Here is a 57,671-nt window from a genome sequence, read left to right as displayed (position 1 = left end):
ATCGATAGCAACATGACCGGTACATAACGCTCTTTTTCAAGACCGAATGCTTCCGCGATTTGATCTTTCTCGTAACCACCAATTGGGTTTGTATCATATCCGTGTGCACGAGCGACGAGCATCAATTGCATCGAGACGAGACCCGAGTCGATCAAGATGCTGTCTTTCAAATCGTTCGCCGATACACTGCTGTACATACCTTGAATCGCTGGTACTTGGCGATCGCGTACTTCTTGTGGCATAAGCCCTTTTGCGACAGCTGTATCGTAGATGTTCTCGAGTTGATCAACAGCGTTCATGTCACCGAAGACCGCGATGACAGCAGAAGATGTCTCGACTTGGACTTGGTTGAATTTCGCGAGTGGTGCGAGTGTCGCTTTGCCTTCTTCGCTATCGATGACGAGGAAACGCCATGGTTGCATGTTGACAGAAGAAGGTGCGAGTGTTGCCTCTTCAAGAATTTGTGTCATTTCTTCTTTTGAGATCTTCACGTCTGTATCGTAGTTACGGATCGAGCGACGTCCTTTGACGATTTCCATGAAGTCTGTTGTTGTTTGCGTTGCCATATTAAATCGACTCCTCTTTTAATTTAGGTAATGTGTCGGCGTTCGCTTCGATGCGTTGAATCATCTCAGCTAGCGTCCGTTGTTCTTCAGCGGAGAATCCTTCGAGTAAGTTCTCGAGGAACTCATCTTTTTGTTCGCGTAATCGTGCAATGCGCGTCGCCCCTTGTTCCGTTAAGGAAACAAGAATCACCCGATTGTCAGCGGCTGACCGCTCGCGAGCAATCATCCCGGTCGATTCCAGATGTTTGAGATGACGGGTCACTGCTGCATGATCGACATTGACGCGTTTTTGCAATTCTTTTTGACTGATCGTTTGATCGACTTGTAGTTGAGCAAGTAGGTCCATTCGAGTCTGACTGAAACCATCCGTACAGAGATCGAATTTTTGAGCAATCGTCTTATTGACGGAGACGAGTGCATAGATCAAACGTCCTTTTTCGGTGCAGGAAATACTCAATCCATCACATCCTTCCCTTCGTTCGAAGAAACCTTTGACGTATCAAAGATTGATATGTAAACGAATATAACGTGTTTATTTTGATGGCGCAACTTATCTGCTTCTGACATAAAAAAAGATATCATTCACGCAGAATGATATCGAGTCAGGCGACTTAGCTAATTTGGCGTTCAGACGCTGGAATTCCTTTTGCATCAATCGCTGCAATGATCCGGCGGAAATAAAACAACCAAAATTGCAGAAACGGTCCAATCAGGAAAATCGAGAGGATCGTACCGAAGAAAACAGGTCCCCCAAGCAACCAACCGATGCCGCATGCCGTGACTTCCATGATCGTCCGCATCAGACGAATCGACGTTCCGAAGCGCTCTGCAAGTGTCAGCGTTAACCCATCACGTGGACCAGCCCCGTATCCGACAGCGACATACAGACCAGCGCCCATCCCAATGATGAAGATACCGAAAATCAGCCAGAGCGTATTCAACCAGATCGATTCAAAAGAGGGTAAGAGATGAGAACCAAGCACAAGATTCATGAAGACACCGACGAAAATCGCGTTGACGAGCGTTCCGATTTGCGGTGTGACGCGGTCTAATGCGTACTTAACGAAAACGAGTAATAGACCAACAAGTAAGATGATCGTTCCGACGGATAGTGGCGTCTTCTTTTGGAGACCAAGATGCAATACATCCCACGTCGAGACACCGAGTTCAGCCGTGATCATCATCGATGAGCCAAGAGCGAGTAAAAATAAACCAAGCAGGAAGAGTCCCCACTTTAACGTAGCGCGTAACAACCAGGAAGCGCGATGACGCGTCATGTCTGGCACCTCATTTCTTAAAATAATTGATTCGTTAACTGTATCATGAGGAAAGTGGAAGAAGAAAGACGAAATTTTCCGTTTTTTCCATCTTAAGAAGGAGGGGAAGGAGGATTGAGACCCGTATACTGAAGAAAAAAGGAGATGACCGAATGAAAGCGATCCGGCACCTGATTCGTTTTACATATATAGAAGCCATCTGTTGCGTCTTTCCCGTGATGATTTTCGCAGCACTTGCTCTTTCACGTTATCTTCCTACTGAAACGGTTGCTCGATATGATCTCCTGTTGCTATGGTGTATTCTCGTCCAAATCGTCTTACTCGTCACACGTTATGAAACGATGGAGGAATTCAAACTGATCTTATTGTTTCACGTCATCGGTCTAGCACTTGAACTGTTCAAAGTGAACGTCGGGTCTTGGAGTTATCCGGAAGAAGCTTTGACGAAAGTGGCTGGTGTTCCATTGTATGCAGGATTCATGTACGCAAGCGTCGCGAGTTATGTCTGCCAGGCTTTTCGGCGATTTCATTTGCGATTCATAGCATTTCCTCCCCCGTGGCTTGCGATCAGCGTCGGCAGTCTCGTCTATCTCAACTTCTTCACCCACCACTGGATCTTCGATGCACGCTGGCTATTGATGGTTCTCGTCGTCCTCGTTTTCTATAAGTCATGGGTTTATTTTACGATCGAGCAGACGATTTACCGGATGCCGCTCGTCCTGTCCTTTTTACTGATCGCCTTTTTCATTTGGATCGCAGAGAATATCGTGACGTTCTTTAAAGGCTGGGTCTATCCGCATCAAGAAGGAGGCTGGGCAGTCGTTGATCTTGGAAAATTATCTTCTTGGTTCCTACTTGTGATCATCACGGTTTTGATCGTCATCGTCGCGAAATATAAGCGTCAGGATCCGGCTGTGGAAATTCAGCAACGCACCTAAATAAAAAAATAACCCGGTTATTTTTTTGAACTACTTCCGCGTTTTTTCGTTGCTATAGTGAAAAAAACGCAAAGGAAGTGGTTACGGATGATGCAACAGGTGTTGGAACGAGCAACTGAATTGGTACAGATGAAATTAGCGGTCGTGGAGCGGTATGAAGATTGGCAACTCTGGCTCGACGAAGTGAACGGAATCGATGAATGGGTCAAGATGTCAGCGTATTATGCACCGCGCGACGTTCAAGAAACACCGGTCATTGACGAAGTAGTGGAGCTAGAGAAGCAGACCATCGTAATACCATCGCAAGTACCTGTCGAGCCAGTACGCAAGCAACGTTATGCCTATACGTTTCAGCGGGGGTTAAAAGGCGGTACTTTACTAGAATGGTCCGGCAGTCATATTTCAGAACGAGACGTCCGCGATTGGAATCTCGAGCACGGCATGGAAGTCCGGGTCCGTATCGATCGTCAGGATGATCAAAAAACGATGTGCCGTGTTGAAGCCGTCGTCTCGACGGAGCGAATGAGAGAGAATCCGGAACGTGTCGTGTTTGAACAAGCAATCGTCAAGGCACATGGAATCATTGAGGAAACGGTGAATGGTCCACTGCAAGATGAGTCGGGCAGATCGTTCTATTATGTCGTACCGGTAGAAGACATGCGCTATTTCCGACTAGAAGCAGGGCAACTCGTCGATCTCGTCATGTGGCGGGGGCGGAAGGATACACTGACGATTGCTTGGAAGCATCCTTTCATGTATGAGGAGCCGATCATCAATACATCATCTAACCGCCCAGCAGCGATAGAACAACCGGTAGTGAAGGCACCTGTGACAATGAAAAAATCGGACCGGTATGCACGAAAAATGAAACGACAACCGGTGCCGAAAGCTAAAAAAGCGCAGCGTCGCGTCCGTATGCCAAAAGAGCGAACGATTGAACCAATCGTGACGACAGCCGTACCTGGGCAATTGATGGACTTCATCGATAAGACACCGCTTGATTTCACGCGCTTCACAGGAATGCGTCTCGTCATCGTCGGAAACGAACAACAGACCGCTGTCTATCGAGAGTTCTTTGCGCCGACGGGGATTGAATTAATTCATCTAGCAGGGGACGCGCAGTCCGCGAAAAAGATTGCCTGTCTCGCCAAAAAGACGGATGCGATCGTCGTCGTAACGAGTCGTGTCTCCCACGCAGCGAGTGCGCATGTCATCGCGCAGGCGAAGAAGCATGGTATTCCATTCGCGATGGAACGCCTCGATGGTCGACGATCGCTATATACAGCTTGTGAACGACAACTGGAGCGTGCTTGGCTCAACCAGCAACGAGACGGGAAATTATTGAAAAAAGAGTGAAACATTAGAAGAATTCGACCGTAAAGTAAGGTGAGAACTTATTTTTCAAGGAGGACCTTACTCATGTCATCTCAATTAAAAAAAGCAGCGAAGGAGTCGCTCAGCGGTCGTTGGGGATTTGCCATCCTCATGTTCGTACTGTTTTCTATCATCCAGAGCGTTCCGACGTTCATCGGACCAGATCCTAACGAAGATCTAAATGCGATGAGTGCGGTCAGTATCATTCTTTCGATTTTATTGATCCCAATTGCAGCGGGTTGGACGTGGGTCGCGATGTCGTTCGCACGCAATGAAGAAGTCAAAGTAGCTGATTTGTTCGAACCGTATAAAATCTTCGGTAAAGTCATCGGCGTCTCGATTGTGCAAGCGGTCTTCTTATTCCTATGGACCTTACTCTTGATCATTCCAGGGATCATCAAGTCGTTCTCTTACTTGTTGACGTTCTACATCCTTCGAGATGAACCATCAGTCGGTATTCTCGAGGCGATCACGCGTTCACGTCAACTCATGGATGGTCATAAAATGGAAGCATTCTTACTCTTCCTATCATTCATTGGTTGGGCATTACTTGTGATTGTTACACTTGGTCTTGCTGTCTTATGGGTCGGACCATACTTCAGCGTCACGATGGCAAAATTCTATGATCGTGTTCGTGGTGAACAAGCACCAGAGCCAACATCAGATTTCGTCGCACCATATTAATACCGGATCCCGACACGACGTCGGGATTTTTTTATGCGTGAAATAATTCCGATTGGAAAAGACGGTTTAATGGTTGCTTTAGTTCAGTGAATTTTGTACGATGAATGCAACACATCTTATCTAGAGAAGTCGAGGGACTGGCCCGAAGACACTTCAGCAACCCCGCCGTGGCGGAAGGTGCTACTTCCAGGAAGGGATACCTTCCGAAGATAAGAGCGGACAGGACAAGATACCGTCGCTCTTTTCGAACTTCGAAAAGAGCGTTTTTTTATGATAAGGGGGACGATGGAGTGGAGTATGGTTTTTGGTTACCGATTTTTGGGGGATGGTTACGTAACGTCGAGGATGAACAGATGCCACCGACCTTCGATTATGCGAAACAAGTCGCACAAACAGCAGAACGAATCGGCTTCTCGACGACGTTGATTGCGGAATTGAACTTGAATGATATCAAAGGCATCAAGGAACCGAGTCTTGAGGCATGGACGACGGCAGCAGCGATTGCTGCAACGACAGAACGCCTTGAGATCATGACAGCGGTTCGTCCCGGGTTCCATAATCCAGCGACGACGGCGAAGATGGCGGCAAACATCGATCAGTTGAGTGGTGGACGCTTTACGCTCAACGTCGTCTCAGCGTGGTGGGCAGAGGAAGCGAAACAATACAACGGTATCTTCACAGCGCACGATGAACGCTATGCTCGGACGGAAGAGTTCGTCACGGTCATGAAGGGACTATGGGCAGATGCGTCACCGTATAGCTTCTCCGGTCATCACTACACGATCGAGCAAGCAGAACTCCATCCGAAGCCAGTCCAGCGTCCGGGGATCAAGCTCTACGCTGGTGGAGAGAGTGAAGCTGGAAAGCGAACGATCGTCGAACACTGTGACGCTTATGTCATGCACGGGGGCACTGTTGAAGAAGTAGCCCATAAAATCGACGACATGAAAGTACGCCGGGAAGCGACGGGACAAACGCCGCTCGAAAGCTTCGGTCTTGCTGCCTACATCATTTGTCGGGATACGGAAGAAGAAGCGCTTCTTGAATGGCAACGGATCACGGACGTCAAGGAAGACAGCGCCGGTTATGCCGGTTATCAGGATTTCATTAGTAAATCGCAACTGGAGCAACAGGTTGAGCGGAACGATTATTCTGTCTCGAACCGTGGTCTACGTCCGAATTTAATCGGGACACCAGAACAAATCGCTGAACGGATTCTAGCGTTCGAAGCCGTCGGTGTCACGTTACTTTTGTTACAATTCTCACCACAACTTGAAGAAATGGAACGCTTTGCTCGTGACGTAATGCCACTGGTCGAAGCGAAACGAAAGGTAGGTCAACAATCATGACAAAAATTCATATTCTCCACGAAAACCAAGAATGGACGGACCATCTCATCAAACGTCTCGAAGAACTCGAATTACCGTATGAACAGTGGCACTTGAATGAAGGAATCGTTCCGCTGGATGAACTGCCGCCAGAAGGCGTCTTTTACAGCCGAATGAGTGCCTCTTCGCATACGCGGGGACATCGTTACGCGCCGGAGTTGACGGAAGGGGTCCTCGCTTGGTTAGAAGAGCATGACCGGACCGTCTTTAACGGAACGCGTGCGCTCCGTCTTGAAGTCAGCAAAGTCAATCAATATACGGCGTTGCGTAAGGCTGGGATTCGTGTACCGAAGACGACGGCTGCCGTCGGACGTGATCAAATCGTACAAGCAGCAAAAGAAATCGGTGTTTCGTCATTCATCACGAAACACAACCGTGCCGGGAAAGGTCTCGGCGTCCAGTTATTCCATTCGATTGAAGCACTTGAAGCTTATCTCGATGGTCCGACATTCGACGAACCAGTCGATGGCATCACATTGATTCAAGAGTATATTCAAGCACCAGAACCGTACATCACGCGTTGTGAGTTCGTGGGTGGAAAGTTTGTCTACGCGGTTCGAGTCGATACGTCAGAAGGTTTTGAGCTTTGCCCAGCGGATGCATGTGTGATCGACGACTTGTTCTGCCCAGTTGGTGAAGAAGCGCCGCAAACGCCGATGAAGTTCCAAATCGTTGAAGGCTTCGATGACCCGATCATCCAAAAGTACGAAGCGTTCCTCCAAGCGAACCAGATCGCGGTCGCAGGCATCGAGTTCATCAAGGATGCGTCAGGTACGATCTATACGTATGACGTCAATACGAATACGAATTACAATTCAGATGCTGAGGCAGCTGCAGGACGCTACGGCATGCTCGAACTGGCGAAGTTCCTCGGTGCAGCGCTTGAAACAAGCACGGTAAAATAAGAATCGGCTCCCGCCCTGTCACCAGACGTTATAAGACCGGATGACAGGGTATTTGTATAGAAAAAGGGGGCATATGTATGGTTACGTGGAGAGAAGAACGACAGCTCGACATCCCGATCGAAGAAGCATGGCACTTGTTTGATCACACGCGACTGCAGCGTTTGATTCCAAATGTCGTCCAGCACGAGGTGATTGAACGAAAACCGGGTATCGTCGGTTCGACGTATCGCCAAACGTACATGCAGGGCAATCGACTTGAAACCTATATTGTGACCGATTTAGCCTATACGAATGAACCTGACTTCAAACAAAATACGATTGGATTTACGTTAGCACGGATCTTCAAGATTGAGATGACCTTTACACTCAAACCGCTCGGACCTGATCGCTGTCTATTGATCTATACGGGAAAAAACGAGGGAGCAAACTTTGTTGGAAAGAGTTTGTTGTCGCTTGGAGGAGAACGGGAGAACGAAAAAATTGTTCACGGGCTGCTGCAGCGTGTCGAAGAAGAAGCAGCAAAACAAAAGAAGAACAATGCATAAAAACACGGATTCCCGCACTTGGGAATCCGTGTTTTCGTATCTTATCGATTCGTATACGATTTGTGACTGCTCGGCAACCCAGAGAGGTAGCCGACACCACCCGTTTTTTGAATACCGATGCCGTCTTTCATCGCTTTTTCAAGCGCCTTTGGATCGACGGCGGTGATTTGTTTGTCAGTCAATGACTCACCCGGATGTTGATAGTTACTTAGGAGGTAGCTATACTTCCCAACATGATCGAGTGAACGAAGGCCAGTTGCTTCCGCTCCGACTGGAACCGAAAGGATACGTGATAACTTTTTCGTCTTCAGGTTATAAGCCCAAACGAAATTGTTCGTGTGCAAGGAGCTGTCTTCACCGATGAAGAGCGTATCAGATGTCGCGGAGTAGGCGAGATTATCTGGATTCGCGACAAGATTAGGATTCGCTGTGTTGCCGTAAGCATCCGGCTTCTTCAGATCTTCACCAATGACAAGTGCTTGCATATTCGTTGGTACGTAAAGGCTGTCGATGCCTTTTGCACGACCAAGATCGATTTCGAATGTCGCACCCGATTCACGTTTTTCAAGCTGGATGTCGTCTTGGACAGCACCTTCTTGTTTTTCGGTACTACCTGACACATAAGACAAGGCGATGTAGGCTTTTTTGTCTTGCTCGTTGACCGTGATGCCTTCCATCTTGTTGAACTCTGATGTTGCACCAAGCAAAGCACCATAACGACGTGATTCAAGGAAGGCTGCCTCTTTTTCTTTTCCAGGCTTGAGCTTCAAGTATTCGACTTGTTTGCTGGCAGCTGTTTTGACCGCTTTAAAGCCAGGTGTCGGCGCATCTGCTGTCTCGAAGATGTCGCTGAACTTCGTCCCTTTATCAATCAAGCGTTTGACTTCTTTATCGGAAGCATGACCAAGCTTGATCCACTCAAGGTCACCGGCTCCACCTTCTGTCGCGCGAGTTTGATTGAACTTCGCAGCGTAAAGTGTTCCTTTTGAGAAATCACGCTTTTTATCTGCGACATACATGAACATCATCGTGTTATTGCCGTCGTCACCAAAGATCGCGGTCTTTTGATCCGGTAGAATCTGCATCATCTCGTGCGAGAAACGACCTGTGCTGTAGTGTTTAACTGCTGTCGCTTTCCCTTTCCGGTCGACCGAGATTTCAGGCGTATACCCGTAGAAGTACGGATTGGCTTTTTTAGTCGTTCCGAAATAACGCTCAGCGAAGGCATTTACTTCTTTATAGGCAGACGAATTCTTATCTGATTCGAATGCACGGGCATCTGGTTCATATTCTTCTGACCCAAGGTGCGTTCCCCAAGGTGTCGTTGAACCGTTACATGATGTCCAGAGTCCGTTGACGTTTTCAAAATCAATCTTGCTGGCTTTTTTAACGGCAAGTTTTCCTGTCTTTTTATCTTGTACGACTTCCGTTAATGTCATCGATGCTGGAAGTCCCTTGACTTCGTTACCAGCGTTATCAATCGAGTCATATTCGAAGTGAGACACCATGTATTTTTTCCCGTGCACTTCAAGCAAGCTGTTCGAGTCTGGTGCATCTGAGACGAAAGCTTCCGGTTTGTCCGGTACACTGCGGTCGATGATCGGATTTCCTTTAGCATCGATCGGTGTCCCTGCTGCAATCATCTCGCCTTTGTTTTCGACGATTTTATCTTGCGACAGGAACAGTTGATTATAGTTCAACGGCTTCACTTCTGTTTTGCCGTTCGTATAGGTGACTTTGACTTTTGCTTCTGTATAAGTTTTTACCATCTGGTCGATTTTCGTCGGTGCATCCATCGACAAGAATTCGACCTTCTTGATATTACGTGTTGTATGAGAAGAGCTATGGGCATCCGCGAACATCGGGACCATACTTGATGACAAGACCGCTGCTGATAGACCAACCATGAGTGTTCGTTTCATTTTCGTTTCCCCCAAATGAGTTTGTGTTGTTGCTACATTTCCATTTAATCAGTCGATTATGTAGGGGGTGTAAAGAAACTTGGTCAGTTTTATCTCACTTAGTTAATGTTTCCTTTACAGTAAGGTAAACAAACGAGCAATCTGTGGATCATCTTGAAGATCTTTCAATGGTCGAAAACGGACGGCTCGTAATTCCTGTTGATCAAATGGGAGTTCGGGGTCGATCCCGAGTCGAGGTGCGGCACTATTCGCGACACGTTGGACAAGAAAACACGTCTCCGTCCCTTTATTGATTGAAATCTCGTAGAGTTGTCGTTCAATCGTGACGTGAAGTTGCGTCTCTTCTAACACTTCGCGCACGACGGCTTGTTCTTTTGTTTCGCCGTTCTCGACACCACCACCGGGTAACGTCCAGAATGTCCGGGAAGGGGTGTGTAACTCGACCATCAATATCTGTTCCTCTTCGATCAACGCAGCGCATACGCGATGTCGCATATCGCATTCCTCCTTTAATGTGTTCAAAAAAGAGACCGAAACGACAGTTCCGGTCTCCTCAAAATCATTGCGCGTATAACGCTGTTAATTGCTGTTGGATCGTATCATTGTTCAAGTACTCATCGTATGTCGTTTCTTTATCGACGATACCGTTTGGCGTTAACTCGATAATACGGTTCGCGATCGTTTCGACGAACTGATGGTCATGCGAGCTGAAGAGCATCGCACCTTTATAAGCAATCAAGCCATCGTTGAGTGCTGTGATCGATTCGAGATCCAAGTGGTTCGTTGGATCGTCGAGCACGAGGACGTTGGCGCCGCTGAGCATTGCTTTTGAAAGCATACAACGGACTTTCTCGCCCCCAGATAAGATAGATGCTTTTTTCATGACTTCTTCACCTGAGAAGAGCATCCGACCGAGGAATCCACGGAGGAACGTATCGCTCTCATCTGCCGGTGAATACTGACGGAGCCAATCGAGGATCGTCTTATCCGAGCCTTCGAAGAATTCCGAGTTATCTTTTGGCAAGTACGACTGTGAAGTCGTGACGCCCCATTTGAACGTACCGCTATCCGGTTCCATCTCACCCATAAGGATTTTGAATAATGTCGTGATTGCGATATCGCTTTGGCTGATGAACGCGACCTTATCTGTCTTGTTCAATGAGAAGCGAACGTTATCAAGGACTTTGACGCCATCGATCGTCTTCGAGATACCGTCGACCATCAAGAGATCATTTCCGATTTCACGTTCCGGTGTGAAACCGACGAACGGATAACGGCGTGATGATGGACGAATGTCGTCGAGTGTGATTTTATCAAGTAACTTCTTCCGTGACGTCGCTTGTTTCGCTTTCGAAGCGTTCGAGCTGAAACGTGCGATGAAGGCTTGAAGTTCTTTGATTTTCTCTTCTTTTTTCTTGTTTTGGTCATTTGCCATACGTGAAGCAAGCTGACTTGATTCATACCAGAAATCGTAGTTTCCAATATACAGTTGAATCTTACCGTAATCGAGATCCGCCATGTGCGTACAGACGTTGTTCAAGAAGTGACGGTCGTGGGAAATGACGATGACCGTGTTTTCGAATCCGATCAAGAATTCCTCGAGCCATTTGACGGCTTTCAAATCAAGTCCGTTCGTCGGCTCATCGAGTAAGAGAATGTCTGGTTTACCGAACAACGCTTGCGCAAGCAAAACTTTGACCTTTTCAGATCCTGTCAGCTCAGCCATCGTCTTCGAATGAAGGTTTTCTTTAATGCCGAGTCCTTGAAGAAGCATCGCTGCTTCCGACTCTGCTTCCCAACCGTTCATCTCAGCGAATTCACCTTCGAGTTCAGCGGCACGCATGCCGTCCTCGTCTGAGAAGTCTTCTTTCATATAGATCGCATCTTTTTCTTTCATGACTTCATAGAGACGTTTGTGTCCCATCATGACAGCTTCGATGACTTGGAATTCTTCGTATTCGTAATGGTTCTGACGGAGAACTCCTAAGCGTTCGCCTGGTGTGATGATGACATCGCCTTGTTGTGCTTCGATGTCACCTGCGAGAATTTTCAGGAATGTCGACTTACCGGCGCCATTCGCACCGATTAGACCATAACAGTTACCTGGTGTGAACTTGATGTTGACGTCTTCGAATAATTTTCGGTCTGCAAAGCGAAGACCGACGTTTTGTACTGTAATCATATAGAGATGAACCCTCGTTTCTAGTAAGTGATGTGCTCATTCGAGTGTACCACAAATCGTGATCTGTCGTAGAGCAGGCAAAGTTCCCTCCATATTAGGACAGAAATTAAAAATAAGCAACCAGACTTTTAAAAAAATGAAACATTTTCCAGATGAATGCGTAGAACAAGATAAGGAATTCGTTAGAGGAGGGGTTAGATGGCCATCTTTTTCACATTATTGTTTTTCGCCCTCATCGTTTTGCTTGGCATGGAACTCTACCGCTATATCCAAGAAAAGATCGATAAAGGAGATTCAGAATGAGAGAAATCAAACCGAAGAAAAAAATTCGTCCATCGATGATCATCGCTGGTGTGCTCGTACTAGCGTTGCTTGCAACAACGCCGTTCATCGTTGAACAAATCGAACCTGGACAAGTTGGTGTCGTCTATACACCGTCAAGCGGTGTCAAAGATGAGACGTTATCGCAAGGCTGGCATGTCGTTTCACCCATCACACGGGTGACGGAATATCCGATTCGGACACAGACAAAAGCACTTGAGAACATGACACTTGCGACAAAAGACGGGAAGAACATCGTCGTTGACTTTACATACAGCTTCTCCGTCTCACCGGATAAGGTGACGAAAGTCTTCAATAAGTTCGGACCGATCGAAATCGATGAGATCGCAAAAGGTTACCTGAAACAACGTCTCTATGATGCATCGCGTGAGCAAATCTCAAAAGTCACCGTCCTTGAACTGTTCGGTGAAAAATCAGGGAATGTCTCGACGAGCATTCAGACGCAGTTTGCGGAAGACGTCAAAGAGATTGGTTTCATCATTGAAGATGTCGCACTCGGTGCACCGAAACCAGATGAGAAGACACAGGAAGCAATCGATGCGCGTGTCAAAGCGTCGCAGGAACTCGACAAAAAGAAAACGGATCTTGAAATCGCTAAAGCAGAAGCAGAGCGTCTTCGCGTAGAAGCGAAAGGGGCAGCCGATGCTCGTTTGATCGAAGCGCAAGGTTTGGCAAAAGCTCAAAAAGAACTACAAAAGACGTTGACAGAAGAGATGATTCAATACGAAGCTGTCAAGAAGTGGGACGGGAAATCACCACTCGTCAGTGGATCAGGGAGTATGGTTCAATTACCGATTCCAGATGGTACAACAGAAGAAAAGAATTAAAACTCGATGTGCTTGGAGACAAGCACATTTTTTTATTTCATCATAATAAAATGACTGTACTAATGCTCTTATGGCATTAAATTTTAATATATCAATAAATAATGATATATTTTATATCTTTTAAATCCCAAATTAATGGTTTAATTACCTTATTTAGAAGGAAGAAGGTGTAAAGAAAAGTCATTTAGATCAACTAGGTCAATAAGTTGTTCCAATTGAAGGAGGAATTTTATTGTATCGAAATCGATCACCAAATCTTTTTATCATCTTAATGATCTTACTGGCAACAAGCTTTCCAATTCCGCACAGTCATGCGACGACTGAGGAATTCGAAATTCCAGACCCTTTGACGTCATCGTTTTGTGAAGAGACGTTGAATGATCCAAAGAAAAAGGACTTGTTGGAAAAAGAGGAAATTAAAAAATGCGAAGAACTTTTGGAAATAGAGAAGATACCTCCAACCGAGAGCGAAGACCCACCAACACCCGAGACATCCTCAACCGAGAGCGAAGACCCACCAACACCCGAGACATCCTCAACCGAGAGCGAAGACCCACCAACACCCGAGACATCCTCAACCGAGAGCGAAGACCCACCAACACCCGAGACATTCCCAACCGAGAGCGAAGACCCACCAACACCCGAGACATCCCCAACCGAGAGCGAAGATCTACCAACACCCGAGACATCCCCAACCGAGAGTGAAGACCCATCAACACCTGAGACACCCCCAACCGAGAATGAAGATCCACCAACACCCGAGACACCATCAACCGAGAATGAAGATCCATCAACATCTGAGATAGCTCCAGATGAAGAAGACAATGAAGTTCCCGTGCAACCTGATTCTGAAGAAGAATCATCGAGCGAAATTACAGCACCTGCCCCAAAGCCAATTAAACCAAGACAAGAGAAGCAACAAGCGGTTGCACCGACACTTGCCGGAGTAGCACTGCTCGGAACATCAAACTTAGATGCTTCCTATAATGGAACGACTCAAACGATTACATTAGGAAATACTGTTTCTGGATTGTTGAGCTTAAATTTATCAAGCGGATATATTATTTTTCGACTACCACCAGAAGTGATGCAAAGTATTGAAACGAGTTCCATCAAACTTCAATATCGCTATAATGGATTACTTGGAATTGGATCGCAAACGAGAGATGCGACAGCAATAATCGATCGAACGAATAACCAAATTTATGCTGATGTTAGCTCTTTATTAAAGCTATCTCTTCTAAGTAACGATCGATTCACCTTATCTTTCAAAGTCGGCAATCTACCAGTCGGAGTCGATAAAGTCTATACATTTCGGAGCGTTTTAGCAGATGGATTAGTTGATTTAAATGTTTTAAGTAGTGGTACGGCGACAGCAACACTTGGAATCGGACCAACATTTAACTTAATCGTACCAGATACGTTAGACTTCGGAAGTCATGAGTTGACCGGACGTGAGAAAATAATTCCTCGCTTGTTCCCAATGACGATTTCTATTTCGCACGAAAATGCAACAGGTTACAACTGGAAGCTACAAGCGAATCTCAGTCGTCCTTTGACGAGTAAAGAAAATCATGTGTTAAATGATGTTCTTTATTTTAAGACCACTTCTAAAACCCAATTGTTACAAGCGACTGCTATTGAAATCGCAACAGGGACGATGTCGGCTAGCTCGAATCAAACACCGTTAACCTACGCAGAAAACGAAGGGATTATTCTCGACTTAACTGGAAAATATCCAAAACCTTCATCGTATAGCGCAGATATTCAATGGAGTTTAATCAATGCACCATGAAAAGGAGAGAACAGAAATGAAGAAACGTTTCGCTGTTTCGACGGTATTGATGAGTACGGCTTTGGTTTTAGGAACAACTACTGGATGGGCAGCGACTTCTACTGGCGAGTCGACGGCAAAAATCACGTTCACGACGAATGAAGCACCGGTCATCGTGGATCCAGATGATCGGGACCCGAATAATCCATATGAACCAGACAAAAACGGCGGAAACACACCTACAGGAAATACAGGACCATTGACACTCGATTATGCGCCTAACTTTGATTTTGGATCAAACGAATTGCTTTCTAACAAAGCTGAGTTTAAGGCGACCGATCAAAAACCATTTCTCCAAGTAACGGATCGTCGGGTCAATCCGACAGAATGGGAAGTGACCGTGAAGTTGGGAGACTTTATAGATGAAGGTGGAGCCCCCTCGTTAGTTGGTTCAACGTTATCCATTGATGCTGGAACTGTTCAAACACTAGTGAATGTATCAGGATTCACGGCACCTACGACAGGAGACATAACATTGACACCAGGAAATGCAGGAGATGCGCAAACGATATTAACATCCCCAGAAGGAACGTTCTCAACTTGGCAAATTTACTGGAAGGGTAACGGAACCGATAACGATTACATCAAACTCAATGTACCAATCAATTCTCAAGTGAAAGGCACGCATACCGCAACACTCGACTGGACGCTTACGGATGTCGTGAATTGACTTGAAAGCAGGTGGAGAAAAAGATGAAACGATGGGGAATCAGTTGTCTTGCTATACTACTTTATGGATTGTTATTCTGTGTCATACCTTCGACTAGTTTTGCGGAAGATCGTGTCAATTTTTCGATTGAAGCCGTTCCAAATACCTATCAAGTCGATTCGGGTGTCTCGTACTTTGATTTACGTATGACAGCGAAACAAAAAACGAATATTCAAGTTCGAATTTTCAATCACGGACCGGAGGATCATACGTTTTTGACATCAATCCGGAATGCGACGACGAACGATAATGGTTTGATTGTTTACGATCAAAAGAAACCTGTCCCGTTAGCTCCGACTTCCTTGACGGATCTCATCCAACCGAATACAAAATCGACGTTCATCAAAGGAGGCGAATCGAAAGTCGTTTCTTTACCACTTGAGATTGTGAACGATTTAGACGGTACCTTGTTAGCTGGTGTTCGGGTAGAGAAGAAACCAGAAAAAGAAACAGCTGAAAAAAATACAATCGGTATTCAAAATCGTCACTCTTACATCATCGGTTTGAAAGTCCGCTCTTCGATTAAAGAATTGGCGCCCGAGATAACATACGAAGGGGTAGAGGCGAAATCGTCTTTTTCTAGACCGACCGTCTTCGTTAAGCTAGCCAATCAGGTACCGACGATCAGTCAGCCCATGAAGTTCGAAGCCGTCGTCACGCAAGGTAAAAAAGTTGTCGTTCGTAAAAAGATGGAAGTTCGATTTGCTCCGTCGATTTATATGAGAACACCGATTGAAACGACGGGAATCTTAGAACCAGGTATGTATCACATTAATATCCGTGTTGAAGGAGAAGAAAAAACGTGGAAGTGGAAAGATAGCTTTAAAATCACGAAGCGTCAAGCAGACCAGATGAAAGAACAGATGCCCGAGCGAGAGATCGAGGAAAATTCCAACTCCTTCGTCGGTGAATGGTCGAAGGAACTCATGATTGCCTCGACGTTGATTATCTTTTTATTGATTGGTTACATCTATCGTTTGAAAAAACAACAACGCCAGACATGAAAAAAAGCAGATTCTCAGCGCTGAGAATCTGCTTTTTGATTAGCGAGAAGCTTGTTCAAACCCTTGAGCGATTGCAATGATCACTTGTGTTGCTTTGACCATATTATCGACCGAAATGAATTCAAACTTGCCGTGGTAGTTCTCGCCACCGGTAAAGATGTTCGGTGTCGGAAGACCCATGTATGACAGTTGTGATCCATCCGTTCCACCACGGATCGGCTTAATGATCGGTGTGATGTCAAGCGACTCCATCGCTGCATGAGCAATATCAATGATGTGCATGTGGGGTTCGATTTTTTCGCGCATATTGTAGTACTGATCGTGTAAATCGATTTCCACACTACCTGCGCCATACTTTTTGTTCCACTCATCGACAAGGGCAGATAAGAAGTGTTTCCGTCCTTCGAATGCCTCACGATCAAAATCACGAATGATGTAGTCGAGTGTCGTTTTTTCGACAGAACCGTCAAACGAAATTAAGTGGAAGAATCCTTCGAAACCATCCGTGAATTCAGGAGACTCTTCTCCAGGAAGACGATCGTGGAATGCCATCGCATGTTTCTGCGAATTGACCATCTTATCTTTTGCTGTTCCTGGATGGACATTCGTTCCATGGAAGACGATTTTGGCCGCAGCCGCATTAAAACTTTCGTATTCGAGTTCACCAAGCGGACCGCCGTCGACCGTATAAGCATACGTGGCATCGAATGCTTCGACATTGAAGTGATGTGGTCCACGACCGATTTCTTCGTCTGGTGTGAAGGCAACACGAATGCGACCATGCTTGATTTCTGGATGTGAAATCAGATGATGCATTGCTGTCATGATTTCTGCGATTCCGGCTTTATTATCGGCACCGAGTAATGTCGTACCATCCGTTGTCATTAAGGTATGACCAACATAGTTGTGTAGTGCTGGAAAATCAGTTGGCGACAGGATGACGGACGGTACTTCACTTAACGTGATTGGATTTCCGTCATATGCTTCCACGAGTTGCGGACGGACATTCGTACCTGTAAAGTCCGTTGCCGTATCAAGGTGAGCAAGGAAACCAATTGTCGGAATGTCTGCATCTGTATTAGCGGGTAACGTCGCCATGACATAACCATTGTCATCGACCGTGATCTCTTCCATGCCAATTGTCTTTAATTCTTCTACGAGCAAACGAGCCAGTGTCCATTGCCCTTCAGTTGTTGGAACAGTTGTACTCTCATAGTTCGACTGTGTATCGACTTTCACGTATGTAGTTAGACGATCAATCAATTCTTGTTTCAAATCAAAAACGTCCCTTCTCGTCATAAGATACCTTCATCATAGCATGAACGACTAATGTGAGAGAATTCTGAATCATGATAGACTAATAATGAAAAAGGGGGAATTCTTCATGAGAGCATTCGTAGTCGATCAGTATGGAAAAGACGCATCACTTACAGAAAAAGACGTCACACCTGAAAAAGCGGGGAAACACGAATTACGGGTTCAAATCGAGGGGTCGAGCATCAATCCACTTGATACGAAGATGTTCTTCGGACATGTGGCGGCGGCTTCGACGACTGGAATTCTCCAGGGCGATGTAACGGGGAAAGTCATTGAGATCGGCGAGGGTGTGACGTCTTTTTCTATCGGCGATCGCATCGTCGCATTCGGTGGCGGACTTGGAACACGTGCCGGTGCGCTAGCGGAAGAAATGCTTGTACCTGAACAGATGGCAGTCTTACGACCGGAAGGGGTCTCGGCTGAGGTTGCTGGTTGTTTACCGGTGATTGGGTTGACGGCGATGGAAATTTTAAAAGAGCGAATCGCGATTACCCCAGGAATCCGTGTTTATGTAGCAGGTGGAACGGGTGGAGTAGGACATCTTACCGTGCAACTTGCTCATCATTATGGATGTGACGTCACAGCGAGCGCCTCTTCTGACGAGAAGGCAGCTTGGCTAGAAGCAAAAGGGATCCGCGTTCATCGGTACAAGGAAGAATCGGCTGAAGTGTTGCTAAACCGACTGGATCTGGACGGATTCGACGTCATTATTGATACAGTCGGCGGTGACCATTTACAAGAATCGTTCATACTCGCTAAAGAGCGGGGACGCATCATTTCGATCGCGACACGGACGACACAAGATTTAACGATGATGCATAGTAAAGCTTTGTCACTTGAAGCTGTGTTCGTCGCGCTTCCGTTACTGAAAGGAAAAGTAGATGAGATGAAACAACAGCAACGCCACTTATCAGAACTCATTCATTTAGTGGAAGAGGGAACGATTGAGATTCGAATTGAAGAGCAAATTCCCTATGAACGCGATGCACTAAACGATCTCTATCAACGATTTGATCAAACATCACACTTTGGTAAGGTGAGCGTATATCCAACCCCTAAAAAATGATTCTCCATTCATTTTACATTTCCTGTTAAAAATATAAAAAATCCGCTACTGAAAAATTCGGTAGCGGATTTTTTAGATAACACATCATTTACGACGAACGAGAATGCTTTTTGGAGCGAGTTGTGGCATGGAAGGAGGAGTCGGGAAATCTTTCTGCTCCGGTTGCTCCCATACGACTTCGAATTTTTGACGCAACTTGTTGAATGCCTGCTCGACAGCTTTTTTCAATTGTGAGGCATCAAGAGCAGGACTATCTGTCGTAATCGCAAGCAGTCCTCCACGATTCGTCAGATGAATGACTTTTTGGATCCAAAGGGCGAGATCCTGTTCCGTCCGAAACTGACGCGTCCGTGTATTAACTTGTACGGGCGGATGGAATAAGACGACGTCAAAACGAGTTTTCTTATCCGCTTGTTCGATGTAGTCGAACGCATCCTGAACTATAATCTTCTGTTTTTCGGGAGTAAAACTGTTCAACATCAGATTATCTTTTGTCTTATTTCGACTACGTGTCGAGAAATCAACGCTTGTCGTTCGGGCAGCTTCACCATAAAGGGCAGCTACCGTTAACGTTCCTGTATCGGAAAAGAGGTTAAGTACGGTCTTTCGTTCGACGGAATCGAGAAGGATTCGGCGTAGTTCACGTTGGGCAATGTCAAAACCAGTCCGCATGCCAGCATCCAAGTCATACTCATACAACACACCATATTCTTGTGCGACTTCAGGAAAATCGCCTCGTTCCCCCTTCAAAAAGTCGTCGCCTTTGACCGGTTGAAGATCGACGAGGAAATCTCGTTTTTCATAAATGCTTCTATAATTCAGTAGTGATTCAAGAGCCTCAAGAATCAGTGGGCGGAATGTATAGATGCCTTCATTTTCGAATGTAATGAGGTAATGATGATCATAACAGTCGATCGTCAAACCACCAATACCATCTCCAGCACCGTTAAAGATACGGAAGGCTTCTGAATACTCTTCAAAAAATTCATTTCGTTTGTCTAACGCTTTTTCAAAAAGTTGTTTGAAGAAGGCGACATCAATCGCTTCTTGCTCGTCCATTGAGAGAGTCCAACCGACACCTTTTTCCTGCTTGCCAAAATAACCGGTCGCGAGGTATTCTTTATGTTCTGTCATCAGATGAAGCAGTCCGCCTGCCTCTTTGACATGGTGCAAAGCTTCGAACATTTCCTTGCGTAACGCGGGATACCCGCTTTGAATCGATTCAATCCATTCTGGTTTGACGACAACTGGATAAAGTTCACGGGACATGTTAGTTTCCTCATTTCTACTTGTGGATAAGTGCCATAAGTATACCATAAATGGGGTTATCCACATGTGGATAACTGGATATAAATAAAACCGCTATTCTTTGCATAAGTCAAAGGAATAACGGTTTTTTGTTATGATAAGCAGAGAACTGAAAAATCTATAATGATTTGGAGTGAAACATAAAAAATGAAAAAACATGTTCAAGTCGTAGGGGCTGTCATTCGCAACGATCATAATGAAATATTGTGTGCACTTCGTAGTAGCCAAATGTCATTGCCCAACTTATGGGAGTTTCCTGGTGGAAAAATTGAGCTACATGAAACGCCTTCGCAGTCTTTAGTTCGCGAGATCAATGAAGAATTAAAATGTAACATTAAGGTCAAACAACCAATTGAAAAAACGACGTACGAGTACGATGCTATTATTGTTACACTGCATACGTTTGAAGCTGAAATCGTAACAGGAGAACCGATTGCCGTAGAACATGCAGAGCTTCGCTGGGTATCTGTTTCAGATCTTGATCAGCTTGAATGGGCTCCTGCCGATATTCCTGCAGTTGAGTACATTAAGAAAGAGTTTGCCACTCTTTAAACAGTTCAATTGATAGTGGAGAATGAAGTGACCAAGTCACACTAATCGGTTTAGAACCTGTACTTTGAAGATGCTTTAACTGGCCAAAGTATGTGAACGGTAGCGTTTTTCCTTGTTCTTTATCTGCTTTACGCATAAACAAATGAATACGAATTCCTTCGCTCTCATGGTTTTGATATAAAGTACCGGCTTTACCTGTAGCAGTTGCATTACTTTGAGACTGCCAGTGGAAACGATATTGATCTAAGAAATAATCGTTATATTTTAGTTGCTCATCAATGGCTTCATCTTTGTGTAAATTCACGAATAAAATGTAATCGTCACCAGCTTGAGCTACGCCTTCACGCCAAGAACCTTCCTGACTTGGTGAACAAAGAAGACGTTGGATAACAGAACGATTGTATGTTTGATGTAATAGAAACGCCTGGTCTTCGATCAACCAGTTAATTCGATCTGGTAGTTGATGAAATGCAAGTAGACCTGCTTGGATAAAATGCATCATATATGAACGTAATTCAGTTGATTGTTGAAGTGCTTGGACGACTGTATTTGAAAAGCGATAGCGCTCTTCTGATACAGCATCTAGCAATTGAATACGGTCATTTTTAAACGCAGTAGACCAGCGTTTAAAAAGATGATGAATAATAGGTCGCTTTGAAAAAGAGTGATTCGTCGATAAGGCGAATTCTTTGAAAACTTCTTGTTCAATATCTTGTACTGAAGCAGAAGGATGATGCAGTAAATGTTTTAAAATCAGTAAGCTGAAGGGCTCGCGAATTGGGAATAGCCCTTCGAGCTGTTCAACAATTTTGCGTGTTGTGTCATCGAGCAATAAACGTAGTTCTTCATCGGTAGCATGTTTTTCAAGTTGTTTAAGACGTAATGTACTTCTCCATTGCTGAACAATACTTTCAATAGCTGGTGCGTCTTTATGCGTAACTAAATCATTTAAACTCGGAGGATTTCCGATCATACGTGTCAGCCTTTGATAACTTTCACGGAGCTGTTTGCTAGCTGAAAACTCTATTTTTTTCATTTGTTCAATAATAAATCTTTCTGTAATTGAATCTAGAATGGCTAAAGATCCTTCCGGTAAAATCGGAAAATGCTGTTTTACAGCAGTAGCAATTTTATAACGATCAATAGAATGAAACGATTGTTGACCAGACAACACAAGCGGTGCAACAAAAGCCTTTTGACTATTTCCGATAAAATCTAAAATCGTAACAAATTCTTTTGAGCTATGTTTACGTAAGCCTCTCCCCAATTGTTGAATAAAAATAGTAGGAGACTCCGTAGGACGTAAAAATAGCATGAGATTGACTTTTGGAATATCGACTCCTTCGTTAAACAAGTCAACTGTAAAAATATATTGTAGTGGATCTTGATCGTCCTCTAGTCGGCGAATGGCTTCTTCGCGTTCTTCTTCAGACTGTTTACTTGTAACAGCCATTGCTTCAATTTGATGTCGTTTAAATTCTTGCTCCATAAACTCTGCATGATTGATATTGACGCAGAATCCTAATCCAACAGCCTGATTACCACTGAATCCAAATTTACGAATCATTTCAACAATATAATCTGTTCGTGTTGAGCGTTCGAGTGCAACAACAAGATCTTGTTCTACATAAAAGCCGTTTTGTTGAGGAATAAGAGAATAATCAATCGATTCATCATCTTGAATACCAAAATAATGGAATGGTGAAAGTAAATCTTGTGCTAAGGCATCATACAGACGAACTTCGTAAGCGACATTATAGTCAACAAGCTGGAAGATATTTTGACCATCCATTCGTTCTGGTGTTGCCGTTACGCCAAGAAAAAATTTCGGCGTAAAGTAGTTAAGAATGTTTTGGTAAGAAGCAGATGAAGCGTGATGGAATTCATCAATAATGATGTAGTCAAACGTATCCTGTAAAAATTGATTAAGATGAACCTCTTTTGAAAGTGTTTGAACGGTAGCGAAGGTAAATTGTGCATCTTGAATTTGTTGTGATCCTGAATATCTACCAAATGTATAACTTTCATTTGCAAAAACTTGCCTAAATGTATGCTCAGCTTGTGATAGTAGCTTTCCACGATGTGCAACAAATAATACTTTTTTAGCCTGAGCTTGACGGACATCAAATGCTGCTAAGTACGTTTTCCCCGTTCCTGTTGCCGCAATGACCATTGCTTTTTTTTCTTTTCGCTCGCGCAAACGATTCAGTTCTTCTAAAGCTGGAATCTGCATGAGGTTTGGTTCAATAACGGTGTAATCGACAGCGGGTTCGGCAACTGTATCGCGGATAGAAAATGATCTTATAGATGGTGTTTCTTGTTGGTACTGTTCGTATTGAACTAATAATTCTTCTGTACATATAGTCGCTTCGTGGCTGTTCCAAAGCTGTTCAAACAAGTTTTTTGCTTGAGTGACTAATGTTGTGACGGGTGTAGAAGGTATACGAATATTCCATTCCATGCCGTGCGTTAAAGCTGATTTTGATAAATTAGAAGATCCAACAATAGCACTATCCAACTGATCAGGACGTGAAAATAAATAGGCTTTCGGATGAAACGCATGATTTTTTTTAATCGGTTCATAAATTTTTACTTCGATATTGCTGAATTCCATCAAATGCCGGATAGCCTTCGCTTCTGTAATATTCATATAAAATGAAGTCAAAATGCGAATTGGTTTGTTTTGAGCTTCTGCTTCTTTTAAAGCTGGTACAAGCGTTTGGATTCCAGAATGTCGTGTAAAACTCACCATCCAATCAGCAGCAGATGCTGTCCATAATTCTTGATTGATATGATGCAATAACTGTTTTTGTTCGAGTTGGCCAGGAGCAATGAGTTCCCAAGCACGCAAAGAATTTTTATATTGTGTAGGTAAAGCATGAGTTGTGCTAGTAGTGAGTTCACGATGAAGCGGCGAGTCGATCGGAGGTTGATTTAAATGAAGGAGCCATTCATTGACCGTTTCAACCATTTGATCAGGTTTATCTTGTTTTTGTAAATGGTCTAAAGATTGATATAGTACTTGATTAAGGTGTGTAAGTAATTCTGTTGTGTAGTCATGTGCTGGTACAGAGACACTTGTTGTATCAGATTGTGAGTTAGTTTCAGTTGAAGAACGTAGTGTTTCATAATAAGACATGGTTATCCTCCGAATGATAGTAAATGGTATTTATAATGAGTAAATCATCAATAATATACCAATAAATAGATAAATAAAGTAAAAAAATCATCGTTTAACTAAAAAGTTAAACGATGATTTTTGTTTATTAATTTGAGATTCGCTCCACAACAGCCTCAAGCGATACTTTGACATTACCAGCCAATGCTCGCGTAATCATACACGAACCTTCCGCTTTTTCAGCAAGACGTTGCGCCTTCTCCAGATCACGATCCGACAGATCGGCTGGCAATAACAGTTTCGGACGATGAATGATCGCGTCGTATGTGAAGACACCGTTCGTGACATCGACGATGCCTTCAGATTCCATCGTTAACGAGACTTTTGGAATGTGACTACGCTCAAGCATCGCGGCAAGCGTGATGATATAGCACGTAGCAGCTGCCCCGAGTAACATCTCGTCTGGATTCGTACCAACCCCTGGACCATCCATGGCGTCCGGAATTGAGATTTTTGTTTTTAGTTCACCCGTCTCGATCTGACCAACATCATTGCGATTGCCCGGCCAGTCTGCGGTTAAATGAAAGTGGTGCTTCATGATCAATCGCCTCCATGCCTCCATCATACGAAGTTCAGCATGATTTTTCGCCTATTCTGCTCATGTTCAATTAGAAGAGAACGATCAGCTAAAAATTTGGTCGATTTTTTCGATATCCTCTTGTGACAACTGAACATCTAACGTACGCAACGTATCCGTCACCTGATCCGGTCGTTTCGCACCAGGGATGATGGCATCGATACCGTCCTGTGCCAAATACCACGCGAGTACAACGTGTGCGACTTCCGCATCATGTGCTTCTGCGATCGGACGCAGTTGATCGACTTTTGCGAGGTTTTCCTCGAAGACATCTTTTTGGAACAAAGGATCGTTTTTTCGTAAATCATCAAACGTCGTCTCTTTTGTATATTTCCCTGCCAATAATCCAGCAGCGAGTGGGAAGTACGGGACGAACGACATACCGTTCTCAACGATATACGGGAGTAACTCTTTTTCCGCATCCCGTTTGAATAGGTTGTATTCCCCTTGATAGACGTCGACATGTCCGTCTTTATTCGCTTCCTTCAGTTGTTCAAGCGAAAAGTTCGAGACACCGATTGCGCGAATCTTTCCTTCTTTCTTCAGTTCTGCGAGTGCTGCGACTGCTTCATCCTTTGGTGTCGATTCATCCGGAAAATGAATGTAATACAAATCGATATAGTCTGTCTGAAGGCGTTTTAAACTCTCTTCGACCGATTGACGGAGAAAGTCTGGTGAATTGTTCATGACGACGTTTCCGTCAACGAACTGATGCGCACCTTTCGTCGCGAGGACGACATCTTCTCGAGCGACTGTGTCTTTCCAGACCTCACCAACGAGTTCCTCCGAACGTTCTGGTCCGTAGATGAAAGCTGTGTCGAGGAAATTGATTCCTTGCTTCAAAGCGACACGAACGAGATCGCGTCCGGCTTGCTCATCGAGATTCGGATACAAGTTGTGTCCACCGACAGCATTCGTACCGAGACCGATGGGGTGAACGAATAAGTTAGATTGACCGAGTTGAACATGTTTTGTCATGAAAATGACCTCCTTAAACGATATCGAGTGGTTCTTTTTTCGTTGGTGCTGGGAACGCTTGATCAAGTGCAGCGAGCTCTTCCTCTGTTAAATTCAGGAGCGCGGCGTGACCATTGGCTTCGACATGATGTGCCTGACCAGCCTTAGGAATCGCGATGACGTCACCTTCACGAATCGCCCATGCGAGTAGAATCTGTGCCGGTTCAACGCCATGTGTCTCAGCGAGTTCCTCGACGGTCGGATGATTCAGAAGTTGATCACGTAATGAACCACCTTCTGCTAGTGGGCAATACGCCATCACTGGTATACCATGCTCACGTAGTAACGGTAATAGTTCATACTCGATTCCCCGTGATCCAAGGTGATAAAGTACCTGATTGACAGCGCATTGATCACCACCTGGCAGTGCCAACAGTTCCTTCATGTCTGATACGTCAAAGTTCGATACACCCCAACGGCGAATCTTGCCTTCTTGTTTTAAAGCTTCCAGCCCTTCGACGGTTTCTTTGAGTGGAATATCACCACGCCAGTGAAGGAGGTATAAATCGAGATAATCGGTACCAAGACGTTCAAGTGTGTTGGAACAAGCCTGCTTCAATGCCTCTCCGCCAGCATGATGCGGATACACTTTCGAGACGAGAAAGACTTCCTCTCGTCGATCTGCAATCGCGTCGCGAATCAATTCTTCAGAAGCACCTTCCCCGTACATCTCTGCCGTATCGATGAGTTCCATTCCACTATCGAGACCGACACGGAGTGCTTCGATTTCTGCTTCGTGCTTCTCCGACTCTTCTCCCATCCGCCATGTGCCTTGTCCGAGTGCCCGAACATGTGTCTGATCGGGAAACGCCACCGTTTTTTGCTTTAATGCAGCAAGTATCAACGTCTTTTCTGTTGCGTTCATCGTTCTTCCTCCTTTAGTAGAGAGACAATAGTAGGGTTTACCACGCGAACTCCGAACAAAAACGTCTTCTTCAATAGAAGGAGACGTCACCAATGCTCAAACAAGGGACCGTGATCACCGAATACAGGATCTTGAGTTGGACGCATCACCTGACGAATACGTTGAAGATTTTCCGGGCGTTCACTTGTTTGACCTGTCAGCGTGTCGTAATCTTGACCATCCGGATAGGCACCGATCACTCGAAAGTGTCGGCTTGTATCAAGTGCTTTATGTCCTGTACCGGCAGGAAGTAAGAGAATATCTCCACTCGTCAAAGTGAAGGTCTTACCGAGCGGACCACCCAGCTGAACGGTTGCATGCCCTTCAAGAATCCCGATCACTTCATGGGCAATACTATGATAATGATGAAAGTCAAAAATGCCATCCACCCAGCTGTTACGCCAGTCATGTGCATGGAAGGTCTGTTCGATGTGTGATGGCTCTGCAAATGCATGTCGATAAATCAACACGGGGAATGTCGGGTTGTTCGGAATGTGCCCGTCATCCTCAAAGTAAAATACCTCAACGCGCATCTTCGTTGCTCCTTTCTCTGATGTGGCACAAAGTAATAATTACATCTGTAATTACCCGTAATTAAATATCATCAATCGTCCGAGCATCTTTATGGCGTAACGAATTCGGAGGTGCTAAGATGCTTAAGTTAACGAAATTACAAAGGAGGCTTTCCGATGATCGCCATCGAAGCAAAATTAGAAGTACAACCAGCAAAACGAGAAGAGTTTTTAGCAGCAACAAAAACGTTAGTAGAAGCATCACGTGCTGAAGCTGGAAACATTGGCTACGACTTGTTCCAAAGCACAGAAGACGAAAATGTCTTCATGATGATTGAAAAATGGGAAGACCAAGCTGCAATCGAAGCACACAACACGAGTACTCATTTCGGACAGTTCGTTGCGTTTGCACAAACGGCTCTCGCTAAACCATTAGACGTTCAATCGTTCCAAGCATAATCATAAGCGATTGACGAGACACATAAGGAAGGTATTCTAGGTTCGTGACCTAGCATATCTTCCTTTTTTTGTTTCATGCGACATGATCGGTTAAAGCCTTTATTTAAGTTAGAAGTATTCCACTTTTCTTTTACAATCGTATGACATTTCACTGAAACTGTTAGTTTTTCCCTGATTAGGGCATTATTCTTATAAAGACACAAAAAGGAGGCTTTTATCATGAATGAACGAACGAATGCACCAGAGTCGAAGCGATCATTCTTCAAGATGCCTCATACATATGCCATCATCATGGCAATTCTCATCATCTCAGTCATCTTGACGTATACACTTCCAGCAGGACAATTCGATCGTGAAAAGCAAGACGGACAGACTGTCGTCATCGATGGTACATATCGCGCGGTAGAGTCTGCGCCTGTCAATCTCTTTGGTTTATTTGAAGCAATTCCGCAAGGCATGGAAGCGGGTGCTGCGATCATTTTTTACATTTTCTTAGTTGGTGGTGTCTTCGGTATCATTCGTCAAACCGGTGCTATTGAAGCGGGAATCAATCAATTAATCCGTCGATTTGGTCAAAAAGGGCACATCATGATTCCGATGACGATGTTCGTCTTTTCAATTGCCGGAGCAACGATTGGTATGGCAGAAGAAACAATCATCTTCGTGCCAATTGGGATCATGTTAGCACGTGCCCTTGGATATGATGCGATGACAGGAGCCGCGATTGTCAGTCTAGGGGCGGCGGTTGGTTTTGCCGGTGGGATGTTGAATCCGTTTACGGTAGGTGTCGCTCAATCAATTGCGGAAGTACCGCTCTTTAGTGGTCTCGGTTATCGAACGGCTGTTTATATCGTATTTTTAGCGGTGACGATTCTTTATGTCATGAACTACGCACGGAAAGTCAAACATGATCCGGCGCGCAGTCTTGTTTTTGATCTCGAACAACGTCGTTCGGAAGAAGCAGCGACGACGATTTCAAGCTTTTCGAAACGTCATGCTTTCGTCTTACTGGTTTTAATCGGAGGCATTACGCTCAATGTGATCGGAATCTTTGAGTGGGGCTGGTATTTGACAGAATTAACCGCATCCTTCTTGATCATCGGGATGATTGCGGGAATCGTTACGCTTGGTGTGAACGGTACGTTCGAGAGTTTGATTGACGGCGCAAAAGCCGTGACGTTCGGCGCCTTGATTGTTGGATTTGCTCGAGCAATCGTCGTTATTCTCGAAGAAGGACGTGTTATCGATACGGTCATTTACGGCTTATCGAATGCCGTAGGACATTTACCGACGTTCTTTGCCGTCATCGGGATGTACGCCGTGCAATTGATTACAAACTTCTTTATTCCATCGGGGAGTGGACAAGCGGCGACGACGATGCCCATCATGGCACCATTGTCGGATTTACTCGGGATCGAGCGTCAAGTGGCTGTCTTAGCATTCCAATATGGAGATGGACTGACGAACATGATTTTCCCGACGAGTGCGCATTTGATGGCATTTCTCGCAATCGCAGGCATTCCGTATGAGCAATGGTTACGCTTCGTCTGGAAACTCTTCGCGATTTGGATTGCCTTGGCATGTGCTGCCTTATTACTTGCCGTAACGCTTGGTATTCAATGAAGTCGACCTTTCGGACATCTGTCCGGAAGGTTTTTCAGTTGCAGGAATCGGGAAGCGTTATCACGAACGGAATAGGTAATGACTAAAGGGGGAACTGAAGTGACATATTCAATCGTTGGGTATTGTGAAAAAGAACAAGCGTGGGGTGTTGCCGTTCAGTCGAAGTTTTTAGCGGTCGGGAGTGCCGTACCATTTGCGAAGGCAGGAGTGGGTGCGGTAGCGACACAATCGTTTGCAAACACGACGTATGGTCCTGAAGGATTGCGGATGATCGAACAAGGCGCTTCAGCGGACGAGGTGCTACGTCGATTGACGGAAGCAGATGAAGGACGAGCGGATCGCCAGGTCGGGATCATCGATGCGAATGGCAAGAGTGCGACATTCACGGGTGAGGGATGTAACGACTGGGCAGGCGGTATTGCCGGGAAACACTTTGCAGCGCAAGGGAATATTCTTGTAGACGGTAATACGGTGAAAGAGATGGCACGTGTCTTTGAATCAACGCAAGGTCCGCTTGCAGAACGTTTATTGCGTGCGTTAGCAGCTGGTCAAGCAGCAGGCGGAGACTCACGCGGAATGCAGTCAGCGGCACTGCTCGTCGTCAAGGAGGGTGGCGGATACGGTGGATTCAACGACCGTTATATTGATTTACGCGTTGACGATCATCCGAGTCCGATTGAAGAGCTCGAACGCATCTATCAACTGCATACCCTTTATCTACAACCGAGTAAGCCGGAGGAAATCAAGCCGATCGATGATGTCTTAGAGTCAGAGTTGATGGATAAATTATTAGCGCTTGGCTATCGCGGTGATTTCGAAGACGCGTTCCGAACATATCTGCACACGGAAAACTTCGAGATGCGCGAACAAGCGGATCGTGCGATTGATACACGTGTTCTCGCGTATATTCGATCCCAATGAAAAAATGACAGGATGGACCTCGGTCCATCCTGTCATTTTTCATACTTGTGTCGACTGGGCGCGAATCGGTACTTTGAATCCGGTCGCGATGAATCGTTCCATTTCCGGTTCCGATTTAGCGTTCAAGCCAACTGTTCCGTCTCCTTTTAATGCCACGTTCGTCAACTTGATACGCGTGATGTCTGGACCGATCGTAATCCCGTGTTTGGCGGAATCCTCGATGCGGATATCACGAAGGCGTACATCCTCAGCTCCGTTTTCTCCCCCAAAGATTTGGATGTCCGTTTTCGCTTGACGGAATCCGCTCATCTTCAACTGACTGATCGTGACGTTCCGAGCCTTATATTGAATCCCGATCATCGGTTGTTCTTGATAGTCATAATACGGATCACCGAGCACCGTAAAATCATGTATGACGACATTACGATAAGCGGAAACGACGAGCGCACGCGGTTTTGAATTCGCATAGAGTTCTGTATATTTAGGAGTCTGAGCAATCAAACGCGTTGCGATGATATTATAAGCCGTCTGAGACGTCGGATCAGTCGCTTGATGGTGACCGATGTGTCGGAAGTTAAAGGCGCGATGATCATCAATCGATAGGTGTCCGACGATTTTGACGGTCGAGGCAGCAGAAGAGGTTGCATGTGCCTTAATCTCAAGTCCACCGAAACAACGACTTGTTGCGTTATTGAACAACCAGACGTCGCGTGATCCATCATCGACTTCGATTCCATTTGAATTGGAAAAGCCTTCTGCATGGGCACGTCCACTTGGATCATGCATGAAACAGTTCGAGATGAAGAGATGATCGCTATGATGCGTCGTAATCCCGTCATCGCCGAATCCATAACCGGTCAATCCATCGAACCAGATGAATGAACTACTTAAATTTGCTCGAGCTCCATCTCCGTTGTAATTGTAATATGGTGTCGAGATATCAAAACAGTGAAGTCCCGGGTTGACGGCCTCAACATCAAAGACCCAGCCATAGGTGACATGCGCATACGTAAGACAACTGGAGTGGTTGCCCCATGTGCTACTTTTTTTCGCGTCACCGATGCGTTTAATGTTCCAATCAAGCGTCATTTTTTCGACGAGTAGATGATGATTGCCGAGAAGATAATTTTGGTTCGTCACGAGACGTCGTCCTTTTGATGACTCATCGTGCATCTTTATAATCGTTTTCCCTTTACCGGCTCCCGTTAAAATCGTGTAACTAGGCAAACGAATCCCCCGAACGACGTACGTACCGGCTGGGACATGGACTTGTCGATGTCCATCACCGATTGCGTCGATGAACGCTTGTGTATCATCCGTCTGTCCATCACCGACTGCACCGTAGTTCGAGACATCGACGGTTTCGACATCGCTGATCAAACGTTCGAACTCATGATTGAGACGACCGAACCAACTCGGTCGAATCTCATCGCGTGGTGTCACGAAAGCGGGTGTCAGCGGTAGAATATGTTTATCACGGTTCGTCAAAAATAATGGCGAGATCATTGAACGAAGCGTTCGACTGAGGTTAGGATTGCGTCGTGGTGCGACGAATGGACTATCGTGTAGCAGTTGTTCCGCTTGTCGAACTGCTTGTTCGTTGGTTGACGTTTCAACGTATTCCTGAATCAACGCCGCATTTTGATACGGATCATGCGTGTGATCGAGTTTTAACATGAAATGGTTCCCCTCTCTGAATAGGTCTGTCTACCTTTTCCCCTCTCTTTACACAATCATTCCTTGTTTCAAGACATCCATAAAAATACACAAAAATTTTTAATATGGATTATAATGGTATTTAAAAGAGGGGGTCTTCTGATGTCACTTCGAAAACGACTCGTAATTGGTATCGGACTGATTTTGCTGCTATTAGGGATCGGTAAGCCACTGACAGAAGCGGCTGTTCAAGCAATGAAGCCAAAAGCGGTTCAGCCGTCTGGAATCGAAACAAATAGATCGTGTAAACCGAACTGCAAGAAAAAAGGCGAATTGTTAAACATTCGATTTCTTTCATGGTTACCTAAAAAGAAAATGAAGAATGATGAAGATTTACGTGCTTGGGATACCAAGAAAAAGCCGAAGAAGCAGAAAGACCTCAAACCGAAAAAGAAAAAGAATAAGATCTTCACTATAGGAGTTGAAAATGCTAAACGAGGTACGAATGAAAAAGGAGGATCGTCCTCATCGATGTTACTGATGAGTCTGCTTGTTCTCCCTCTAGTCATCATAAGCTATATCGTTTGGCGGAAACGTCGAAAGACCAAGAAACAAGATGAAGACTTGATAAGAACGGATATCCCGTTGCAGCCTATACATAACGATTATGTTTCGATCGAGAAACAAATTGATTTACCGGATGCCTGGATTCGCAAACAGCTCATCCAGTTCAATCAGATCCTACCGGTCCGTTTACAGCGGCATGATACAGAGACGTTTCAGGAATGGTTCCTGCGGATCGGATTTCAACCTTCCCATCTCTTAATAAAAACCTATCTCTTAGAACGGTACACAGAAAAAGCTACTACGTTATCGGAGAGGGATAAACAAACGATCCAGGGAGAATTCGGAGACTTCGTCCACCAGTTCAATTGAAACTTTTTGAATTAGGTGACGTAAATGGAACAGGAAAGGGGAGATGATGATGTACCTAGCAGATGCTGTGAAATTAAAGAGTATCCTGAGGAAACAGCTTGATCAGTTGATTGAAGAGATGGAGCGCGTCGCGTTCATTGATTTAGAAAAGGGAGAAGCACTCCCCGCGCAACAAGGTCGAACCTTAACCGATGTCGAAGCCGCCATGGACATCGTACGTCATGACATGCGGGTCTTGGATCGTCTCGTTTATGCAGCGAATTTAAACACCGTAATTGAGACGGAGGAAGGAGACATATCACTCGTCGAAGCGATCGAGTGGGCTACCCAATTACGGGCAAAGGCACAAAACTATCAGATGCTCGCAAGTCGACCAAAACGCGAGTTCCAATATGGATTCGAAGGGACGACGATCATTCGTCATGCCTTGTTTGATCCAGATGCCTATCGTTTAAAAGCGGAGGAAGTGGAACGACGAGCACACAAAGTATCGAATGCAATTAATGCCGCGAACTACCAGACGACGATCGATTTTGATGGTGGACGTTACATGTAATTCCTTGGCGTGGTGAGACTCCGCGTCAAGGGGAGGGGACGGACCTCAATTTTCCTCTGTGGAGAAGAAATGGCGACGGCAAACCGATGACCACGAACCATTGACAGATTGACCTGTTACCTTTGACCACCTATGGAACCCTGATGCTTTTTCCGTCCCCGCTCCCTGTCGTTTCTTTGAGAAACGGCAGGGATTTTTAGTGTGTCGATGGAAACAACAGGGTATAGAGAAGCACAAGCGAAAGGAGAGAGATCATGGAACACACTTTTTCAGCATTCGTCGTTCGCGAAGTCGATGGATCATACGAGGGGAATATCGAGACAAAGCACGTCGATGATTTACCAGAAGGAGATATCCTGATTCGTGTCACACACTCATGCGTCAACTATAAGGATGCTTTATCGATATCGGGTAATCGTGGGGTGACGAAATCCTATCCTCATACCCCGGGCGTTGACGCAGCAGGATACATCGAACAAACGACAGATGAACGATTTCATATCGGTCAAGCCGTCGTCGTCAATGGCTTTGATTTCGGGATGAACACTTCAGGCGGATTTCAAGAATACATACGCGTACCAGCCGATTGGGTGACGCTACTCCCAGAATCCATTCGTCCATTAGAAGCGATGCAATATGGAACGGCCGGATTGACGGCAGCGCAATCGGTTGATGAATTGTTGCGAATCGTCTCGAAGGATGCAGGACCGATCCTCGTGACGGGAGCGACAGGTGGGGTTGGTACGATTGCGATTTCTTTACTGATTCGATTAGGATACACGGTACATGCTGTGACCGGAAAACGAGTAGAACAAGAACGATTGCTCAAAAAAGGGGTGGCTAAGGTACTAGACCGCACGACATTCCTAGAAGAAACCGATCGTCCTCTAAAAAAAGGGCTTTATGCCGGTGTCATTGATACGGTCGGGGGACCATTGCTCGCGTCCGTCATTCGCTTCGTGCAATATGGTGGTGTCGTCACGACGTGTGGGAACGTCGGTGGGGCAGAAATGACGTTGACAGTCTATCCCTTCATCTTACGTGGTGTCCGCTTGATCGGCATCGATGCGGTGCAAACACCAATCGCCTATCGCGAAGAGCTATGGCAACGTTTAGCGAGTGACTGGCAGGTCGATCTTGCGTCAGAAGTCGATATCAAAACACTAAACGATTTACCTGAAATTACAGAAGCCTTGCTGACTTCACGTCATCGTGGTCGAACTGTCATCGAAATTTAAATATTTCGAGTAAACATTGGTGGTATAGTGGGGAAAAACTGTGTCGACTTTTTCAGGAGGAACCATACATGAGTGAACACCAACAAGAACAAGAACGACAGTCTCGACAAGAAAGACGGAAACAAAAACGCAATCGTCGAGGGATTGCTTTCGGAGGTATTTTAGCAACGCTTTTCATCGTCGGTGGTTGGTTATACATGTTGACGAACAACGACGCTTCTCAAGCAACATCGACGCTCGAGAAGCCGAAAACGACTGATCAAGCAACACAAAACGAAGAGTCAAAGAAGAAAACAGCAGCAACGGATGATAAAAAAGAAGCGAAAAAAGAAAAGAAGAAAGCAAAGAAAAAAGCAGCAGAGTATGCGCAAGCGGCTTGGGTGACGCGTCCGTTCGCGAACGTTTACGGTGATGCGAATCGTAGTAGTGTCATCTACAAAGCAGATTTAGGTGATGTTTATGAGGTACTGGATGCAAAGGACGGCATGGTCCATCTCAAACTCAATGACAGCATCGAAGGATACTTACCGGAAAGTGATGTTCGTTTGGAAGCACCAAAAGGGACGTCAGACGAAGCCGTTCTTGCGGCGCTCTCGCAAGCAGTCGCTAATCAACCGATTGACAAGCCGGAGCAGTATCTCGGAAAACCGATTGCTGAATTCGAAGCGAAGTATGGTGCTGTTGGTAATACACAACAGGATGCCGTCAATACGTATTACTTCTCGAATGCTGGATATCTGCTTGTCGTCTCGGATGGAATCATTGAAGCGATTGACTGGACGAATGCTTCGACTGGTGGATTATCGACACTGGGTGAACCTGTCGTCGATACGAGCTATGGTACGTGGTACGAGGGAGAATCCTTACAACTAAAAGTGTTCCCGGATAACGGAAAGATGCGTTTACGTCTTGCGCGTGATCCTGGACAAGAATGAATGAACGGCGAATTCGCTTCAAGCGAATTCGTCTTTTTTTGCGCAAAAAACCTCCCGAGTCCGACACTCGGGAGGAAATATGAAAATCCTTTGGGAGGAGATTTTCTTAGTAGACGCCTACTGCATCAAATGATTTCGCTGCAGCTGTTGCTTCTGCACTTGTTGAACCGTAAAGGTCTTTCGCCGATTGAACGACTGCTGCACGGAGTGAGCTGAAGTTCGAGTTCGGAGTCAAGTACACGTTGAGAGCACGGTAGTAGATCGCACCGAGTTTCGGCACGCCGATTCCTGTGACAGATACGTTGTAGAACGTTCCACCGTTACCGAGGAGGTAAGCGGCTTTGTTGATGATACCAGAGTTGATGTGGACACCACCGTTATCTTGTGTACCTGTGTAACGTTTAGAGTAGTGATCTGGATCACCGTAAGCTGCTGGGTTCGACATCGAGCGGAGTGCGTCACCGCTGACTCCTGGTGTGTAGATGTCTTCTCCTACGAGCCAGTCGAAGTTCGATCCGACTGAGTATTCAGCAACCGTACCCATGATATCTGAAACGGCTTCGTTGATCGCACCAGATTCGTTTTGGTATACGAGACCAGCTGTGTATTCTGTGACAGCGTGCGTCAATTCGTGTGCAACGACGTCGAGTGCGCCAGAGAGGTATGTGAACGTTGAACCATCACCGTCACCGTATACCATCTTCGTGCCATCCCAGAATGCATTGTTGTAGCTCGTTGAATAGTGAACCGTTGAGTTCAGAGCAGCACCTGCATTGTCGTAACTGTTGCGACCATATGTGTTCTTGTAGAAGTCATATGTTTTAGCAGCGTTGACGTGCGCACTGACAGCTGCGCGGTCATATGTCGTATTAAATTGGTTATCGAGATCAGCCCAGAGTGATCCTGGGAGAGTGTTACGGTTTTTCGCGTCATATGTGTAGATTCCTTTACCGCGTGTTGAATCTTGAAGATAGTAATACGAACCACTTTTCACTGTGTTGAATGTCGCGCTTGTCCCAAGAACCGTTGTTCCCGTACCGACAGCGTTTGTACCTGTTACAGTGTTGACTGGCTTTGCATGTGCGAGTTGGTCATATTTATTAAGTACTTTACCTGAGTTCGCATCGATGAAGTAAGTCCAACGTGATGGCTCTTTGCCCGCGAGGACTGTCGATGTGACTTTGTATGCATAGACAGCATCATCTTTTACTGGATAGATGACGAGTTCTGCTTTTGGAGCGACTTCGAATTCAGAAGCCTTGATTGCTTTTTGATAAAGTTTGATAGCTTTCTTTTCAGAGAGCGTTGCTTTTTTCGCGAGACCTGGTTTTCCTTTGACGTTGATCGCATCGTTTACGACTGCTTTCAAAGTACCGTCTTTCGCGACGTTCCCGACGACGACACTACCAAAGACAGGGACGCCATCCACTTCTTGTTGGAGACGTACGATCTGTGAAGATCCGTCTTTTTCGACGTTCTGAACAGCAAAGTCACCTTTTTTGTTCACGAAATCTTTAACGATCGTTGCAGCTGGTTCTGACGAAGCTTTCGTGAGCTTACCAGACTGAAGACCTTCTGCACCTACTACCGTAGGAACGACAAGTACACTTGCGACAAGCGATGTAGCGAGAAACTTTTTCAAAATAAATCGCCTCCTTGTTTGGGTTGAGTCTAACTATGCCAAAGAATCAGAGAAGCGAGAATAAGTCATTCGAATTAAATAGAATTTTCTGAATATAGTCCGTAGTACCTGTACTGAATTATTAAGTGTAAAAGATATTTCAAGACGAAAAAAGAACCATTCAAGAGAATGGTTCAGCGAATGCGTTGGTAGAGATGGTGGACGTCATCTCGGGTCTCATCAATTTTAAAATCATGTGGGTCAAGCTCAATTCCTTGTTTTGAAGCGAAGCGTTGGATTTTCTCGAACGATTTCCAAATTTCGATATCCGGTCCTTCGTGCTTCCAGAAGACATAACGCGCAGCAGGAATCCGATGCCCTTTCATACCTTTAGGAATCTGTTCAAGCGACGAGACGGGATACCCGACACATTGCGAATATTTGGTTCCGTTTCGTTCGAGCGAGATATCGAGCGGATAACTGTCCAGCTTTGCAGGGATCTCATGCGAACGTCTTGAAAATTCACGCCAGAGTTCCGGCATCAATGTATGCAACTCGTTCTCTTCACACGTCAGTCCAAGTCCCACAAAATAAAATTCATGGCGTTCAACGATTTTTGGATGCATCAGAAACTCCCTTCCTTCTTATGACACGTCCTCGACGGGCGAACGCTTCAAATCTAGAAATAGACGCGTAAAGGTGGCGTCCCATTGTGTACCCATACCTTCTTCTAAAATCGACAAGGCTTTTTCTGCGGACATTCCCTTACGATAAGGACGGTCGGATGTCATCGCATCATAGGCGTCAGCAATCGCCATGATTCGACCGAAGAGTGGAATGTCCTCTCCTACGAGACCTTCCGGATACCCCTTTCCGTCATAGCGTTCGTGATGGTACTTTACCCCAGGAAGAATCGGTTGTAACGTCTTTGGTAGCTGAACTTGCGATAGAATGTGCACACCGATGACTGGATGTTGCTGAATGATCTGAAATTCTTCGTCTGTGAGACGTCCTTCTTTCAATAACACATCGTCTCGAATCCCAATTTTTCCGATGTCATGTAACAGCGCGGATTTACGTAACAGTTCGATTTGTTCGTTCGGTAGATTGGCAGCGATAGCGATTTCGACTGAATAGGCAGCGACACGAACGGAATGACCGGCTGTGTAAGGATCACGGGCATCTAGTGTCGCAGCAAACAAGGTAAACAAACTATCAAGTAACTGTTCGTTTTCCGCATCACGCTTTTTAATACCTTCCATCATCAAGTTAAAACCAGAAACGAGATGGGAGAACTCGTCTGAATATGGATTCGGTAATGAGACGAGTCGATTGCTTTCGACATCTTGAATCCCTTGTTGCAGGGTAGCGATTGGTTTACGGATGTTTTCATAGAGAAGAAGACTACAAAACGTCGCAACGGATAAGATGACGATTAAAATAAGTGTCGCCCAACTCCAGTAAGAGCGAAGGCTCTCATTTTCCGTTAACTGGACAGCTGAGGCGAGAACGAACAGCATGATCGGGAAAACACCGATGATGAGTATGCTGATGAGCATTTTTTGTCTTAGCGTGACAACTGTCGTTTTTTTTGGAAAATCAAATCCATGTTCAAAAGCATACTTCTCTAACGTCAGAAGCATGTGCTCCGTGACACGATAGGTTAGAAAAAACTCAATCAGCGCATGCAGAATGGCGACGAGGACCGCACCAAAACAAGCAAGACCAATCAAATAGTACGGCATCTGTAACCATCCTTGAGAGATCGCTAGTGCTGTCAGAAGTGAAGCGGGAACAGAAAGTCCTAAAAAATGAGGTCCCATGATGCGCTGGACAGTCAGTACCGGAAAACGATGTACCGTTTGATAAGCCTCCTGAAACGAGACGAGAGACGGAATATCGTTTTGGAAGAAACGACGTAAAGGGTGAATATGTCGCGAATAGACTGTGTATTCGAGTAAAAACATCAGACTGACAGATACGGCCATGAGCCCCATCAACATCAATTGTTCGGTTCTAGTGAAGGTAAGCGTCTCAAAAATAAACAGACATCCGACGCCGAAGACAGCGACGAATGAACCGATTAGATAGTTCCTTAGTAAGTGACGTTCAAAACGTTGTAAAGCGCTCATTGTATCCTCCCTTAAGTGAATTAGAGTGCTTTCAGCGTACCGTTTTCTAAAATAATAAGAACGTATTTTTTTGAAAAAGAGGTGAAAGAATCCTTTGAAAATCTTTTGAAAATAATCCCCAAAAATAGGTATGGTTACAAAGCACTAATTGTCTTAAAAGCAATTGATTAACGAAATAAAATAATCTATGATTTGAATATTCAGAAAAGTATAGTAATCAGATGCTTTTCACTACTACATAGGGGGTCAATTCACGTGGGAAAAAAGAAACAGCTTAGTCTAGCCGTTCTATCTGGAATTACGGCAGCTGCATTTGCTGTTGGTCCGGTCTTACCTGGTGGGCAGGTAACGTCCGTACAAGCAGCAGAAAAAGTAGCACCTGGTGCACCGATGGATTTGAACACGGTCGATCAGGATCGATTAGCAAAAGTGCTTGAAAAACGTGGGGTCATCTCAAAAGCAGCTTCAGCAGAAGCAAAACAAAAAGCCGTTCAAAAGTATCTGGACAAAAAGGCGAACGGAAAACCGGCCGTCGATCATGACCACGATCATGAATCAAGTAAAGAAGCCGCGTTTGATAAGAAAACAAAAGACTTCTTAACAAAACAAAAGGAACAACTTGCTAAACAATTAAAGAAAAAACACGACAACTACAAAAAAGGTAATCCGAATGGCTTCGTCAAAGTGGATAAAGCAAAACAGGCAGCCTATAACGGTGCGACACGGACGGACAAAGTCCTCGTCCTTCTCGTCGAGTACAGCGACTTCAAGCACAACAACGTCGTTCAAGAGCCTGGATATATGTATTCAGATGACTTCAACCAAAAACATTATCAAGATTTAATGTTTGGTGATCAAGAGTTCGAACTCTTCAACGGAGACAAAGTAAAAACGTTCAAACAGTTCTATGAAGAACAATCAGGTGGTAGTTACTCGGTAGATGGTACGGTGTCCAATTGGTTGACTGTTCCTGGAACAGCAAAAGATTATGGTTCGGATAATCCTGCAGGTGGAAACGATAACTTGCCTGGCGCAAAAGGACCACGTGGTCTCGTCAAGGATTCCTTGAATGCAGCTGTTAAAGCTGGCATTAACTTAGCAGATTACGATAAGTTCGACCAGTACGATATGGACGGCGATGGCGACTTGAATGAGCCAGATGGTCTCGTCGATCACTTGATGATCATTCATGCTGGTACAGGACAAGAAGCAGGCGGCGGTAAGCTCGGTGACGACGCGATCTGGTCACACCGCTGGACACTTGGTAGCGTGTATCCGGTTGCGGATACGACGGCAAGCGTCAATTACTGGGGCGGAAAAATGGCTGCTTATGATTATACGGTTCAACCAGAAGATGGTGCAGTCGGTGTCTTCGCGCACGAATTTGGTCATGATCTTGGACTTCCTGATGAGTACGATACACAGTACACAGGTCAAGGTGAACCAGTTGCGTCTTGGTCGATCATGAGTGGTGGTAGCTGGAATGGTAAAGTTGCTGGAACAGAACCAACAAGTTTCTCACCACAAAACAAAGAGTTCTTCCAAAACGTGATGGGTGGAAACTGGGCAAACATCCAACAGATTGATTTTGATTCACTCACGAAAGCAGGAACGGCATCGTATCTCGACCAGAGTGTCACGAAATCAAAAAATCCTGGTATCATCAAGGTCAACTTACCGAAAAAGCCAGTGAAAGGTATCACGCCGGCTTACGGTAAGAAGTATTACTACAGCACGAAAGGTGACGATTTGCATACGTCGATGACTTCACCAGAATTTGATTTGACGAATGCAAAAGAAGCGAAGTTCGACTTCAAAGCCTTTTACGATGTTGAATTCGATTACGATTACTTGACAGTCACAGCTACTGCTGACGGGCAATCGAAAGTCATCGATACAATCGGTGATCAAGATACAGACGGTGATCAGCGTGCCGAATCAACAAAAGGAGCATGGGTTGATAAATCATATGACCTGAGCGAATTCGCGGGTAAAAAAGTCACGTTGAAATTTGAATACGTGACAGATGGTGGACTTGCACTAGACGGATTTGCACTTGATAACGCGAAGTTGACAGTTGACGGTAAAGTCGTCTTTGAGGATGATGCAGAGGGTACTCCGAAGTTCACTCTAGATGGTTTCGTTGCTTCAGACGGTTTCTCTTATGCCGATAACGCGTACTACCTCGAATGGCGTAACTATGCAGGCTCGGATAAAGCACTCGAGCATGCACGAGGCGTTAAGTACAACACAGGTCTTGTCGTCTGGTATGGCGATTCAAGCTTCAACGATAACTGGGTTGGCGTACACCCAGGTGAAGGATTCCTCGGAGTCGTCGACTCACATCCTGAAGCAATCGTTGGAACACTCAACGGTAAGCCGGTTACGACAGGAAGCACACGTTACCAGATCGCAGATGCTGCTTTCAGTTATGATAAAGCACCTGCATGGCTCATCGATTCGCCATCACGTGGACTCTATGACTACAAAGGTCTCCCAGGTGTGACGAAGTTTGATGATTCGAAATCGTACATCAACCAGTTGATTCCGGACGCAGGGAAATTGCTTCCGAACAACGGGCTGAAGATTCAAGTCATCGGTGAAGCGAAAGACAACTCTGCTGGAGCAGTCTGGATCCACCGTTAAAAACAGAAGAACAGGTTCAGTTTCGGCTGAACCTGTTTTTTATTTTAGTTATGTAGAAGAAGTGGAATCAATTGGAAAAAACATTGGTCTGACAACTTGACTTTTAAAGCGCATCCATTCTATACTTACGTTAGCTTAATATTGTTATTGTCATTACGGATTCACATCGTGTCACGAACAATCTTTTCGTTGCTCCATGTATTTCGGGACAATAATGAATTCTTTTCATATGCCCAGCATATGTATTAAGTAATTTATTTTTGGAGGTTGTTCCCATGAACACAGGTAAAGTAAAATGGTTTAACGCAGAAAAAGGTTTCGGTTTCATCGAAGTTGAAGGCGGAGAAGACGTATTCGTACATTTCTCAGCAATCACTGGTGAAGGCTTCAAAACTCTTGACGAAGGTCAAGAAGTTGAGTTCGAAATCACTGAAGGCGCACGTGGAGCACAAGCTGCTAACGTCGTAAAACTTTAATTTCAACTATTCAATCGTCCCTTTTCGGAGGGGCGGTTTTTTATTAGACTAATATCTTGAATTCAAGATAAATGTGAGATATACTCCAATTACCAAATCATTGACAAGGAGTGAGGAAGATGGAATTACTCGGAATTCATCATGTATCGATCTTAACAGGCATGGCGGAACGCAATTATCAATTCTACACACAAATACTTGGCATGCGTCTGATCAAAAAGACTGTCAATCAAGATGACACGACATCGTATCATCTGTTTTATGGAGATGCGGAAGGGAATCCAGGAACGGACTTGACGTTTTTTGATATTCCGCATCTTGGAACGGGTGTACCGGGGGCATCGAGTATCTCTTCGACATCGCTTCGTGTCAAAACAACGGCTGCACTTCATTTTTGGAAACGACGTTTTGAAGCGAAAGGTGTGGATCACGATGAAATCGTCGAGCGAGCAGGGCGCCAAACACTAGCCTTTCGTGATCAGGAAGGAACACGCTTGATTCTCGTCGCGGAAGATGGTGAGGCAGGTGTCGCAGGTGGTGTACCATGGCCGCAAGAAGAGATTCCATCGGAGCATGCCATTGTTGGACTGGGAGCTGTCACATTAACGGTCAACGATCCGACGTTGACGATTCGTGTTCTGACGGAAGTCATGGGATTCCGAAAAGTAGGTTCTTATCCATCTTTAGCAGGTGACTTTGAACCGATTGAAGTCTATGCAACGGGAGAAGGTGGTATCGGAGCAGAGGTTCATGTCGAGACACGGCCAGATCTCGATCGAGAACGTCTTGGTCGTGGTGGCGTGCATCACGTCGCGTTCCGAGTGCCGAACAGTGATGAATATGAAAAGTGGGTCGAACGCCTGAATGCCTATCACTTACCGAACTCCGGTAAAGTCGATCGTCACTATTTCCAAGCTCTTTACTTCCGGGAACCGAACCATATCTTATTCGAACTCTCGACGGATACACCGGGGTTCGCGACGGATGAGTCCGTTGAAACGTTAGGGGAGACGCTTGCTTTACCACCGTTTCTTGAACCAAAGCGAGCTGCCATCGAAGCGCGGTTACGTCCACTCGAAATCTGACAATCCTGTGACACAGGTCACAGAAGGATCGTCCATCCCGTATACTAAGAACAGGAATCAAGAAAAAGGAGTGACGGGATGTTAAGAACTACGCTTGGGCAATTCCGAATGATTGCGATACTAGAAGGAATCTCGTTTTTAGTCTTACTGTTGATTGCGATGCCGTTAAAGTATATGGCGGATATTCCGCAAGCTGTTTCGGTCGTGGGCGCACTTCATGGTGTCTTGTTCGTCATGTATGCACTCTGGCTCGCGGTCGTGAAATTCAAATACGATTGGTCGATTATCAAGGCGGGGATTGCGTTCATCGCATCATTCATCCCGTTTGGTACATTCGTGCTCGACTGGAAGCTAAAACAGGAAGCAACAAACGCGTAAATTGTGTATACTGAATAGAGCACGGCTGTGGATAACTGTTTTTGTCTATGCGAAGCAGGTTATCCACAGCTTTTTTCTGTGGATAATTTTTAGGAGGATATATCATGTCAACATTTGAAACATTACACATCAGCGATCTGTGGATAAAAAAATTACAAAAACAAGGCATCAAGGAGCCAACACCGATTCAAGAACAAGCGATTCCGTCATTACTCGACGGACGCGACTTGATTGGGCAGGCGCAAACGGGAACAGGGAAGACGTTAGCGTTTCTCTTACCAATCCTTGAGCAAATCGATGTCGAATCACAAACGGTTCAAGCATTGATTGTTGCACCAACACGTGAACTTGCGCGTCAAATTGCCGATGAGACGCATAAACTGATTCGGAACACGGAACAGTACCGTGCACTCGCTGTATACGGTGGACAAGACGTCTTTAAACAGATTCAACGACTCGGTCGGATGCCACAAATCATCATTGGGACACCAGGACGGATTCTCGATCATGTCGGTCGCGGCACACTTGATTTAAGTGAATTACGGACGCTTGTCTTAGATGAAGCAGATCAAATGCTGCAAATCGGTTTCTTGCCAGAAATCGAAGACATCATTGAAGCAGCACCGGTTGATCGTCAATTCGTCATGTTATCCGCAACGATGCCACCGAAAGTAGAGGAACTGGCGAAAACGTATTTGCGTAATCCAGTCGAAGTACAGGTGGAAGCGGAAAGCATCACTGTTGAAGCGATCGAACAGTTCGTCGTCGAGACGACGGATCGCCGCAAGCAAGCGACACTGCGGACGATGCTTGACGAGATGCGTCCGTACGCAGCAATCATCTTCTGCCGTACGCAACGTCGCGTCAGTAAATTGAATGAAGAAATGCAGATGCAAGGGTATCCGACGGATGAATTGCATGGTGGGTTGACGCAAGGGAAACGAGAAAAGGCGATGGCGAAGTTCTATCAAGGAAAAACACAATTCCTGATCGCAACAGATGTTGCTTCGCGTGGACTCGATGTGACAGGTGTGACACACGTCTTTAACTACGATTTACCAGACGATGCGGAAAGTTATGTTCACCGGATCGGTCGGACAGGACGTGCCGGGAACGACGGCATTGCTGTTTCGATCGTGACACCGAAAGATGGTCGGACGTTCCGTGATATGGAGCGGGAATTGAACATCTCGGTCACGCCAATCGTCGTCGAATTATCTGAAGAAGCGATTCGCGCACAGCACGACCAAAGCAAAGGATCACGGAAGACGACAGAAGGACGCGGAAACACGCGTCGTTCGAATAACCGTCGCCCGGGACGTGCACATCGTAAATAAACAGAAACAAGATACAAGAGCCGGTCTACTTCTCTCATAAAAAGAGAAAATAGACCGGCTCTTGTATCATTTGGCGTAGACCATCTGACCACCGAGATGACCGGTATAAGCAAGCAACCCGCTACCGACGATCGCAACAACGAAACTAAGTAACAAAAACATTTTTTTGTTTGAGCGGTAACCCAATAACAGAAATAACAGCGAGACACCAAAGGCAACAAGACTGAACAACGCGAAATGTTCATGATTTTCGATAGCAGCATGAGTAACACTGCTTAAGTTCGCTTCCGCATACTCTTCTGCTCCGTCTCCAGACAAATAGGCAGCGACTCCGGAAATCAGACCGACGACTAACGTAAAAAGGGCAAACAGTTTGAATTGCGTCCATTTCAGACTGACGAGTAATAAGATCGTCGCAAATAATAAAAGTGCAATCGGTGCATGAACAAGAAGTGGATGAAGCGGTACGTTCCCCAACATATCAAAGACCTCCTTGGATAAGTATGGTAAAGCATAATTTCACTTTACCCTGCTTATCTGACAGTTAACTGACACCGTTTTAAAGAGTTGGGAAATGAATGATGAACCGTGTGCCTTCACCTAATGTGGAATCAATGGAAATCGTTCCACCATGTTGCTCCACAATGGATTGAGCAATCGATAGCCCAAGACCGGTTCCTGTTCCGTGACGCGAATGGTCACCCCGGTAAAAACGCTCGAATATTTTAGTTTGTTGATCGGAAGCGATACCGATTCCACGGTCCTGTATCGTCAACTGGCGTTCTGTAGCAGTTTCTTCGAGGGAGACATTAATGGCTTCATCGCTGTAGACAAGAGCATTTTCAAGAAAGACCGTCAATAAGCGATTCAATTGATGGGCGTCTCCTTTCATGCGTAAGTCAGAAGCAATCGAAGCGTGAATGACGCGATCCGAGTAGGCATGCTGAAAACGTTCGACGGTCTTTTGAACGAGTGAACTAAGGTCAACTTCCTGTTTCGGTGAAGGTTGTCCTTCTCGCGCAAGCAATAGTAAATCAGAGACTAAATACTGCATCCCTGCCGTTTCTGCTTTGATATCCTCTAGAATCGTGCGTCCTTCATTCGAAAGTGATTCCGCTTCTAGCAATTCAATCCCGCTATAGACGATTGTCAGAGGTGTCCGTAGTTCATGTGAAGCATCGGATGTAAAACGACGTTGGCGATCAAATGCTTGTTGCACCGGAATGACGGCTCGACCAGCAAGGATGTATCCGACTAGCGTCAGAACGATCGTTGCGAGAACGCCAATCCCCGCAAGAACGGCAATCAATCGCTGCAAGGTATCTTCGGTCGGAGAGATGTCCTTCATTAGCAGTAGTCGTCCTTCTTCGGTACTTCGTTGATACAGCAAGAAGTGTCGATCATCCCACTCCACTTGTTTCGTCGTATCATTCGAGCTTAAAAAACGGCGCAGTGTTTTCATCTCGACGCCAGGCGGCAAACTTGCATAGCGTTCGTTTCCTGAACCGTCGAGTAACTGGAAGTAGATCGGATTTCGGATGAATTGATCTTCCCCGTGTTCGATCCGTTCGAAGATATCTCGATCAGATACGCCCTTCAATTGATTCAATTCCATTCGATTCAGCAATTGAGCGTTCGTGACATACACACCAATCAGGATGAGGACTAGTACAAGAAAAAACGAACCACTGAATAACAAGGTCAGTCGTTTTCGAATCGATTCAAGCATGCGGATCACCTAAACGATAACCGAACCCGCGAACTGTCCGGATCAAATTAGGAGCACCGACCGCATCTAATTTTTTCCGAACGAGTCGGACGAGCGCATCGAGCGCGTTATCCGTAATATCCGCACCGATCCCCCACACGACTTCGATGATTAATTCACGACTCATGACCTGTTCAGGTCGTCTTAACAGTAAGGAAAGGAATTCAAATTCACGTCGTGTTAAATCAATCGGATGATGTTCATAGGAAATTGTTTGTGACGATAGATCGAGTACTAGTCCGTTGAAGGAGACCGTCGACACGAATGCCTTTTGTTGACGACGACTGAGCGCGCGCAGTCGTGCCAGTAATTCATTCGATTGAAACGGTTTAACGAGATAGTCATCGGCTCCACTATCGAGACCATGAACGAGATCGATTTCCGTATCACGAGCAGTCAACATCAAGATGCCGCCTTCGAACTGTTCTTGGCGTAAGGTAGCGGCGACTTCGATTCCGCTCTTACGAGGCATCATCCAATCGAGAACGAGTAAGTCATAGCGATACGTCTGACATTGGAGGAGCGCTTCCACTCCATCCTGCGCAACATCTACCTGATATCCTGCCCGCTCCAAATGGAGGCGTAACATCTTTGCAAGACGCTGATCATCTTCTGCTACCAAAACGCGCATGCACATCGCTCCTCTTTTTTCTCATTATCCCATAGTTGCCGTCAGTTAGTTGTCAGTTTTTTTCGATACAGTAAACGTAACAAGAAGGGAGAGGAAACAGATGAAACCCAAACCATTTGCGAAATGGCTTGTCGGGCTTAGTAGTTCCGTCTTCATCGGACTCGCCATTGGTCAGTTGAGTGTCAGTTCGAACGATTCCTCGACGACACCTGTTTCGACAGGCGATACGTATTCGAACGATACGACATTACCATCTCAAGGGAATCAATATAGCGATGATGAAGGCGAATACGAAGGGGATGATGGATATTACGAAGAAGACGATGATGATCAATGGCAAGGTGATGAATCATCTGGCTTCAGTCAACCCGGTGGATCGAGTGACGGGCAGTCTAGCCATTCGAGGTAAGGAGGAGGAAGATGGAGCGACAATTGTATGCGATGCATAATCAGGTGCGGTTCGTAACGGATCAGCCGATCGATGAAGCAGAATGGGAGGAACTTGTCCGATTCTTTCATTATGTGGATCGGCAGTGGTCACGCTTTGATGAGCAAAGTGAAGTCAGTCGATTGAATCGCTTACGGATCGGCGACACGTTATCGGTGTCCTTACCGTTAGCCCGCTTGCTTGCCCGCGCTACACGATATTTCGAGCAGACCGAACGTTATTTTTCCCCATTCCTGCTGGCGCAACAACAAGCCAATGGCTATCGGCAATCATTTCCTTTCACACAAGCTGTCGCTTATGAAGAGGTTGCTCCACCAGAAATCGCCCCGTTCATCATTGAAGGATGTGACGTGACTCGAGTCGGAGGCGGTTTTATCGACCTAGGTGGCATCGGAAAAGGAGCTGCCGCGATGATTGCAGCGCAACGACTACGAAAAAGCTGGAATCGTGGATTGATTGAAGCGGGAGGCGACGTCATCGTCTGGTCCGATGAGGAACCATGGAATATCACGATCACGCATCCCGAGACCGAACAACGCGTCGCTGATGTGCAGTTGCGACAAGGCGCGGTCGCGACATCGAACCGTGTCTATCGATCGTGGAAGACGGACGGACAGACGCATCATCATTTGTTGGATGGACGAACAGGACGTCCGACGAAAAGTCCGATTCTTCAAGTAACCGCATCTGCGCCACAACTCTATGAAGCGGAAGTCATGACGAAACTTGCCTTTCAGATGACAGAGACAGAACGTCAAGAAAAGCTGTTTCGTTGGTTTCCAAAAGGACGATTATTGATTTTGGATACTGCTGGGGAATGGCGAAGTGAACAGAAAGGAGTGAGTGAGACATGGACTGGATGAAATGGTTGTTCTCAACATGGACGATGATCCGGTTGAGTGGATTAAGTGGGCACTTCTTCATGACGATTTCTGTCTTAGCGGGATTGCTCGGTTCCTACCCGGCATTCAAAAAACAAAAAGCACGACTGCATCACGTGCATTTATATAGTGGCTGGGCAGGGTTGCTCGCAATCGTCCTTCATGCGACGCTCATCATCGTCGATTCATACGCACCACTGACGATCTTTGAAGTCCTGATTCCGGGCCAAGCTTCTTATGAACCACTCTGGAATGCGCTAGGAACGATTAGTCTCTACTTATTCGGATTCGTTCTCGTGACATCAGATTTCTTAAAGGAGACGCTAGGCAAGACGCTTTGGAAATTGACGCACTGGCTTGTCTTACCTGCTTGGCTATTAATGACGGCACATGGTCTTTTCATCGGTACGGATACCGGAACCCTGTTCACGACGATTTGGTACGCTATCTCAACACTGACGATGTTTACGCTCGTCCTATACCGGATGCGAATTCGTCCTGTGCAACGGACTCGAACTTCAGCAAAAGAGCGCTCAGTCGTACGCTGAGCGCTCTTTTTATTGTCGGGCGAGCCAAGACGTCCACTCGTTAAAGGCAGCGTCCCGATTCTCGATATAGTTGTGATCACTATCGACAATCGCTTCCTCGAACGGACTGCCGGATAGCAATAAGTCATGATGGAGTGCTTTGATCGATGTTTCGTCCCGTTCTGACGTCATAAGCAACATCGAGCGATCGGCTAGACGTTCTTTTAGCGTCAGTAAGTTCCAAGTCGTATGATGGTGCTTCAACTCATCGAGTAACGCGTCAGCAACGGCACCATTTAGGAAACCAGCTCCTCGTTCGAGTACACCGTGTAGCGCAGCTTCGTATTCCGGATGTTCGAGGACGAGCTGACCGACGAGACCAAAATTAAACGGAGAGATTCCGACATAATGTGCAGCCGCTGGTGTCTCAGCAAAAGCATGCAGACCGGCGAAGCCACCCATGCTATGACCAACGACGGTAATCTGATCCGCCTTGATTCCATGTTCGGCAGTGAAAGGCTCTGAGCAGACATGCTGTAGTGTCGCGGTCGCGTCTTCCAAAACATGTTGGAATCGAAAGGTTCCAGGACTGCCGATCGTTCCACGATACGACGTGACGAGTACATGGTACCCTGCACTTTGAAGTTGAACTGCCCAGTCCATGTTCAACTGTTTCCCGGGAAATCCGTGGAAGAGGACAATCAGTGGAGCATCCGCTGTATGTTCAGGTGAATAGAGACGGGCAATCAATTGTTCTGAACCACCGCTTGGAACATGGAGATAGGATAGTGTTGCCTTTTTCGTGATCGTTTCCAAAAAAACACGCTCCTTCATAATCATTTTCTAAGTCTTAGTGTGCGTGAAGATGCACGATCATGCAATGATTAAGTGTGTGAACTAAAAAGATGGGATACCCTTCTGGGCATCCCATCTTTTGTATGATGTAGCTTAGAATACTTTTGTCGTCCATGATTCACAGTTCCATAAGTCTGTCGCAACAGCTTCATAGAATTCTGGTTCGTGTGAGATCAACAGGACTGTTCCTTTGTACTCTTGTAACGCACGTTTTAATTCTTCTTTGGCTTCGACGTCCAAGTGGTTCGTCGGCTCATCGAGTACGAGGATGTTCGATTCCGTATTCATCAATTTACAAAGACGGACTTTCGCTTTTTCCCCACCGCTGAGCACTTCGATTTTCGATTCGATGTGTTTCGTCATCAAACCACACTTCGCTAGCATGGCACGGACTTGTTGTTGTGTCAGAGACGGGAACGTATTCCAAATCTCTTCGATACACGTATTCGAGTTCTTCTCTTTAACTTCTTGTTCGAAGTACCCGATATGCAAGTTCTCGCCTCGCTCAACGACACCCGAGACAGCTGGAATTTCACCGAGCAAACTCTTGAGCAACGTCGATTTCCCGATTCCGTTCGCACCGTGCAACGCAATCTTCTGCCCACGTTCGATCGTCAGATCAAGAGGGCGCGAAAGTGGCTCATCGTATCCGATGACGAGACCTTTTGCTTCGAACATCAATTTACTTGGTGTCCGTGCTTGGAGGAAGTGGAACTCTGGTTTTGGACGCTCTTGCGCAAGTTCGATGACATCCATCTTATCGAGCTTCTTCTGACGTGACATCGCCATGTTCCGTGTCGAGACACGTGCCTTGTTCCGGGCAACGAAGTCCTTCAACTCAGAGATTTCCTGCTGTTGACGCTTGAACGCAGACTCGAGTTGCTTTTTCTTCGCTTCATGGATCGTAACGAAGTTGTCGTAATCACCGACATAACGATTCAATTCTTGATTTTCCATATGATAAATCAAGTTGATGACGCTATTGAGGAATGGAATATCGTGCGAAATCAAGATGAACGCATTCTCATATTCATTCAAGTAGCGTTTCAACCATTCGATATGCTGGACATCGAGATAGTTGGTCGGCTCATCAAGTAAGAGAATGTCCGGTTTTTCAAGAAGGAGTTTGGCGAGCAGGATTTTCGTCCGCTGTCCACCACTGAGCTCTTGTACATCCCGGTCGAGTCCGATCTCATCGAGCCCAAGACCGCGCGCGATTTCTTCGACTTTTGCATCGATCGTATAGAAGTCGTTATTCGTCAGAATGTCCTGCAAGACGCCGACTTCTTCGAGCATTTTTTCCAGTTCCTCTGGCTCGACTTCGCCCATTTTACCGTACAAATCATTGATTTCCTGTTCGATGTCGAACATGTACTGGAATGCACCTTTAAGTGCATCGCGGATGGTTAATCCTTTTTCAAGGACAGCGTGCTGATCCAAATAACCAACGCGTACATGCTTCGCCCATTCGACTTTTCCTTCATCCGGCTCAAGTTGCGACGTAATGATGTTCATGAACGTCGATTTTCCTTCACCGTTCGCACCGACGAGACCGATGTGCTCGCCTTTTAACAGGCGGAAGGAGACATTTTCGAAAATGGCGCGGTCACCGAATCCGTGACTTAAGTTAGATACCGTTAAAATACTCATAATTACTCCTTATTTCATGAATTCCTGTGACTTAGACGCCTGTCCGTTTTTTCTGGTTGTTTGCTTTTTTCGTCTGTTGGCTCGTCAATTGTTTCGTTTGTGTTCCTTGTAAGCCAGTCGGACGTTTTGTTTGCGCTTGTTTTTTTGCTTTCAAGCGTTCAATCATTGCCTCTTGCAATGATAGTTTTTTTGGTTGTTCACTCATGTTCGTTCACCTCGATTGATTCGTTCTTACTTTCTAGTATGCCAAAAAAAACGTCTCTTGGAAATGAAGAGACCTGATTTTACATCTCAAAGTGTATCGGCAAGATAGACGACGTAACAATTCCGGTCGATATCGATTTCACAGCTGTCACGCTCAAACACACCGTGTCCTTCGACTTCGATCTTGTCCTTGATCAAAAAACGCATCGCTTGGACGTGATTCGGAACCGTTGATGTCTTTAAGAGCGGTTGCGCGCTGTCAGATAAATACTGTCTGAACTCGATATGAATTTGATGCGGTGGATAAACGCGTTCTTCTGTCGCACGTGGTGATGCTTTAATGTGGTCGACGATCAATTGATCATATTCACCTGCCATCTCATTGGAACGAAGCTCGTATTGATGTCCTTCGATGATATGAAATTCGCAGAGTTGGTGGGCAATGATCTCTTCCGGTTCGATCGCATAACGATCATATTGATAGATCGGATGGAATTCACCATTTTCTTCAACGTAGTAGGCAAGTGACATGCGTAAATCCTCCTTTTCGTTCTATAGATACTATTACCACATTGAAGGAAAAAAAGTTCCGACAGAACAAAGAAACTTTTCTCTCCAAAAAAGCGTATACTATCCATAACGAGAGTAAAAGGAAAGGGGACTGAGACGGTGAATTGGATGAAACAAGCGACACTAGCTGCAACACTGTTGATCGGAACGACACTAAGTGGGTGTGGATCGGATGATGCACGAGCGGAACGACCAGATGATCCGGATTGTGATGACTATGAGTATGATAATGATGAAGGCGTTTGGTACTGTGATGATAGTTCATCAACCCATTCAGGATACTATTACTGGGGCGGTAGTTATTTCGCATCACGTGCCTTGATGCATAGTGCGATGCGAACAAAAGGGTATACGCCGAAATCAAAAGAAGTAAAGAGTTATAACACGAAGACAAAGGGATTCGGAACAGGCTCATCTTCCGGCTTTTTCGGCGGATGAATAGACGACAAACCTTTTACGGAGACATCGATCGTTTTTGGGATGTGCTAGACGGGGAACCGTACGCTGTGACGGAAATCATGCCCATCTCGGACGAACGAATCGACCAACTGCATATCGCGGCGCAAGAAGTTTACAAGATATTTGAAAAAGTACTTCCGATTCTTCGATCGATGGATGATGAGGCACTGCTCGAGCTGGGCTTTCCAGTTGAAAGTCTCGCTTTTTTGCGACTCGAGACGATGCGACCGTTGACCGTCATCGGACGCTTTGATTTCATTGCGACGGCAGATCGTATCTCACTCATGGAATGGAACGCGGATACGCCGACTTTCATTAAAGAAGTATTTGAAGTCAATGATGTCGTAGCGGAAAAACAAGGTTTTGAACGGGTCAACGATGGGGAAAACAAATGGCTGAAGGCAACTGTCCGTCGTGCGATCGAAGCCGCGATACATCGGACGAAACAGCATCCGCATGTCGTCTTCACCTCACATGGTGACCACATCGAGGATCGATTGACGGCTGAGTATTTGCAGTCGTTTTGGAGTGATGCGACCTATTGTCCACTTCATGCATTAGAGATTCGTCCGGAAGAAGGTCTGTACGATGAGGCAGGTAAAAGAATCGATATCTTATATCGTCAAACCTTTCCGATTGAGATGGCCTTACTTGACCGGGATGAAGACGGAAGAAATTTAGGACAATTACTCCTGCAACTCGTCGAGACAGGGCGACTCGAAATCATCAATCCGCCGTCTGCCTTTTTAATGCAAGCTAAGTCGGTTCTTGCATTGATCTGGATGTTGCATGAAGCCAATCATCCGTACTTGAGCGAAACGGACCATATGACGATTACGCGTTACTTTTTACCGACGTACTTATCCGCTGATCCATTCATTTCAAGCCAGCGATCATTCGTTAAAAAACCAATCTTCGGGCGTGAAGGAGATACCGTGACGGTCCATGATGGACAAGGACATATCATGCTGAAGAATGAACAGGATACGTTTCGTGATCAACCGGCTGTTTATCAAGCGTATCAAGAATTACCGACGTACTCACTTCAGGAAGAGGGAGAAGTCGCGTATATGTATGGTGTCTTTATTTTAGGAGGAAGACCAAGTGCGATTGGTGTACGTGCCGGAGAACGGATTACTGGAAACCGTTCCTATTTCGTACCAATTGGTCGACAGCATGAAGGAGGGAGAAACGTATGAGAGCAGCAATTTTAGGAGCATCTGGTCTAGTCGGACAAGAACTCGTCGATCGTTTGTTGGCAGAAGATGCGTATAGCGAGGTACATGTTCTCGTGCGCCGCCCGATGCGCCGTTTTCATCCGAAATTGGAAGAATGGGTGATTGATTTTGATCGTGTGACAGAAATTGAACTACCTGTCGTCGACCATGTCTATTGTGCACTGGGCACGACGATCAAACAAGCAGGATCGCAAGAGGCATTTCGTCAGGTTGACTACACATATCCGATTGAACTTGGTCGTGAATTGTTAGACCTCGGGGCGACACGATTTGCCTTGATTTCGGCGCTCGGTGCCCATCCGAATGCGAAAACCTTCTACAATCGCGTAAAAGGGGACACGGAAAACGGATTACGTGTACTCGGATATGACGCGTTATTGATTTTTAGACCATCATTGTTGCTAGGGGATCGAGATGAATTCCGCTTAGGCGAACAAGCGGCTGCGAAAATTTCGACAGTTTTACGCCCCTTGTTGAAGCGGAGCGCCATTGCTCCGATCGAAGCTGGTCAAGTCGCTGCGGCGATGATCCGTGAAACGTTACATGCACCGCCTGGAATTACAATCATCGAATCGAAACAGATGCAATCCTGAGCAGTCGAGTAGTCGACTGCTCTTTTTGTTATTCTTGTAACGTAAATAATATTTGACTCGTCAAATGATTTGCGGTTGAATGGTAAAGTGCTGTCTCATATATAAAAAAAGAAGTGAGACAATTCAGGCAAAACAGTGTATTCGTATCCTATCTGTTTCGTCACGCTTATCGTTTGGGGAAAGCGGGAAAAGATGATGGATTATGCACTTATTTAGGATTGATGAAAGGAGCCGATCATATGGCAGAGTTTGATCGCGATCAGGTCTATAAGACCGTTCCGCAAAAAGGATTCTTCGGGAATCCGAAAGGGTTGTTCACCCTCTTCTTCACTGAGTTTTGGGAGCGTTTCTCCTACTATGGCATGCGTGCCATCCTTATCTTCTACATGTACGATTCAGTTGCCAACGGTGGTCTAGGTATCGATAAGACGACAGCTGCGTCAATCATGGCCGTTTATGGTTCGCTCGTCTACATGTCAGGGATCATTGGGGGATGGGTAGCTGACCGTTTACTCGGTACGTCACGCACCGTCTTCTATGGTGGTATCTTGATCATGCTAGGGCATATCGTCCTTGCTTTACCAGCAGGCATTACAGCCCTCTTCATCTCGATGGGACTTATCGTTATCGGTACTGGTTTCTTGAAACCGAACGTATCGAATATCGTCGGTGATTTGTACAGCAAGACGGATAACCGCCGCGATGCTGGTTTTAGTATCTTCTACATGGGGATCAACGCTGGTGCATTCCTCTCACCACTCGTCGTTGGTGAAGTGGCTGACCGCGGTGGATATCACGCTGGTTTCGCACTCGCTGCCATCGGGATGTTCGCAGGACTTGTCGTCTTCGTCTTGACGAAAAAGAAAAACCTTGGTCAAGCGGGTACGTACGTCTTGAACCCATTAAAAGGGGACGAGAAAAAACGTTTCATCACGATCGCATCAATCGTTGTCGTAGTGATTGCTGTACTCGGTGTCGTTGCATCGATGACAGGACTGTTGACGATTTCTCGTTTTACTTTAATGGTCACGATTCTCGGGATCTTGATTCCGATCGCTTACTTCACAGTCATGCTTCGTAGTCCAAAGATCACGGATGATGAGCGCTCACGTTTGATTGCGTATATTCCGTTGTTCATCGCAGCAGCGATTTTCTGGGCAATCCAAGAACAAGGTTCATACGTCCTCTCAATCTTCGCAAGTGAACGGACGAACCTTTCATTCTTAGGATTCGAGATTCAACCGGCATTCTTCCAATCGTTGAATCCGCTCTTCATCATTGTGCTAGCACCTGTGTTTGCGAGCTTCTGGGTCAAACTCGGTGACCGTCAACCAACGACGATGCAAAAGTTCTCGTTTGGTCTTCTGTTCGCTGGACTTTCGTTCATCGTCATGACACTACCAGGTATCCTGTTCGGTGTGGAGACGTCAGTTAGTCCACTCTGGCTTGCACTGAGCTTCTTCCTCGTCGTCATCGGTGAGCTCTTCTTGTCACCAGTCGGTCTATCGGCAACGACAAAACTGGCGCCGGCTGCCTTCTCAGCGCAAACGATGAGTCTGTGGTTCTTGACGAACGCAACGGGACAAGCGGTCAACGCACAAATCGTTAAATACTACACGAATGACACGGAGATTTTGTACTTCGGTATCACGGGTATCGTTGCCGTCATCTTCGGATTACTTTTGTTCGCTTTCGCACCAAAACTTCAAAAATACATGCGCGGTATTCGCTGATGCATGAAAAAAGACGCTTTCTCGATCGAGAAAGCGTCTTTTTATTAATCATTCGTCCGGATATGGCGTAACCCTTCTGCGAGCAAGGCGACCAATGTTCCGAGGACGAGACCGTTTGAAATCAGGGTCGTCACGAGTGGCGGTAAATCGGCCGTTGCTCCTTTTGGTAGTAACAACGCACCGATGCCGACAAGGACCGGGAGACCGACCGTGATCATCGCCGTTTGACGATTCAAGTCGCGGGCTGCTTCCGTGACGCCGATGATTGCCATTCCGGCAACGATCGGTGCGACCATCGCATAACCGACAGCGACGGGGATTTTAGCGATCAATCCGACGAATGGTGTCACGATACTGAGGAAGAGACAGGTGATATTCGCATAGACGAACGCTTTGCGGTCCGTGTTATCTGTTGAAGCAATGAACCCAGCCGTTCCGGAAATGGCGACAGGACCCACCGTACCGAACAGACCAGCGAAGAGTTGTCCGATACCAGCCGTGATACCAGCTGTTCCGACTTGTCCTTTGACGGTTTCACCACGCTTGGCACTGATGATCCGTTCGATGACCTTGATGTTCGCTAAGACGTTCGTCATTAACAACAACGAGATGATGAGAGCTGTCGGTAATAAGCTCCAGTCGACATGAATACCGCCGAACGGCAATAAACTCGGTAAAGTGAACAGTGGACCATCGAAACTTGGCATCTCGGCACGACCGATCAATGCAAACATGCTCCAACCGACGAGTAGCGTGATTAATAAAGCGTACTGGCGTAAGCGATCACTTCGTTCTAAATAAAGCGAGATCAAGACCGTCAGAATCGAGATGACGGCAGGTAATACTTGAATTCGTCCATCCTCGATATTGAGCAATCCTTTCATGACGGATCCGGACAGTTGTGCCGACAGTAGTAGCATGTAGACACCGATGACTTGCGGTGTAAAAAGAGGGACTAAGCGCCGTAATACACCCGTCATCGTCAAGACGATACAGATGATACCGCTGAGTAGGAGTAAGAATCCAAGCGACTGTAAAGTGTTTGAATAACTGCCGTACAATGTGACACCAATCGACGAATAGAGGGCAAATACACCCCACCAAATTCCAGCAGGACCTTCCATGATCGGTAGACGGTGTCCGAGCAGGACTTGAAAGAGACTTAAGATGGCAAATACGAATAGACA

Annotated in this window: 56 protein-coding genes and 1 riboswitch (2 of these 57 only partly in view); of the genes, 31 read left to right on the top strand and 25 right to left on the bottom strand. The window is 45.8% G+C overall.

The features are described from left to right. From AYO36_RS13600 to AYO36_RS13590, 3 genes are all read right to left on the bottom strand, one after another. A protein-coding gene (locus AYO36_RS13600; RefSeq protein ID WP_050678777.1) for a nitroreductase family protein crosses the window boundary here: on the bottom strand, positions 1–566 show its 5' portion. It extends 70 nt beyond the left edge of the window; 566 of the gene's 636 nt are visible here — the first part of the coding sequence; its start codon is at positions 564–566; the stop codon falls past the left edge of the window. Position 567: 1 nt separating this feature from the next. Then, a complete protein-coding gene (locus AYO36_RS13595; RefSeq protein WP_023469788.1) occupies positions 568–1,023 on the bottom strand; it encodes a MarR family winged helix-turn-helix transcriptional regulator in 456 nt (151 codons plus the stop codon). 154 nt (positions 1,024–1,177) lie between these two features. Then, positions 1,178–1,843 carry a YczE/YyaS/YitT family protein gene (locus AYO36_RS13590; RefSeq protein ID WP_023469787.1) on the bottom strand — a complete coding sequence of 222 codons (666 nt, stop codon included), beginning with the start codon at positions 1,841–1,843 and terminating at the stop codon, positions 1,178–1,180. A gap of 152 nt (positions 1,844–1,995) precedes the next feature. Here AYO36_RS13590 and AYO36_RS13585 point away from each other — a divergent pair, with 152 nt between their 5' ends. The 6 genes from AYO36_RS13585 (at position 1,996) to AYO36_RS13560 (ending at position 7,677) form a co-directional block, all read left to right on the top strand. Beyond that, positions 1,996–2,781 (top strand): DUF817 domain-containing protein, encoded by a 786-nt coding sequence (locus AYO36_RS13585; protein ID WP_064300734.1) that lies wholly within the window; start codon positions 1,996–1,998, stop codon positions 2,779–2,781. An 87-nt stretch (positions 2,782–2,868) separates the two neighbouring features. Continuing rightward, complete coding sequence (locus AYO36_RS13580) at positions 2,869–4,137, top strand: DUF2325 domain-containing protein (RefSeq protein ID WP_064300733.1); 1,269 nt, start codon at positions 2,869–2,871, stop codon at positions 4,135–4,137. 63 nt (positions 4,138–4,200) lie between these two features. Continuing rightward, positions 4,201–4,839: a DUF975 family protein gene (locus AYO36_RS13575; protein ID WP_050678780.1), complete on the top strand. Its 639-nt coding sequence runs from the start codon at positions 4,201–4,203 to the stop codon at positions 4,837–4,839. A gap of 113 nt (positions 4,840–4,952) precedes the next feature. Continuing rightward, positions 4,953–5,055, top strand: a riboswitch (SAM riboswitch). Positions 5,056–5,129: 74 nt separating this feature from the next. Next, on the top strand, positions 5,130–6,188 hold the full coding sequence (locus AYO36_RS13570) for an LLM class flavin-dependent oxidoreductase (protein WP_064300732.1): 1,059 nt from the start codon (positions 5,130–5,132) through the stop codon (positions 6,186–6,188). Then, positions 6,185–7,132 carry an ATP-grasp domain-containing protein gene (locus AYO36_RS13565; RefSeq protein ID WP_050678782.1) on the top strand — a complete coding sequence of 316 codons (948 nt, stop codon included), beginning with the start codon at positions 6,185–6,187 and terminating at the stop codon, positions 7,130–7,132. The genes AYO36_RS13570 and AYO36_RS13565 overlap by 4 nt, the downstream gene beginning before the upstream one ends. A gap of 77 nt (positions 7,133–7,209) precedes the next feature. Continuing rightward, positions 7,210–7,677 carry a hypothetical protein gene (locus AYO36_RS13560; protein ID WP_050678783.1) on the top strand — a complete coding sequence of 156 codons (468 nt, stop codon included), beginning with the start codon at positions 7,210–7,212 and terminating at the stop codon, positions 7,675–7,677. A gap of 41 nt (positions 7,678–7,718) precedes the next feature. On the opposite strand, the gene AYO36_RS13555 is transcribed toward AYO36_RS13560, so the two are convergent. The 3 genes from AYO36_RS13555 to AYO36_RS13545 all read right to left on the bottom strand — a co-directional run bounded on the left by AYO36_RS13555 (position 7,719) and on the right by AYO36_RS13545 (position 11,781). Then, positions 7,719–9,599 (bottom strand): PhoX family protein, encoded by a 1,881-nt coding sequence (locus AYO36_RS13555; protein WP_064300731.1) that lies wholly within the window; start codon positions 9,597–9,599, stop codon positions 7,719–7,721. Between the two features lie 114 nt (positions 9,600–9,713). Beyond that, positions 9,714–10,094, bottom strand: a complete 381-nt coding sequence (locus tag AYO36_RS13550) for an NUDIX domain-containing protein (RefSeq protein ID WP_064300730.1) — start codon at positions 10,092–10,094, stop codon at positions 9,714–9,716. 64 nt (positions 10,095–10,158) lie between these two features. Continuing rightward, positions 10,159–11,781 (bottom strand): ABC-F family ATP-binding cassette domain-containing protein, encoded by a 1,623-nt coding sequence (locus AYO36_RS13545; protein ID WP_064300729.1) that lies wholly within the window; start codon positions 11,779–11,781, stop codon positions 10,159–10,161. 299 nt (positions 11,782–12,080) lie between these two features. On the opposite strand from AYO36_RS13545, the gene AYO36_RS13540 reads away from it, so the two are divergent. The 4 genes from AYO36_RS13540 to AYO36_RS13525 all read left to right on the top strand — a co-directional run bounded on the left by AYO36_RS13540 (position 12,081) and on the right by AYO36_RS13525 (position 16,497). Next, on the top strand, positions 12,081–12,950 hold the full coding sequence (locus tag AYO36_RS13540) for a prohibitin family protein (RefSeq protein WP_050678787.1): 870 nt from the start codon (positions 12,081–12,083) through the stop codon (positions 12,948–12,950). 232 nt (positions 12,951–13,182) lie between these two features. Further along, entirely contained in the window at positions 13,183–14,745 is a 1,563-nt protein-coding gene (locus AYO36_RS13535) for a hypothetical protein (protein WP_064300728.1), read from the top strand. Positions 14,746–14,761: 16 nt separating this feature from the next. Beyond that, positions 14,762–15,454, top strand: coding sequence for a WxL domain-containing protein (locus AYO36_RS13530; RefSeq protein ID WP_035411877.1), 693 nt, complete (start codon positions 14,762–14,764; stop codon positions 15,452–15,454). 23 nt (positions 15,455–15,477) lie between these two features. After that, positions 15,478–16,497 (top strand): WxLIP family cell surface protein, encoded by a 1,020-nt coding sequence (locus AYO36_RS13525; protein WP_064300727.1) that lies wholly within the window; start codon positions 15,478–15,480, stop codon positions 16,495–16,497. Between the two features lie 39 nt (positions 16,498–16,536). Here the strand turns inward: AYO36_RS13525 and pepT are convergent, their stop codons facing one another. Continuing rightward, complete coding sequence (gene pepT, locus AYO36_RS13520) at positions 16,537–17,772, bottom strand: peptidase T (RefSeq protein WP_064300726.1); 1,236 nt, start codon at positions 17,770–17,772, stop codon at positions 16,537–16,539. 109 nt (positions 17,773–17,881) lie between these two features. Here pepT and AYO36_RS13515 point away from each other — a divergent pair, with 109 nt between their 5' ends. Further along, positions 17,882–18,880, top strand: a complete 999-nt coding sequence (locus AYO36_RS13515; RefSeq protein WP_064300725.1) for a zinc-binding dehydrogenase — start codon at positions 17,882–17,884, stop codon at positions 18,878–18,880. Between the two features lie 84 nt (positions 18,881–18,964). On the opposite strand, the gene AYO36_RS13510 is transcribed toward AYO36_RS13515, so the two are convergent. After that, entirely contained in the window at positions 18,965–20,149 is a 1,185-nt protein-coding gene (locus AYO36_RS13510) for a class I SAM-dependent rRNA methyltransferase (protein WP_064300724.1), read from the bottom strand. A 186-nt stretch (positions 20,150–20,335) separates the two neighbouring features. Here AYO36_RS13510 and mutT point away from each other — a divergent pair, with 186 nt between their 5' ends. Next, the gene (gene mutT / locus AYO36_RS13505; protein WP_064300723.1) at positions 20,336–20,740 is read left to right on the top strand and encodes an 8-oxo-dGTP diphosphatase MutT; all 405 of its coding nucleotides are present in this window, start codon (positions 20,336–20,338) and stop codon (positions 20,738–20,740) included. On the opposite strand, the gene AYO36_RS13500 is transcribed toward mutT, so the two are convergent. From AYO36_RS13500 to AYO36_RS13480, 5 genes are all read right to left on the bottom strand, one after another. Further along, a complete protein-coding gene (locus AYO36_RS13500; RefSeq protein ID WP_064300722.1) occupies positions 20,715–23,879 on the bottom strand; it encodes a DEAD/DEAH box helicase in 3,165 nt (1,054 codons plus the stop codon). The genes mutT and AYO36_RS13500 overlap by 26 nt on opposite strands. Positions 23,880–24,006: 127 nt before the next feature. Then, positions 24,007–24,459 carry an OsmC family protein gene (locus tag AYO36_RS13495; protein WP_156501866.1) on the bottom strand — a complete coding sequence of 151 codons (453 nt, stop codon included), beginning with the start codon at positions 24,457–24,459 and terminating at the stop codon, positions 24,007–24,009. A gap of 81 nt (positions 24,460–24,540) precedes the next feature. Continuing rightward, positions 24,541–25,473, bottom strand: a complete 933-nt coding sequence (locus AYO36_RS13490; RefSeq protein WP_064300720.1) for an aldo/keto reductase — start codon at positions 25,471–25,473, stop codon at positions 24,541–24,543. A gap of 13 nt (positions 25,474–25,486) precedes the next feature. Then, positions 25,487–26,377, bottom strand: a complete 891-nt coding sequence (locus AYO36_RS13485; RefSeq protein WP_064300719.1) for an aldo/keto reductase — start codon at positions 26,375–26,377, stop codon at positions 25,487–25,489. An 86-nt stretch (positions 26,378–26,463) separates the two neighbouring features. Beyond that, positions 26,464–26,949: a cupin domain-containing protein gene (locus AYO36_RS13480; RefSeq protein ID WP_023469764.1), complete on the bottom strand. Its 486-nt coding sequence runs from the start codon at positions 26,947–26,949 to the stop codon at positions 26,464–26,466. Between the two features lie 156 nt (positions 26,950–27,105). Between AYO36_RS13480 and AYO36_RS13475 the strand changes: the two genes are divergently transcribed. The 3 genes from AYO36_RS13475 to AYO36_RS13465 all read left to right on the top strand — a co-directional run bounded on the left by AYO36_RS13475 (position 27,106) and on the right by AYO36_RS13465 (position 29,931). Next, on the top strand, positions 27,106–27,387 hold the full coding sequence (locus tag AYO36_RS13475) for a putative quinol monooxygenase (RefSeq protein ID WP_064300718.1): 282 nt from the start codon (positions 27,106–27,108) through the stop codon (positions 27,385–27,387). Between the two features lie 219 nt (positions 27,388–27,606). Beyond that, complete coding sequence (locus tag AYO36_RS13470) at positions 27,607–29,010, top strand: YfcC family protein (RefSeq protein ID WP_064300717.1); 1,404 nt, start codon at positions 27,607–27,609, stop codon at positions 29,008–29,010. Between the two features lie 99 nt (positions 29,011–29,109). Then, a complete protein-coding gene (locus tag AYO36_RS13465) occupies positions 29,110–29,931 on the top strand; it encodes a DUF1028 domain-containing protein (protein ID WP_035395554.1) in 822 nt (273 codons plus the stop codon). Between the two features lie 39 nt (positions 29,932–29,970). Here AYO36_RS13465 and AYO36_RS13460 read toward each other — a convergent pair whose 3' ends face one another. Next, positions 29,971–31,608: a glycosyl hydrolase family 28-related protein gene (locus AYO36_RS13460; RefSeq protein WP_064300716.1), complete on the bottom strand. Its 1,638-nt coding sequence runs from the start codon at positions 31,606–31,608 to the stop codon at positions 29,971–29,973. A gap of 141 nt (positions 31,609–31,749) precedes the next feature. Here AYO36_RS13460 and AYO36_RS13455 point away from each other — a divergent pair, with 141 nt between their 5' ends. From AYO36_RS13455 to AYO36_RS13440, 4 genes are all read left to right on the top strand, one after another. Continuing rightward, positions 31,750–32,523, top strand: a complete 774-nt coding sequence (locus tag AYO36_RS13455) for a hypothetical protein (protein ID WP_064300715.1) — start codon at positions 31,750–31,752, stop codon at positions 32,521–32,523. A 49-nt stretch (positions 32,524–32,572) separates the two neighbouring features. Next, positions 32,573–33,079, top strand: coding sequence for a hypothetical protein (locus tag AYO36_RS13450; protein ID WP_064300714.1), 507 nt, complete (start codon positions 32,573–32,575; stop codon positions 33,077–33,079). A gap of 254 nt (positions 33,080–33,333) precedes the next feature. Further along, the gene (locus AYO36_RS13445) at positions 33,334–34,317 is read left to right on the top strand and encodes a YhdH/YhfP family quinone oxidoreductase (protein ID WP_064300713.1); all 984 of its coding nucleotides are present in this window, start codon (positions 33,334–33,336) and stop codon (positions 34,315–34,317) included. 68 nt (positions 34,318–34,385) lie between these two features. After that, positions 34,386–35,252 (top strand): hypothetical protein, encoded by an 867-nt coding sequence (locus AYO36_RS13440; protein ID WP_064300712.1) that lies wholly within the window; start codon positions 34,386–34,388, stop codon positions 35,250–35,252. A gap of 106 nt (positions 35,253–35,358) precedes the next feature. Here AYO36_RS13440 and AYO36_RS13435 read toward each other — a convergent pair whose 3' ends face one another. The 3 genes from AYO36_RS13435 to AYO36_RS13425 form a co-directional block, all read right to left on the bottom strand. After that, positions 35,359–36,894, bottom strand: coding sequence for a M4 family metallopeptidase (locus tag AYO36_RS13435; protein WP_064300711.1), 1,536 nt, complete (start codon positions 36,892–36,894; stop codon positions 35,359–35,361). A 173-nt stretch (positions 36,895–37,067) separates the two neighbouring features. Beyond that, positions 37,068–37,499: a GyrI-like domain-containing protein gene (locus AYO36_RS13430; protein ID WP_050677192.1), complete on the bottom strand. Its 432-nt coding sequence runs from the start codon at positions 37,497–37,499 to the stop codon at positions 37,068–37,070. An 18-nt stretch (positions 37,500–37,517) separates the two neighbouring features. Continuing rightward, on the bottom strand, positions 37,518–39,005 hold the full coding sequence (locus AYO36_RS13425; protein ID WP_064300710.1) for an HD domain-containing phosphohydrolase: 1,488 nt from the start codon (positions 39,003–39,005) through the stop codon (positions 37,518–37,520). 255 nt (positions 39,006–39,260) lie between these two features. Between AYO36_RS13425 and AYO36_RS13420 the strand changes: the two genes are divergently transcribed. The 5 genes from AYO36_RS13420 to AYO36_RS13400 all read left to right on the top strand — a co-directional run bounded on the left by AYO36_RS13420 (position 39,261) and on the right by AYO36_RS13400 (position 44,927). Further along, positions 39,261–41,651: an immune inhibitor A domain-containing protein gene (locus tag AYO36_RS13420; RefSeq protein WP_064300709.1), complete on the top strand. Its 2,391-nt coding sequence runs from the start codon at positions 39,261–39,263 to the stop codon at positions 41,649–41,651. 275 nt (positions 41,652–41,926) lie between these two features. Continuing rightward, entirely contained in the window at positions 41,927–42,127 is a 201-nt protein-coding gene (locus AYO36_RS13415) for a cold-shock protein (protein ID WP_023469752.1), read from the top strand. Positions 42,128–42,246: 119 nt separating this feature from the next. Then, complete coding sequence (locus AYO36_RS13410) at positions 42,247–43,212, top strand: ring-cleaving dioxygenase (protein ID WP_064300708.1); 966 nt, start codon at positions 42,247–42,249, stop codon at positions 43,210–43,212. A gap of 78 nt (positions 43,213–43,290) precedes the next feature. Continuing rightward, the gene (locus AYO36_RS13405; RefSeq protein ID WP_050677188.1) at positions 43,291–43,590 is read left to right on the top strand and encodes a DUF3817 domain-containing protein; all 300 of its coding nucleotides are present in this window, start codon (positions 43,291–43,293) and stop codon (positions 43,588–43,590) included. A 104-nt stretch (positions 43,591–43,694) separates the two neighbouring features. Continuing rightward, positions 43,695–44,927 carry a DEAD/DEAH box helicase gene (locus tag AYO36_RS13400; protein ID WP_023469749.1) on the top strand — a complete coding sequence of 411 codons (1,233 nt, stop codon included), beginning with the start codon at positions 43,695–43,697 and terminating at the stop codon, positions 44,925–44,927. 66 nt (positions 44,928–44,993) lie between these two features. On the opposite strand, the gene AYO36_RS13395 is transcribed toward AYO36_RS13400, so the two are convergent. The 3 genes from AYO36_RS13395 to AYO36_RS13385 form a co-directional block, all read right to left on the bottom strand. Beyond that, positions 44,994–45,407: a DUF2231 domain-containing protein gene (locus AYO36_RS13395; RefSeq protein WP_050677186.1), complete on the bottom strand. Its 414-nt coding sequence runs from the start codon at positions 45,405–45,407 to the stop codon at positions 44,994–44,996. Between the two features lie 79 nt (positions 45,408–45,486). Further along, positions 45,487–46,656 (bottom strand): sensor histidine kinase, encoded by a 1,170-nt coding sequence (locus AYO36_RS13390; RefSeq protein ID WP_064300707.1) that lies wholly within the window; start codon positions 46,654–46,656, stop codon positions 45,487–45,489. Beyond that, entirely contained in the window at positions 46,649–47,326 is a 678-nt protein-coding gene (locus AYO36_RS13385) for a response regulator transcription factor (protein ID WP_064300706.1), read from the bottom strand. The genes AYO36_RS13390 and AYO36_RS13385 overlap by 8 nt, the downstream gene beginning before the upstream one ends. 100 nt (positions 47,327–47,426) lie before the next feature. Here AYO36_RS13385 and AYO36_RS13380 point away from each other — a divergent pair, with 100 nt between their 5' ends. Genes AYO36_RS13380 through AYO36_RS13370 form a run of 3 tightly spaced genes read left to right on the top strand, consistent with a single transcriptional unit; the run spans position 47,427 to position 49,203 of the window. Then, a complete protein-coding gene (locus AYO36_RS13380) occupies positions 47,427–47,735 on the top strand; it encodes a hypothetical protein (RefSeq protein WP_058704368.1) in 309 nt (102 codons plus the stop codon). Positions 47,736–47,746: 11 nt separating this feature from the next. Next, positions 47,747–48,637: an FAD:protein FMN transferase gene (locus AYO36_RS13375; protein WP_064300705.1), complete on the top strand. Its 891-nt coding sequence runs from the start codon at positions 47,747–47,749 to the stop codon at positions 48,635–48,637. Beyond that, positions 48,625–49,203, top strand: coding sequence for a ferric reductase-like transmembrane domain-containing protein (locus AYO36_RS13370; protein WP_064300704.1), 579 nt, complete (start codon positions 48,625–48,627; stop codon positions 49,201–49,203). The genes AYO36_RS13375 and AYO36_RS13370 overlap by 13 nt, the downstream gene beginning before the upstream one ends. Before the next feature lie 9 nt (positions 49,204–49,212). Here AYO36_RS13370 and AYO36_RS13365 read toward each other — a convergent pair whose 3' ends face one another. The 4 genes from AYO36_RS13365 to AYO36_RS13355 all read right to left on the bottom strand — a co-directional run bounded on the left by AYO36_RS13365 (position 49,213) and on the right by AYO36_RS13355 (position 52,422). Beyond that, a complete protein-coding gene (locus AYO36_RS13365) occupies positions 49,213–49,998 on the bottom strand; it encodes an alpha/beta hydrolase family protein (RefSeq protein WP_064300703.1) in 786 nt (261 codons plus the stop codon). Positions 49,999–50,130: 132 nt separating this feature from the next. Further along, positions 50,131–51,687: an ABC-F family ATP-binding cassette domain-containing protein gene (locus tag AYO36_RS13360; RefSeq protein WP_023469741.1), complete on the bottom strand. Its 1,557-nt coding sequence runs from the start codon at positions 51,685–51,687 to the stop codon at positions 50,131–50,133. A 31-nt stretch (positions 51,688–51,718) separates the two neighbouring features. Then, a complete protein-coding gene (locus AYO36_RS16945) occupies positions 51,719–51,892 on the bottom strand; it encodes a hypothetical protein (RefSeq protein ID WP_023469740.1) in 174 nt (57 codons plus the stop codon). A gap of 86 nt (positions 51,893–51,978) precedes the next feature. Further along, positions 51,979–52,422, bottom strand: a complete 444-nt coding sequence (locus AYO36_RS13355) for a hypothetical protein (RefSeq protein WP_058704372.1) — start codon at positions 52,420–52,422, stop codon at positions 51,979–51,981. 147 nt (positions 52,423–52,569) lie between these two features. Here AYO36_RS13355 and AYO36_RS13350 point away from each other — a divergent pair, with 147 nt between their 5' ends. The 4 genes from AYO36_RS13350 to AYO36_RS13335 all read left to right on the top strand — a co-directional run bounded on the left by AYO36_RS13350 (position 52,570) and on the right by AYO36_RS13335 (position 56,484). Next, positions 52,570–52,899 (top strand): hypothetical protein, encoded by a 330-nt coding sequence (locus AYO36_RS13350; protein ID WP_035395686.1) that lies wholly within the window; start codon positions 52,570–52,572, stop codon positions 52,897–52,899. Then, on the top strand, positions 52,896–54,119 hold the full coding sequence (locus AYO36_RS13345; protein ID WP_064300702.1) for a glutathionylspermidine synthase family protein: 1,224 nt from the start codon (positions 52,896–52,898) through the stop codon (positions 54,117–54,119). The genes AYO36_RS13350 and AYO36_RS13345 overlap by 4 nt, the downstream gene beginning before the upstream one ends. Further along, entirely contained in the window at positions 54,116–54,751 is a 636-nt protein-coding gene (locus AYO36_RS13340) for a Rossmann-fold NAD(P)-binding domain-containing protein (protein ID WP_023469736.1), read from the top strand. The genes AYO36_RS13345 and AYO36_RS13340 overlap by 4 nt, the downstream gene beginning before the upstream one ends. A 239-nt stretch (positions 54,752–54,990) precedes the next feature. Further along, entirely contained in the window at positions 54,991–56,484 is a 1,494-nt protein-coding gene (locus AYO36_RS13335; RefSeq protein ID WP_047390672.1) for a peptide MFS transporter, read from the top strand. Positions 56,485–56,528: 44 nt separating this feature from the next. Here the strand turns inward: AYO36_RS13335 and AYO36_RS13330 are convergent, their stop codons facing one another. Next, positions 56,529–57,671, bottom strand: the 3' portion of a protein-coding gene (locus tag AYO36_RS13330; RefSeq protein WP_064300701.1) for a purine/pyrimidine permease. Its footprint extends 129 nt past the window's final position; the window shows 1,143 of its 1,272 coding nt (coding positions 130–1,272); the start codon falls outside the window, past its right edge; the stop codon is at positions 56,529–56,531.

Origin of the sequence: Exiguobacterium sp. KKBO11 (genome assembly GCF_001644945.1) — a bacterium.
GTDB classification, from domain to species: Bacteria; Bacillota; Bacilli; order Exiguobacteriales; family Exiguobacteriaceae; genus Exiguobacterium_A; species Exiguobacterium_A abrahamii.
Note: the sequence above shows the minus strand (reverse complement) of the source record. Positions and strands in the feature narration are given on the sequence as shown.

Coding starts and splice junctions, on each gene's coding strand:
- AYO36_RS13590 (WP_023469787.1), bottom strand. CDS start 1,843: ATGACGCGTCATCGCGCTTCCTGGTTGTTACGCGCTACGTTAAAGTGG.
- AYO36_RS13585 (WP_064300734.1), top strand. CDS start 1,996: ATGAAAGCGATCCGGCACCTGATTCGTTTTACATATATAGAAGCCATC.
- AYO36_RS13580 (WP_064300733.1), top strand. CDS start 2,869: ATGATGCAACAGGTGTTGGAACGAGCAACTGAATTGGTACAGATGAAA.
- AYO36_RS13575 (WP_050678780.1), top strand. CDS start 4,201: ATGTCATCTCAATTAAAAAAAGCAGCGAAGGAGTCGCTCAGCGGTCGT.
- AYO36_RS13565 (WP_050678782.1), top strand. CDS start 6,185: ATGACAAAAATTCATATTCTCCACGAAAACCAAGAATGGACGGACCAT.
- AYO36_RS13560 (WP_050678783.1), top strand. CDS start 7,210: ATGGTTACGTGGAGAGAAGAACGACAGCTCGACATCCCGATCGAAGAA.
- AYO36_RS13555 (WP_064300731.1), bottom strand. CDS start 9,599: ATGAAACGAACACTCATGGTTGGTCTATCAGCAGCGGTCTTGTCATCA.
- AYO36_RS13550 (WP_064300730.1), bottom strand. CDS start 10,094: ATGCGACATCGCGTATGCGCTGCGTTGATCGAAGAGGAACAGATATTG.
- AYO36_RS13545 (WP_064300729.1), bottom strand. CDS start 11,781: ATGATTACAGTACAAAACGTCGGTCTTCGCTTTGCAGACCGAAAATTA.
- AYO36_RS13540 (WP_050678787.1), top strand. CDS start 12,081: ATGAGAGAAATCAAACCGAAGAAAAAAATTCGTCCATCGATGATCATC.
- AYO36_RS13530 (WP_035411877.1), top strand. CDS start 14,762: ATGAAGAAACGTTTCGCTGTTTCGACGGTATTGATGAGTACGGCTTTG.
- AYO36_RS13525 (WP_064300727.1), top strand. CDS start 15,478: ATGAAACGATGGGGAATCAGTTGTCTTGCTATACTACTTTATGGATTG.
- AYO36_RS13515 (WP_064300725.1), top strand. CDS start 17,882: ATGAGAGCATTCGTAGTCGATCAGTATGGAAAAGACGCATCACTTACA.
- AYO36_RS13510 (WP_064300724.1), bottom strand. CDS start 20,149: ATGTCCCGTGAACTTTATCCAGTTGTCGTCAAACCAGAATGGATTGAA.
- mutT (WP_064300723.1), top strand. CDS start 20,336: ATGAAAAAACATGTTCAAGTCGTAGGGGCTGTCATTCGCAACGATCAT.
- AYO36_RS13500 (WP_064300722.1), bottom strand. CDS start 23,879: ATGTCTTATTATGAAACACTACGTTCTTCAACTGAAACTAACTCACAA.
- AYO36_RS13490 (WP_064300720.1), bottom strand. CDS start 25,473: ATGACAAAACATGTTCAACTCGGTCAATCTAACTTATTCGTTCACCCC.
- AYO36_RS13485 (WP_064300719.1), bottom strand. CDS start 26,377: ATGAACGCAACAGAAAAGACGTTGATACTTGCTGCATTAAAGCAAAAA.
- AYO36_RS13480 (WP_023469764.1), bottom strand. CDS start 26,949: ATGCGCGTTGAGGTATTTTACTTTGAGGATGACGGGCACATTCCGAAC.
- AYO36_RS13475 (WP_064300718.1), top strand. CDS start 27,106: ATGATCGCCATCGAAGCAAAATTAGAAGTACAACCAGCAAAACGAGAA.
- AYO36_RS13470 (WP_064300717.1), top strand. CDS start 27,607: ATGAATGAACGAACGAATGCACCAGAGTCGAAGCGATCATTCTTCAAG.
- AYO36_RS13460 (WP_064300716.1), bottom strand. CDS start 31,608: ATGTTAAAACTCGATCACACGCATGATCCGTATCAAAATGCGGCGTTG.
- AYO36_RS13455 (WP_064300715.1), top strand. CDS start 31,750: ATGTCACTTCGAAAACGACTCGTAATTGGTATCGGACTGATTTTGCTG.
- AYO36_RS13450 (WP_064300714.1), top strand. CDS start 32,573: ATGTACCTAGCAGATGCTGTGAAATTAAAGAGTATCCTGAGGAAACAG.
- AYO36_RS13445 (WP_064300713.1), top strand. CDS start 33,334: ATGGAACACACTTTTTCAGCATTCGTCGTTCGCGAAGTCGATGGATCA.
- AYO36_RS13440 (WP_064300712.1), top strand. CDS start 34,386: ATGAGTGAACACCAACAAGAACAAGAACGACAGTCTCGACAAGAAAGA.
- AYO36_RS13430 (WP_050677192.1), bottom strand. CDS start 37,499: ATGCATCCAAAAATCGTTGAACGCCATGAATTTTATTTTGTGGGACTT.
- AYO36_RS13425 (WP_064300710.1), bottom strand. CDS start 39,005: ATGAGCGCTTTACAACGTTTTGAACGTCACTTACTAAGGAACTATCTA.
- AYO36_RS13415 (WP_023469752.1), top strand. CDS start 41,927: ATGAACACAGGTAAAGTAAAATGGTTTAACGCAGAAAAAGGTTTCGGT.
- AYO36_RS13410 (WP_064300708.1), top strand. CDS start 42,247: ATGGAATTACTCGGAATTCATCATGTATCGATCTTAACAGGCATGGCG.
- AYO36_RS13405 (WP_050677188.1), top strand. CDS start 43,291: ATGTTAAGAACTACGCTTGGGCAATTCCGAATGATTGCGATACTAGAA.
- AYO36_RS13400 (WP_023469749.1), top strand. CDS start 43,695: ATGTCAACATTTGAAACATTACACATCAGCGATCTGTGGATAAAAAAA.
- AYO36_RS13395 (WP_050677186.1), bottom strand. CDS start 45,407: ATGTTGGGGAACGTACCGCTTCATCCACTTCTTGTTCATGCACCGATT.
- AYO36_RS13390 (WP_064300707.1), bottom strand. CDS start 46,656: ATGCTTGAATCGATTCGAAAACGACTGACCTTGTTATTCAGTGGTTCG.
- AYO36_RS13385 (WP_064300706.1), bottom strand. CDS start 47,326: ATGCGCGTTTTGGTAGCAGAAGATGATCAGCGTCTTGCAAAGATGTTA.
- AYO36_RS13380 (WP_058704368.1), top strand. CDS start 47,427: ATGAAACCCAAACCATTTGCGAAATGGCTTGTCGGGCTTAGTAGTTCC.
- AYO36_RS13375 (WP_064300705.1), top strand. CDS start 47,747: ATGGAGCGACAATTGTATGCGATGCATAATCAGGTGCGGTTCGTAACG.
- AYO36_RS13370 (WP_064300704.1), top strand. CDS start 48,625: ATGGACTGGATGAAATGGTTGTTCTCAACATGGACGATGATCCGGTTG.
- AYO36_RS13360 (WP_023469741.1), bottom strand. CDS start 51,687: ATGAGTATTTTAACGGTATCTAACTTAAGTCACGGATTCGGTGACCGC.
- AYO36_RS16945 (WP_023469740.1), bottom strand. CDS start 51,892: ATGAGTGAACAACCAAAAAAACTATCATTGCAAGAGGCAATGATTGAA.
- AYO36_RS13355 (WP_058704372.1), bottom strand. CDS start 52,422: ATGTCACTTGCCTACTACGTTGAAGAAAATGGTGAATTCCATCCGATC.
- AYO36_RS13350 (WP_035395686.1), top strand. CDS start 52,570: ATGAAACAAGCGACACTAGCTGCAACACTGTTGATCGGAACGACACTA.
- AYO36_RS13345 (WP_064300702.1), top strand. CDS start 52,896: ATGAATAGACGACAAACCTTTTACGGAGACATCGATCGTTTTTGGGAT.
- AYO36_RS13340 (WP_023469736.1), top strand. CDS start 54,116: ATGAGAGCAGCAATTTTAGGAGCATCTGGTCTAGTCGGACAAGAACTC.
- AYO36_RS13335 (WP_047390672.1), top strand. CDS start 54,991: ATGGCAGAGTTTGATCGCGATCAGGTCTATAAGACCGTTCCGCAAAAA.